This window comes from Faecalibacterium sp. 9, assembly GCF_048320955.1.
Taxonomy (GTDB): domain Bacteria; phylum Bacillota; class Clostridia; order Oscillospirales; family Ruminococcaceae; genus Faecalibacterium; species Faecalibacterium wellingii.
In genome coordinates, this window is record NZ_JBLWGB010000003.1 from 340,637 (window position 1) to 392,605 (window position 51,969).

Genomic DNA, 51,969 nt, shown 5'->3' on the forward strand with positions numbered 1-51,969 from the left:
GCACCGGGACTATTACACACCGCAGGAGATTGCAAAAATCTGCGATTCCTACGGCTATGGGTTCGCCAGAGGTGTATACGAGGCGTTCACAAGACAGAATGAGGAAAATCAAGAATACGGCCTTGTGCTGAAAGTCCCGGAGGAGGTCAAAGACGAGCTCGAAAAGATTGGACCGCCGAAAGAGTTCAAAAAGACGCCCCAGCCAAAGACGGTTGGAGAGCTCGACGCAGCATGGCGCGGCGTCGAGGACGGCAGGAAATTCGACCCGTCAAACAAGCTGGAAGAAAAGAAACAGGAGGCATAACCGACATGGCAAGTACGAAGTTTGAAGTCTCGATGGAAATTTTCAAGTTTCAGGGAGAACCGGATGTGAGCGTCACGCTGACCGGCAAGAGCCCCGCAGAGCTCGACACCGCGCTCAAAACACTCGAGACCATCGCCAAGACCACGACGCTGTACAACGGCGACAGCGCGCCGGAGGCGGAAAAGAGCGTCACCAGCGAGCCGAAGCAGGCCGCCTCGGTAGTTTCCACGGCGGACAAGAAAGCCCCCCCCCAGAAGCCGGTAAGCTGGCTTACGCCCGTCGGCGCAAAGGGGCTCATGCTCCTGCGCTGCCCGAAATGCAAGAGCGAGTTTGTACAGTTCTTGCGCGAACCGCAAACGACCAACGAGTGCCGGAAGTGCGGCGCGAAAATCCCGCTGGACGCGCTGGCACGGTTCGAGTTCACCTGCCCGGTCTGCAAGAAGGAGAGCTACGGTCGGACGAACGTCGAGGACGCCGAAATCGTAAACGAGAAGTTCTCCTGCGTTTGCGGCCGGAGCATCCCGAAGCTCACGTGGAACCCGGCCAAGCGTTGCTATACGACGTAAGGAGGGCTGGATGATGAAAGCACTGACCCACAACATCCAGCAGGAGCGCGAGGACCAGCGCGACCGCTCCGCGCAGCTCTTTATGTGGTGCATCGTCGTTTCTATGCACCAAGACGACGGCATTGGCGCGTCCCGCCTCCTGCGGGCGTGTAACGAGATGGACGCTTTTGAGAAAAAATACCAGACGGCTATCCTATACGGCAGCAGCAAGAACGCAACGGACGCCATGAGGGAGAACCTCAAAGGCATCTGTGATTTTGAGGTCCGGCTGCCGGTTGACCGAGCTCCGAGAGGACGCCGGGAGGAGCAGCTCCGCATGGCAAGCAATCAGGGCGCAGAAATCGCGTGGCTTGTTATGGCGGCCACCTGTCACGAGACGTTCGGCTACGGGAGAGACCGGCTGGCGCGCCTCAAGCAGAACTCCATGAACAACTACAAGCAGTACCTCGAGTGGGAAAAAGAGGATAAGGACCTCGCCCTCGACCGTCTGCGCAGATGCGTACAGGACGCCCTCAAAGAGGACCTCCGCGTCACTGACACCGACGACCGCAAGGGGATGCTTTCGACCCCGGGCAGAGGCCCCAGCGTATACGAGACGGCCGCTGTCTACTCGGAGATATTCAGGAGGGCCAGAGCAGCCCGGGCAGTGGCTCCGCTCGCGGTATACAGCGCAGCGAAGTACGACGAAACCATGACGGCCGCCCGGAAACGGGCCAGCGTTATGCTCGGCTTATGACTATCTGCCCGAAAGAGTGCCCGGACAGACACCCGGGATGCCACGACCATTGCGAACGGTATGCGGAGAACAAGGCGGCATACCAGAAGATGAAGCAGGAGTACGACGGGAGCGTCCGAAACCCCTACTGCCGTAGGTGGACGCACCGAGCCATCGTGCGCAGTTTCAAGAAGAAATTCAGGTAAAGGAGTGGTGACTATGTACGAGGTTCTTTTAGAGCTTGACGACCTGCTGGAAACCTTAACTTACTGGCTTTCCTTTGCGGCCGTCGCCTTGTCAGTAATAGTTGTTGTGGCCTATGTATGGTGCAAGGCCGCCGAGCAGAAAGCAACCCGGGCGGAGCCCCGGAAAAGAAAGGATGGGATGACATGAAACAGAGCGAAAAGCTCACGCAGCTCCTTGAGCTCATGCAGGCAAACCCGGAGCTCCCGGTCATTCCCTGTGTAGATGGGGATGTTGTCAGCGGCGACGAGTATTACTGCTGGCTTGGCTCATGGGGAGAGAGCGCGGTTCAGGAGTTCGTCATCGGCAGAGAGAGAACCTACTACCGGGAGGACGATATTTCAGAGATGAACGACGTCCTCTGTGAACACTATGACCCGGAGCTCGTGGACAACATGACGGAGGAGGAGACGCGGGCGGCGTACAACGCGCTCCCGTGGAAGAAAGCCATCTTCGTCGATGTTCACCAATACGAGGAGGAACCGGATGCCGAGGTATGATGTGTTCCTTGAGGGCAGGGCAGAGAGCTCCACCTGCTACTTCGGCGTCGCAGTCATGGCAGACGACCAAAAAGAGGCGGAGTACCTCGGACACGAAGCAGGGCGGAAGAAACACCGCGAGTGTGACGAAATCGAGGTCGTCGGCGTTATGCCGGTGATTTCAGCCCGGAACGCCGGAAAAGGGAGGCTCTGCCAGCGCATTCCGCTCAAAGAACGCGCTTTGAAGTTTGTAAAGGAGGCTATCAAAAATGGAAGAAGTAAGATTGATTGACGCGAACGCTTTGCACAAGCGCATCGAAATGAATCTCCATGCCAGTAACCCGTTCACTATTGAAGAATGCTGCTATAAGGACGCCCTGAACAGCGTGGATGAGGCTCCCACCATCGACCCAGAGAGCCTGCGCGGTCATGCCAAGTGGGTGAAGGACAAGGAATTGAAGTTTATCATCGTCGATGATGAAAACAACAGTCACGAGGAACCGGCAATTCGCTGCACCCATTGCAATGCCAAAATTTCGCAAAGCGATTTCGACAGCTGGGTCTGGAACTTCTGCCCGGTCTGCGGGTTCAAGATGGAGGATGAAACGGAGGAGCAACATGAAACCGATTAACGCAGAGGAAATCGTCCGTGTATTCAACGGCTGGCTCGAGGAGGCGGACAGCCTCGCAGAGCGGGAGGCCATCGAGTGCTGCATTGACCACATTCGGGACGCCCCAGCAGTCAGTCAGCAGGAGCTCCGCAGCTATATGCTGCCGTGGTTCAGCCCATTCGCGGCTCCGTGGTGCGGGAAGATTCAGCGCGCTTTCCCGAAAGCCTACGTCACCATGAACTTCGAGCTGATTCTCGTCCCGAGGACGAACACATACATCAACCTCAACCACTGCAGCACCCCGGACGAGTTCAAGGCGGAGGTCATCGAGGGTGTATCGCGGTTTGCGTTCAAGGCGTTCACAAAGCCGCTGCGCAAGGAGCATCTCGACGGCATCAACAAGCTGCTCGACACCAAATTCACGCCGGAGGACATGGAGTACATCTACACCAACCTCGGCAACGGCATCAACCACGAGCTGTGCATGAAGTTTGTCAAGAGCGGGTATGACCTCAAAGTAATCGAGGAAAGCGTATGAACTGCCAATTTTGCGAAGATTACGAGTGGAGCAAGAAGCACAGGCCAAAGACCGGCAGAGAGTTATACACAAAGTATTACGTCTGCCTTTATGAGAGAACCCTCAGAAAGGGCTGCGGGCTTGCCTCAACCTACACTCACAAAAGACGGCCGCTGAACTTCTGCCCGGAGTGCGGCCGCCAGTTGAAGAAAACAAAAAAGGAGGATGAAACGTGAACGGAGTCATTCGGGGCCGATGCCCGAGGTGTGGCGGGAAAATTATTTATTCGGAATTTTACCAGAACGCACGGGACTACACAATCCGAAAAGACGGAAAAGTTCCGAAACGCTATGTATCCAGAAGCGGAGAACTAAGCGAGAGCGTAGCGGCCTGTGAAAACGGTTGCGGCGCATACTGGGAAGATGAAGATTTTTCCATCGGGCAAGACGGGATGTTCTACGACAATAAATACACGGAGGATGGGCAGGAATGAAAGAAAGACAAGTAGAGATCCTGCCCTGCCCGTTTTGCGGAGCGAATCCGTGCCGCATTGCAGAAAAAAGGGAGGTCGTCAATACCGAAACCGGTGAAGCGATAAGTAGTAATATCGGCATTACGTATTGGAAGCATCCCGAAACGCCTGATTGCGTTTTGGGATTCGGGATGTTTTTTCTCGACACGCCAGACGACATCCAAAGGTGGAACAGCAGAACCGATAAAGCAAAATCTAACCCCGAAACTTGAAAATGATTCAAGCGCATTTCAATCTTTAACCATCAAATTTGAAAATTGGAGGATAAAATTTATGTTTCCGCAGAGAAGAATGACGACCGACACCCCGGATGGGAATTATGAGCAGGCTCTCAACCTGTTCGTGCGCGGCGAGGACGGCTGGGTGCAGATGCCCAGCCGGAGCATCAGCCTCAACGACTACATGAAGCAGCTTATCAAGGCGCACAACGCAGATATTGACACCGAGGGAACTCCGGAGGAGTTCGACATGACCCTGTGCGAGCATCTGTTCGACGGCCCGGAGACCATCGAGGGCCTGCTTGCAGAGCACTACACCCTCTCGTGGGCTCTCGCCTCGTTGCGCGACAAGCTCAAGCACTACGAGGACGCGCTCATTCCGGAGATTATGCCGGAGGGCTTGCAGACCATCGACCGCGCCATCGGCACTTACGGCAAAGACGCCCAGCTCACCAAGGCTGTGGAGGAAATGTCGGAGCTCACCAAAGCCCTCTGCAAACTCAAAGAGTGCAAGCGCAAGTATGATACCCCGTTTAACAGGGAGACGCAGGAAGTACACTCGAACATCGAGGAGGAAATTGCTGATGTTTTCATCATGCTGGTGCAGCTCTTTGCAATTTTTAACCCTCACGAGCTGGTAAACATCACGAAAGTCGTATGGGACAAGCTCGACCGGCTCAAGGACAATCTGGACAAAGAGGCAGCAAAGCAGGAGGCCAGCGATGCCGGAAAAAAGTGAGTTCGACAAGGCACTCGGCGAGCTGCACGACCTGACCGAGTGGGAGGACGCGGAGGCAGCCATCCGGGAGCTCCACGCGCGGGGGCCGGAAATTGAGCGGCTCTATCTCGACAGCAAGATTCTCCCCGGAGAGCTGCGAGCCCTCGTTATGGTGAGTAACTGCCTCGAGCGTGAGTTCATCCATCGGCAGCTTGCCACCGGGCAGCCGCTTCACATGAATGTTTTATAGGAGACAGCACAATGAGCGATGATGGTATGTTTTGCCCGTACAAGAAAAGCACGAAACGGGAAGTGAGCTACTCGTGGATTAGCCGGACCGAGATTACAACGGAGCGTTTCGGCTGGTGCTCGGAAAAGAAGTGCATGGCCTATGAGAATGGCCGCTGCAAGCGGCTGGAAAGAGAGGGAACCCAGTGAAGAAAAGAAACTGCCGGATGACCGGCGAGGAGAAGAATGTGCATGAGCGCGCCGTGAAGCTGCGCAAGATGACCGACGACAAGCTCGTGGAGCACATCGACCACATCCGGGAAGAGGCTTACAACACCGGCTACTCCGAAGCCGAGGCCCAGCGCGCATCGACCCCGGCCCCGGGCAAGACCCTGCCGCAGCTCCTCGAGCAGCTCAACGCCGGAGAGTGCAAGGGCATCAAGAGCGCGACCGCCTACAAAATCGAAGAGTTCGCCCGCCAGCAGGGCTACCTCGAATGAGCGGCGCGGTAAAGGACCCGCTCCGGGCATTGCAGGGAGCCCGGAGCCGCGCGCAGGGCGGGCAGCTCGAGGAGAGAATCGAGGCATCCTGCACCCGGCTGGCGGAGGCAGGCCGCGCGGACATCAGCAAGACACCGGAGCCCATGCGGCCGGTAAGCCAGCCGAACAAAACGGGCCAGTTCCGCGCAGTCTACACCAAAAAGGCGGAACCAGACTTCAAGGGCGTCATGCTCGGCGGCCGCGCGGTGATGTTCGAGGCAAAGAGCACCGGGACCGGCAGGCTGAACAAAGACCGCGTTCTCCCGGAGCAGGCCAAAAAGCTCGATTCCTACGAAGCCCTCGGCGCGCACTGCTTCATCGTCGCCACATTCGACGGGCTACGGATGTACAGAATCCCGTGGACAGTCTGGCGCAGCATGAAGCAGCGGTACGGCCGGAGCTATGTCACGGAGCCGGACCTCAAGGAATACGCGGTACGGTTTGGCCCGGGCTTTACCCCGGACCTGCTGCGGGACATCCCCACGATGGACGACATCGACCAGCTCTCGTGCGCGAGCGACGTGCTCACGGCGTTCTGCGGGATGTCCTACGGGACGAAGCCAGAGACGGACGAGTGGCGCGCGGCCGTGTGCAGGTTGAGCCGCCTGATGAACTGGACGACGCCGGAACGCTTTATGCTGGTGAACGAAATACGGAGGGAGCAGCCGAACATGGAAAAACCGATATTCTCATTTATGGGTGTCCCCATCACGGAGGACAGCGCGGGCAAGCTCGCAGAGGCCATGAAGAAAAGCGGGGTCTCCGCACTCGAAGTGGTGACTGCCTGTGAGACACTCAAGAAAATTTCCAAAGCCTTGCTCGACGAGCTGCCGGGTGTTACCGAGGAGGAACATAATGACTGAAAAAGAAATTGTGGTAATGGCCGCAGAGGTGGCGGCAAAGGCGGCTGTTGCTGCCGTTCGAGCCATCTTGGGGAAAGAGATACAGGAGAGCGTAGAAGCCGCTGTGACGGACGCTGCCCGCCTCGGAGCGGAGGCCAGCATCAAGGCCGTGGAGCAGGAGCGCAAGAAGTTCCGGGACAGCCGTAGCGACCGGAGATTCCGTAACACAAAGCTCCTGCTGCGTAACTATACCACGCTTAATGCCAACTGTGCCAATGCAGTATACGACGCGGCCAGCGCAGCGACCGGCGAGGAGAGCGTTGAAGAAATTGTGGAGGCACTGGACGAGCTGCTTGAGGACGACCTCAAGGTAGAAAGCATCATGAAGTCCGCAGCCCGGACGCAGATTATCATGCGCCATGTGAACCGGATGCTCGACATCTACAAGGCGGTATGCGGGAACAGTTTGGACGAGGCCGAACAGAGGCACTACCGCGTTATCGAGGCCCTGTATCTGCGGGACCGGCCCCTCTCTCCGGCCGCCGTAGCAGAGATGGAAAGCATCGACAAGAGAACCGTCTACAAGGATGTGGACGTAGCCTGTGCCACACTGTCGGCCTTGATTTTCGGCATCGACGGCATCAAGAAGGCTTAACTATGTAACGAAACGACCCGTTCTGGGGCATAAACGCGGCATTGACAGGGCGCAAGGTCTGAGATACAATGTAGGCGGTAAAACCGCGCACAGAGACAATTTCTTGGCATCATAATAAATTCCCCTTCTTGACAAAGGACCGCCCGACTCCGGGCGGTCCTTATTTTTTTATGTGTTATAGACCCGAAAAGGGTCGTGGAGGAACGGCAGATGAAAATTATCACCCTGCCGGTGAGCGACCTCCATCCGGCGGACTACAACCCGAGGAAAGACCTCGCACCGGGCGACAAGCAGTACGACAAGTTGGCCCGGAGCATCGAGACTTTCGGCTATGTTGAGCCCATCGTATGGAACCGGACCACCGGCAACATCGTAGGCGGCCATCAGCGGCTCAAGGTGCTGGTGGAGCAGGGCTACAAGACGGTCGAAGTCGTCGAGGTCGAGCTCAACGAACAGGAGGAGCGCATCCTTAACGTCTCGCTCAACAAAATCTCCGGCCGGTGGGACAACGAAAAGCTCACCGCGATTCTGGACGAGCTGAAAGAGCAGGACGAAATGGCCCTCACTGGTTTCGAGGACTGGGAACTCGACGCCCTCAAGGTGACATACGACCATATCGAGGACCTGCTGAACGAGGACTTTTCCGACACCGGCAAGAGCGAGCCGACAAGCTACACCATGACGTTCACCCTGCCCGAGGAGGTGCATGAGGCAATGGATAAGTACATTGACGAGAACCCCGCAGGCAAGGTCGAACTGGCGCAGTTGCTCGTGAACAAGGCGAAGGGGCTTATCTGATGGAAATTATCAAAAAAAGAATCACCGACATGGAGCGCGCGGAGTACAACCCTCGCGTGGAGCTGATGCCCGGTGATGACGAGTACGAGAAGCTCAAGCGGAACATTGAGCGGTTCGGCATGGTCGTCCCTGTCATTTGGAACAGGCGCACCAACCGCGTCGTGTCCGGCCACCAGAGGCTCACCGTCCTTATGAACGAGGGCGTAACCGAGGTGGACGTGTCCGTGGTGGACCTCGACGAGACCGCAGAAAAGCAGCTCAACATCGCTATGAACAAAGTGACCGGCGAATGGGACGAGGTAAAGCTCAAGGAGCTGCTGGACGGCCTTGGAGACGCAGCCCCGGAGACGGGATTCGACCTGTACGAAATCGAGGCCCTTGAGAACAACGTGGACGCCCTCGTGGACGGCGACTTCCTCGACAGCGAGCTCAAGAGCATCGAGGAGACGTTCAACATCTCGCTCAAGTTTAGCGCGGAGGACCGCGACGTCCTGAAAGAGTACATAAAGGACAACGGCAAAGAGGACCTTGTTGCCGTCATCGTCCAGAAGATTAGAGGTGAGATTTAATGGGCTGCAAATGCGGGAGCCAGATTATTCTCTGTAACCTTCCTGTGCGTTTCGACACCTATCGCGGCTGCTCACACGGCTGCCGGTACTGCTTCGCACAGAAGAAGAACGACATTAGCCACATCGAGCGCGACGAAAGCGTAGACGGCCTGCGCTCCTTTATCGAGGGCAAGCGCGGCAACGAAACGGAGTGGTGCGACTGGAACATCCCTATCCACTGGGGAGGCATGAGTGACCCGTTCCAGCCGGTCGAAAAGCAGATTCGCGCCAGCTACGAATGCCTCAAGCTGCTGGCGGAGACGAAATATCCGTTTGTGGTGAGCACAAAGGGCCGCCTCATTGCGGACCCGGAGTACCTCGACCTGCTGGCACAGTGCAACTGTGTGCTGCAAATCAGCATGGTGTGCAGCAAGTACGACCGCCTCGAACGCGGGACGCCCAGCTACGAGGAGCGGCTCGCCATCCTCAAGACGGTATCGGCCAGAGTGCAGCGCACCATCGTCCGCATCCAGCCGTATATGCCCGAGGTGTTCCATGACGTTATGAAGAACATCCCTCGCATCGCGGAGGCAGGAGCCTACGGCGTCATCGTGGAGGGCATGAAGTTCTTTAAGGCCAAACCCGGCATGACGAAAATCGGCGGCGACTTCTGCTATCCGCTGCCCCGCCTCCGGCACGATTTTGAAGCCATCAAGGCGGAGTGCCATCGGTACGGCCTGAAATTCTACAGCGGCGAGAACCGGCTCCGCGCGATGGGCGACAGCATGACTTGCTGCGGCATCGACGGCCTGCCCGGATTCCGGCCGAACGAGTATAACCTCTGTATGCTGATGAACGGCAAGAACCCGGAGCCGACGGAAAAGATGAAAGAAGTCGGAACAGGCGGACCGTTCAAGACGCTGAACCAGAGCGCGGGCAGCGGGCGCAAAATTGCAAAGCAGAGCTTTTACGGCCTGATGCAGGAGGAGCTTGCCAAAAAGACCGACTACCACAGAAAGGTGTTTGGACTGGATGAATGAGTACAGCCTGACGCCGGTTCAGGAGGTAGACGGGCTGCGCATCAAGCGGGACGACCTTTATGCCCCGTTTGGCCCCGGAGAGGTGAACGGAGGAAAGCTCCGGCAATGCGTGATGCTGGTGAACAGCGTCAAGAAGGACTACAAGAGCCTGCTGACGTATTGCAGCATCCACTCCCCGCAAGTACCCATCACCGCAGCAGTGGCCCGGGCGAACGGGATGTCGTGCAGAATCGTGTACGGCGGAACCACCCGGGAGAGCGTTGCGGCTCTGCCTATGCCCCGGCTGGCGATGAAATATGGGGCGTCCATAGTGCTCGCAGCACGTTCCGGCCGCCACAGCATTTTACACGCCCGCGCAAAAGAGCTGGCGGCGCAGGAAAACAGCTTTATTGTCCAGTACGGCATCAATATCATCGGGTACGGCGACACGCTGCTAACCGCAGTTGCGGCGCAGACAGAGAACCTCCCGGACGATATAGAAAACCTCGTGATGACCTGCGGCAGCGGCATCACCGCCACAGGCGTGATGATAGGACTGCACAGGTACGGGAAACGGGTCAAGAGGATGCACCTCGTAGCCACGGCCCCGGACCGGCGCGGATTCATCCATGAGACCCTCAAAAAGTACGGCGCAGACCGAGAGTTTGAGTACCACGACCTTTTCCACAGCCCCGGATTCGTTTATGAGAAGCCCGCAGCGGCTACATGGGGGGGCATTCGCCTGCATCCTCATTACGAGGCAAAGACGATGCAGTGGTTTAGAAGCTCCGGCATCGCACCGGAAAGCACCCTATTCTGGATTACGGGCGCGGAGCCTCGCAGCCCGGGACAGAGCTGAAAGTGAGGAGAGGAGGACAATGCCGAATAGGACCAAAGACGACCTTTGGGAGCGTCAACCGGGCGAAAGCGCGCAGGCCTACGAGGCATTTGCCATCTACCGAGACATGGGCTCAAACAGGAGCCTACGGGTCGTTGCCGAACAGTTATCCAAGAGTGACACGCTTATCAAGCGTTGGAGCCGCGAGAAAAAGTGGGGAGAACGCTGCCGAGCGTATGACAACCATTTGGATGACGTAGCCCGACAAGAGGCACTCCGAAAGTACAAAAAAATGAGGACCCGCCACATCGGCATCGCCTTGCAGCTCCAAGAGAAAGCCCTCGCGGAGCTCAAGAATCTGCCGGACGGGTCGATGACGCCAAAGGACATTATCCAGTTCCTCGACAAGGCCACAGAGCTTGAGCGGGATAACCGGATGGAGGAGGCAGGCGTCACGGCCGGAGGCAAGACGGCGGAGGAGCAGGAGGAAACCACGCTTTCCCTCGCCGATGAAATCGCGGCCGCATACGAGAACCGGAAACGAGGAGAACAGACATGATGACCCAAGAGGCTATCCTGTACTACGCAGACCACCCGGCTGATTTTGTCGAGGACCTGCTCCACGTTACGCCGGACAAGAACCAGCGCGCCATATTGGATTCTGTGGCAAAGAACCAGATGACGAGCGTCCGCAGCGGCCACGGCATCGGCAAGAGCGCGGTCGAGGCGTGGACCGTTATTTGGTTTATGTCAACCCGGCCATTCCCCAAAATCCCTTGCACAGCCCCGACGCAGCATCAGCTATTCGATATTCTGTGGGCGGAAATAAGCAAGTGGCTGCGCAACAATAAAGCCCTCGAGCGGGAGCTGATGTGGACAAAGGAAAAGGTCTACATGAAGCAGTACCCCGAGGAGTGGTTCGCTGTGGCCCGAACGGCCAGCAAGCCGGACGCCCTGCAGGGATTCCACGCTGACGACATCCTCTACATCATCGACGAGGCCAGCGGCGTGGACGACAAGGTGTTCGAGCCGGTGCTGGGCGCACTTTCGACGCCCGGAGCGCGGCTGCTCATGTGCGGAAACCCGACACAGTTGTCGGGCTTTTTTTATGACAGCCACCATAAGAACAGAGGCAGCTACACCACATTCCATGTTGACGGCCGGAACAGCAGCCGCGTCTCGGACGACTTCGTCAAAACCATCATCCAGATGTACGGCGAGGATTCGGACGTTTTCCGTGTTCGTGTCGCCGGAGAGTTCCCCCGGCAGGAGAACGATGTTTTCATCCCTCTGCCGCTCGTCGAAAAATCCATTATGACCGAATGGACGGAACCGACAAAGCCCGCCCACATCGACATCGGCTGCGACGTTGCCCGCTACGGCGACGACCGCACCGTCATCGGTTACAAGGTGGACGAAAAGGCCATGTTCTACAAGCGAAAGAGTGGGCAGGACCTTATGCAGACGGCCGACGACATCATGGAGCTCGGCCTAAAGCTCATGGAAAAGTACCGGTTCGACAAGGCTATCCCCATCAAGATAGACGACAGCGGCCTCGGCGGCGGCGTCACGGACCGTCTGCGGCGCGTAAAGCGCGAGCAGCCGGAGCGGTTCTGGTGGATGGATATTATCCCCGTTTACTTCGGCCAGCGCATACACCATGACTTTTACTACGATAGCACCACCTACATGATGAGCGTCGTAAAGAATCTACTTGCACCGCAGACGCCGGAGGGCGCACAGAAGCCCGTCCAGCTCATTCTCCCGAACGATAACGACCTCGTCGGCCAGCTTTCCACACGAAAGTATTCCATGACCGACGACGCCAAAATCCGCGTGGAGAGCAAGGACGCCATGAAAAAGCGCGGGATGCACTCGCCCGACGAGGCCGACTGCATCCTCCTGTTGTGCCTGCCGGTCAAACCCAAGAGGAGAGGAGACGTTAAGAAGTGAGCGACAAGAAGCAGCCCGCCCAGCAGCGGGTAAACGTCCGCATCGTTAAAGCGGACGACCCGGAGCAGCGCGGCGGGATGAAGCCCATCGCCAAAGCAGACGGCTCCCTGCAAATCTCGCCGGAGGAGGCGTGCACGGCAGGTATTTGGACAAAGCCGCCGTTCGACCTCCGAGGGCTTTCCAAGATGGTGGACGAAAGCACCATACTCCCGCAGTGCATCCGGGCCTACAAGTCAAACATCGCCGGATTTGGCATCGACATCCGGTACAAAGACGACTTTGCGGACGCGGACGAAACCCCGGAGATGAAAGCGGAATGGGACCGGGCGGCGGAGGTCGTCGAGATGCTCAACATGGAGCAGGAGAGCAATGAGCTCTTTGAGGACATCGTGGAGGCCCGGGAAACCTACGGCTGCGCATACGCAGAGGTCATCCGGGATATGGACGGGAACGTCATACAGCTCGAGTTCATCGAGGACACCCCCAGCGTGGAAAAGAGCCGGAGGCTGGACCCGCGCGTCGAGGTGACGTATTTCCACCGGGACCACACCGAGAACCGCATGAGGAAGTTCCGCAAGTATAAGCAGACCGTCAACGGCAAGACGGTCTACTACAAGGAGTTCGGAGACCCGCGAATCATGGACCCGACGAGCGGAGAGTACGTCACCGAGCTCGAGTTCAAGAGCCGCGCCAACGAAATAATCGAGTTCGCCATCGGTACCGCAACATACGGCAAGGTCCGGTGGGTTGGTTCCATCCTTACCGTAGATGGGGCCCGGAGAGCGGAGAGCCTCAACAATAACTATTTCCTGAACGGCCGACACACCCCGTTGCTGATTATGGTGAAAGGCGGCAGCCTGACGGACGATAGTTTCGCCAAGCTCAAGGAGTACATGAACGGAATCCGAGGCGAGGCGGGCCAGCACAGTTTTATGGTTCTGGAAACGGAGGCGGCAGACAACCGCACCGGATTCAACGCCGAGAACCGGCCGGAGGTCGAGGTCAAGGACCTTGCAGCTATCCTGCAAAAGGACGAGCTTTTCCAAGACTACCTCGAAAACAACCGGCGGAAGGTGCAGAGCGCGTTCCAGCTCCCGGACCTGTACACCGGATACACGACGGACTTCAACCGCGCCACCGCGCAGACCGCCATGGAAGTGACCGAGAAACAGGTATTCCAGCCGGAGCGGCGGCGTCTGGCGTGGGCCATCAACAACAGGCTGCTCAACTGCTATCAGTTCAAGTACGTCGAGGTGTTCTTCCGCGCGCCGGACGTTTCCAACCCGGACGACCTGTACAAGCTGCTGACCGTCTGCAACAACGCTGGCGGCCTCACCCCGAACAAGGCAAAGAGCGTCCTGTACAAGGCCCTCGGCGAGACCTCGGAGGACTTCCCCGAGGAGTGGGGCGACATTCCGCTGGCGTTTACCAACGCACAGCAGCGGGCCGCAGCCATCACCGTGGCTGGAAACGGCCCCAGCGTGGCGCAGAATGGCGGTTCTGACGCTGGCAAGAAAAACACACAACCGGAGACAAAGCCCGCACAGAACGCCAAGCAGGGCGGGCCTAGCGTAGAGGAACAGCTCGACGGCCAGATTCAGAAAGCGGCAGCCGCTAATGAGACGGAGCTCGTCGCCGTGATGAAAGAGGTCCGCCGCCTGCTGGCTGACATGAAACAGGAGGAGGGCGACGCGGAGTGAAGTGCTTACGCTGCGGACCCCTAATCAAGGCCATCGACGCATACCTCGCCAAAGCAGAAAACGACCTGTACGAGCAGCTCACGATGGAGGGATACCTCAAGGCAAAAGAGAGCCTGAACACCGTGGACGAAATCGAGGAGGTCGTGACGAAGCTTCTCGAGGACAACGCCGACGACCTGCTCAAGGAGCTGGCGGACGCCATCGACCTTGAAACTTTCTTCAAGGACAACTGGCCGAAGTTCAAGAACAAGAGCAAGCTGGCGCAGGACCTTTTCGACGTTTTCCATACTCAGTTTTCCACCATCATGCCGACGTATGTTGAGGCTTACGTCCAGAAAACGGATGCAGAACTCACCGTTACGAAGCTCACCAAACGGACAACCGATTGGATAAGCTCGTGGAGCAGCGACCTCGCCGACATTATGAAGCTGGACACCGAGACCGAAATCGAGGCAGTCCTGAAAAAGGGCCTGAACGACGGCAAGGGTATCAACGACGTCGCAAACCTCATTGCAGACAGCGGCATCCGCTCCCCGGGCTACCGCGCGCGGCGCGTGGCCCTGACGGAGGTACTCCGGGCGCACGGCTATGCGCAGCTCGAAAGCTACATCCAGAGCCCGGCCGTCGAGGAGAAGATGTGGAAACACACCGGAGCATACCGGAACGACCCGAGACAGAACCATGTGGATATGGACGGCGTCCGCGTCCCGAAAGGGCAGCCGTTCACCCTGATTGGAGCTGACGGAAATACCTACTACCCCATGACCCCACGAGACGTCTGCTTGCCGCCGAGAGAGAGCGTCAACTGCCATTGCCTTTTGCAGCCGGTAGTTAGTGAGGAGGTGCTCGGCCTCTCCCTTGAGGAGCGGCAGGCCCTCCAAGCGCAGGCCATCGCGGAGGACGACGGCGAGTGGGAGAAAGAGCTCGACGCGCAGAACAAGGCGCGCGCAGGCATCAACGAGGAGGACTACACATGAAAGTTACCATCGACGAAGCCCGAGTTGGAAAGCAGCCTATTCTCAAAATCGACGGCATCGAGCTGGCGAACATCGTAAACGGGTACACCCTGCACCATGACGCAGGACAGCCCGCAACGCTTGAATTACGGATTGCATTCGGAGCCGATTTATCCGAGATTGAGGCTCTGATTGAGAACCCCAACGTCAAAATCATTATGCCGGAGGAGGAGCCCCATGTGGAAAGCACTTGACCGCATCGTTTCGGCGATTATTCGCCGCCTTTTTAAGCCTAAGTACCATGTGGAGCGGGTCGAGAGATACCAGCTCCCCGGGAGGCTGCGCATCGTCAAGTGGTGCGCAGCACCGGCAGACGCACCGGAGGACGAGCTCCGGCGCATCTTCTCCATCGTAGACGAGCCCCAGTGCGATGATATGGTCGTTTGGTTCTATTCATCGCTTGAGGATATAGGCCGCAAGCCCTTTGACGTTGCGCTCCTTGAGCGCAGTGGCAAGGACGCATGGCCGACCATTAGACGCCCTACCTAGGGGCGTAGAGAGGAGGTGAGAAAACCATGAGCAAAATCGAGAAAGCATACGCCATCACAGATGCAAAGATTTCTTTTGTCAGCCTTGTAGACAAGGCGGCCAACAAGAAACAGTTCCTTATCACCAAGGCGGAGCACGGCTCCGCCTCTTTTGCTTCTTACGGCCGAATCGTCAACGCGGATGCTGATAGCCACTACATCACCGGCATTGTCTATGAGCCCCTCACAGAGGACGCCCACGGCAATTACATGACGGAGCAGGAAATCACCAAGGCCGCGTACTGGTTCGCCAAGAACGGCAATCAGGTGGATGTGCAGCACTCGTTCGAGCCGCTCGAAAAGGCGGCCGTCGTCGAGAGCTATGTCGCACCTTGCGATATGAGCGTCGGAGAGCAGGCCATCAAGAAAGGCACATGGATGATGACCGTCGAGGTGGACGACCCGGATATTTTCGAGAAAGTCCAGAAAGGCGAAATCACCGGCTTTTCCATGGGCGGCGTCGGCAAGTACAGCGACGAGGACGACCCGCTGCCCGATGACGGAGTGGCAAAGGCGGAGGAGCAGCCCGAAAAGGGTATGCGCGGCATCTTCAAGAAGATGGCCGCTGCCCTCGGCTTTGATGTTGTCGAGAAAGGCGAAGTTGCCGACAACTACACCAAGCGCATCCAGAGCGACAACTTCTGGACCGCGTTCTACGCACTCAACGACGTTCTGTACCGGTACAACTGGGTGAATGACCGTTGGGAGTTCGCGTCGGACGAGGAGACCATCCGCAACGCCCTGAACGACTTCAACAACATCGTCACCGAGCTGCTCACCAAAGGACAGCCCGTTGCGAAATCGCTCGAAAGCTGCGCCGTCATCAAGGCTGGCAAGGCCATGAGCAAAGCCAACCGCAGCACGTTGCAGTCCATCTACACAAACCTCGGGGAGTTCCTCGATAAATTCCCCGAAGAAGAACAGGAGGAAACCGAAGTGACCAAGAAAGAAATCGAAGATACCGTGGCGGCAGCCGTCGCCAAGGCACTGGAAACCCAGCAGAAGCCCGCGACTGACCCCGTCCAGAAAGCCGCAGAACCGGCAGCAGAGCCCGCAGGCCTGACCGTCGAGGCCGTCGGCAAGATGGTCGAGGAAGCCGTCGCAAAGGCTCTCGGCCAGCAGGAGGAGCCCGAAAAGACCCCGGAGCTGCTGACCGCCGAGAATGTTGCGGACGTCGTCGCAAAGGCCGTCGCAAAGGCTGTCGCACCCGTCCGCAAGGCCGCAGGCCTGCCGACCAACCTGAACGACGATGGCGACCCGGAGGACCCTGTCGAGAAGTCCGAGCCGCACTATCTCGCCGGTATCCTGTAAGGAGGAACAAGCACTATGACCATGAGAAGCAATAAGGCAATCGTGAACGCAGCAGGCCAGACCATCACCACCGCCGGTCTGGCCGCTGGCGGCGCACTGAACCCGGAGCAGGCGAAGAAGTTCATTCAGCAGACCTTTGAGGCCACTCCGCTGAGCGGCCTCGTCCGTCACGAGCTGCGCTCCGCAAAGACCGGCGAAATCGACAAGATTGGCGTCGGCCGCCGTCTGCTGCGCAAAAAGACCGAGAACACCGACGACGGCTACCGCTCCGGCGTGAAGCATGGCAAGCTGGAATACGCTTGCACCCCTGTCCGTCTGCCGTGGGAAATCACTGAGGAGACCCTGCGCGAAAACATCGAGGGCTCCAACTACGAGACCATCGTCACCAACCTGATGACCCGTCAGATTGGCTGCGACCGCGAGGACCTGTGCCTGAACGGCGACGAACGGTATGCCAAGGTCAAGGAGTTCAGCTCCTCTGAGACCTACGCTATTGGCGACCTCGTCGCATACAACAAGAAGGTCTACCAGTACACCGCGGCCCACACCGCAGGCGCATTCGACGCAGGCGAGGCCACCGAGCTGGGTACTGTCGATGACGCCGACTTCCTCAAGGTGAACGACGGCTGGGTCAAGCAGTTCAAGGAGGGCGGCCACGTTGTCGATGTGTCCGGCATCAACTCCGGTGCAATGGTTCTGGATGTGTTCTACAAGGGCCTGCGCGCAGTTCCCGACAAGTTCAACAACGGCTCTCTCCGCTGGCTGATGTCCCCCCACCGCCGTCAGGAGTGGGAGCGTTACATCCTGAATCAGGCGGTCACCGCAGGCGGCATCATCACCGACAAGCGCGTCGAGAATCCCGCCAGCGTTCCCGTCATCGAGGTCCCGGCCCTGCCCGACGACGTTATTATGCTGACCGACCCGAAGAATCTGGTCGTCGTCAACTCCTACGGCGTTGTCATCCGCAAGACCACCGAGGGCCCGGAGGCCATCTATCAGGACAAGCGTTTCTATGTCGTGCATTTCGACTTCGATACGCTGGTTGAGGAGCTGGACGCAACGGCCATTGTGACCGGTCTGGCATCTATCTAACAGGAGGCAGGACGCTATGCACCTCAGACTGATTAAAGGTCTGTCCTATGATGGCGTTGTGCGCGCCTCTGCGGCGCATCCTGACGTCTTTGTGGACGACCCCGAGAAATATACCGCGCTGCTGGAAAGCGGCTATTTCGAGGCTCTCCCTGACGCTTACACCGTCACCGGCCATCTGGACACCGGCTTTCTCGGCGAGATGGACGAGGAGCAGCTCGACAAGCTGGCTGACGATATGGGCGTCGATACCACCGGCAAGGACAAGGCGGAGGTCGTCGCGGCCGTCGCCGAGGAGCCCGTGGAAGTCCCTGACATTTCCAAGATGAAGCTCGACGAGCTCAAGGAATTTGCCGAGGACAACGGCATCGACCTGACCGGCTGCACCACTAAGGCCAGCATTTTGCAGAAGATTCGTGAGTATGAGGCGGATGCAGCCGCAGCGGCCGCCATCATCGCCCCGGAGGGCTGATGGCCGAACGGCCGTGGGTCACGCCGGAGGAACTCAAAGAGTACACAGAATTTGAGGAAGTAAAGAACCGCGCCGACAGCAAGCTCAAAATTGACATCTCCCGGGCGGAGAGCTGGGTCATCGACTACTGCAACAACAGATTCGACGACCCGGAGAAATACCCCGATATCCCGGAGAACGTCAAGACGGCGGTCCTCCTTATCGCGGAGGCATACGCCCACAATGCCGTTGAGCAGACCAAAGTCCGCCTCAAAAGCGAGACCTTTGACGACTACTCCTACACGGCAGAGAGCAGCATCATAGACGTCGGAAAACTGGGCGTGGAGAGCCTGCTGGACGATTACGTCGTCGTGCAGCCGCTCAACGGCGTCACGATGCGGTTAAGGAGCCTCTGAGCCAATGGCTATTGAGGACTTCTTTGACCATCGTTGCAGTATCTACCACACCCAGCAGGAGAGCACGAGCCCCGGCTACGGGCTCCCCGGCTCCCCCAAGTTCAAGTACCCCAAACAGCCGGACCTCGAGGAAGTCCCGTGCCATTTCGGAGTGCGTAGCGCGTCCATCCAAATCGCTCAGCAGCAACCGCAGAACGATATGGACAGCGACATAAAGCTCACGCTCCCGGCAGGAACGGACATCAGGCTCAACGACAAAATCGTCAGCAGCGAAACAGGGCTCGAATACACCGCAGGTCAACCGCGAAACATCCGAGGGCATCACATGACGGTAAAGATATACCGCACAGCCCAACAGAGGCCATTGTAATGGCGCAGGTGACATTCGACACAGTAGAGCTCGAAAACTTCGTGAAGCGGCTCGGAACGGCCGCGCAGGGCGATTTTAAGCGGGCACTGAACAAGTTTCTTGAAGGGCTCGGCATTGAGTTCCTACGCATTCTGCAAGATGAAATCGTTCGCCGGAACGTGCTGGACTATCGGCTGCTGCTCCACAGTTTCCAAAAAGGCGACGGGGAGAACGTCTGGACACTCGACGAGAACGGCCTGACCCTTGAGGTCGGCACGAACGTCGAGTACGCCAAGTTCGTAAATGACGGCCACTGGACCAACCCGAAAGGGATAGAGAGGCGATTCGTTCCCGGACACTGGGAAAAGGCGAACGGAAAGGACCACTTCATCTACACCCCGGGAGAAAAGACCGGGATGGTCCTAAAAATGAAATGGGTGGAGGGCTCCCACTACTGGGAAAGCTCCATCAGAATCCTAGAAAAGCTCTACCCGGAGCTGCTCGAAAAGAAGCTGCAGAGCTGGCTGGACGAGTATTTCAAGGATTTTTTGTGAGGTGAAACCTATGGCTGCCCTAGAGCAGGAAATCGCAAGCGTTATCCGCTTTATCCTCGATTCCTTACCCGGGATTACGCCCTATTACTGGGACATCCCGGAGGGATTCGTCGTACCCTCTGTTTTCTTTCCGCAGCCGGAGCTCACACCTCTCGGCGACACGTTCGCGTCCTATGCGGTGGAATATGACTGGTACATCAAGTTTTTCGCCAGCACGGACGAGGACGCCTACGCAAGCGCGGCAGCGGCCTTGAACGCCATTTGCGCAGCCCGCCTGCTTGTCCCGCTCATTGACGAGGCGGGAGCAGCGGTAGGAGGCGGAGTACGGCTCAAAGACCCCGGAGGCGTGAAACGGCTGGACACAGGCACAGCCCAGCTCACACTCCACTGGGACAGCCGCCGTCCGTACAACAGGGTGGATTGCCAGAAGGTGATGCACTACAACCTCGACCTCAAAGCGGCCGAGGAAAAAACTGAATAGGAGGTATCTGCATGGCAGAGAAGAACGCGAGCGCGGCACAGACCGCGCAGAAGTTCCCTATTGAGCGTCTGGCAAAGGCTTGCCGGACGCTTTTTCATGTTTCGGCCAGCACGTTCGCCGGTGCCACGGCGGGCATGACTGGTGAATACACCGTCGAGGAGATGCGGAAGCACATCGACGAGTGGCTCGGAAAGGAGGCCGTTGTTTAATGGCAGGCGGTAAATACGATAAGCTGGCGGGAAAGACCCGCCCGGGCACTTACATCAACTTCGAGAGCGACCGCAACGACACCGTCGGCAACTCTGAGCGCGGCATCGTGCTGCTGCCCCTGATTGGCTACGACTTTGGCCCCGCCAAGACGCCCATCACCCTGACGGCAGCGGCCCCGGATGCTTACAGTGTGGAGCTCGGCCGCAGCGTCTACGACGCGACCAACGATAAGATGCGCCTGATTCGTGAGGCATTCAAAAAGGCTTCCAAGGTCATCGTCTACATCACGGAGAGCGGCACAGCCGCAACCGGAACCGCTGCTCCGCTGACCGTAACGGCCAAGTACGGCGGCACTCGCGGCAACGATATTCACGTCTCTGTCGTCACAAACCCCGTCGGCGGCTTTGACGTCACCGTGTATTTGGATGCTGACGCCACCGCTGTGTACGAGGGCGTCAAGACCGTCGAGGAGCTTATTGCAGCCGCAGCAGACGACAAGCTGGTGAAGTTCACCGGTACGGGCGACCTGAAAGCGGCATCCGGCGTGAAGCTGGCAGGCGGCACGAACGTCACCAGCGCAAACGGTGACGTCACCGCGTTTGTGGACAAGATGGAGGGCATCAAGTTCAATACTCTGTGCTTCCCCGTTACCGATGCTACGTTGCAGACCGCAGCCATCACCAAAATCAAGTATATGCGCGAGAGCATGGGCAAGGGCATGAATGTGGTTCTGCCGGACGCAAAGAGCCCCGACCACGAGGGCGTCATCAATGTCACAAACTCTGTTGTTGTTGACGGCGTTGAGCTGACCCACGCGGAGGCCTGCGCATTCGTTGCGGGCATCACCGCATCCGCAAGCTGCATCAAGTCTAACACCTACGAGGTCTACAACGGCGCGACCGGCATCGTGGACCCCAAGGACAACGAAGCAGCCATTGCGGCCATCAAGAACGGCGAGATGTTCTTCTCCTACTCCGAGGCGGGCAACGTCATCATCGAGTACGACATCAATTCTCTGGTCTCTTTCAAGAAGCCCAAGGACAAGACGTACAGCAAGAACCGCGTTATCCGCACTCTGGACGCTATTCAGGAGGCCATCCAGAATAACTTCCCGCCCAACAAGTACGACAACAGCCCGACCGGCTACGCCGCTATGAAGGGCATCGGCCAGTCCATCCTCAAGCAGTACGAGGATATGGGGGCCATCAAGAACGTGGACTATGACGCGGACTTCAAAATCGACGAATCTTTGAGCAGCGGCGACGAGGTTTATTTCATCGTCGCAATCCAGCCTGTGGATTCTGCCGAGAAGCTGTTCTTCACCGTCAAGACCCGCTAAAGCAGCAGGAGGTAAGTTATGCAGTACAACAAAAACCCTATTAGCCTCCGCGAGGGCCATGCGCTTATCGACGGCGTCGAGGTCATGGACGGCGTGAAGATGACTATCAACTTCACCCCGGAGACGTGGACCGGCCGCCAGTTGAACGAAACCACTCCGTCTACCCGCTGGGTTGGCGCGACCATCACCGGCAGCATGACCCGTCGCCGGACCAACAACTGGCTCAAGACCAAAATCAAGGAGTATCAGGCAACCAAGGCGACGCCCGAGTTCGTGATTCAGGGCATCATGGACGACGCTAATTCTGACTACTATGCAGCCCACGGCTCCGATGTCGTGACCTGCGTCGGTTGCGTCCTGACTGGTGACCTTCCCCTGACCGCACTGGATGCAGAGAGCGGCAGCGTGGTCGATGACGTCATCAACTTCAACATCAAGAACATCATCTAACCTCCCGACATTTTGGTCGGGAGCATACAGGCGAAGCCTCTCCTAGGTGGAGGGGCTCCGATTTTTATTTTGGAGGAGACAGCTATGAGCAAGAACCTGAAATATTTTATGCGCGAGGCAGCAGAGGTGGAGAAGGTCGTCACCGTACCGGCCCCGGAGAGCTTTAAGGACGAGAACGGCAAGGTCATCCAGCTCGAGGTCAAGGTGCTTTCCTCTGAGCGTATCCGCGCCATCAATGAGGGGTACCACACCCACACTGTCGCGCTGGACAAGAAGGGCAATCCCTACATCAACGGCGGCAACGTGGTTTTCCGCGATGAGCGCGACAATGCAAAGGCCACCCGTCACATCCTCGTTGAGGCCCTGCAGTACCCCAAGCTGGACGACCCGGAGCTGATGAAGTACTACAACTGCGTGGACATCACCCAGATGCCGGAAAAGGTTTTCTCCCGCGCCGACGAGTTTGCTCATGTCACCCGCGTCGTCATGGCTCTGCTTGGCATCGGCGGTCAGCTCTCCGAGGAGGAGCAGAAGCAGGCCGATGAAAAGGAAATCGACGACGCAAAAAACTGATTCGCAGCGCGGGCAGCGAGACGTACTGGGCCCATGTACTTTGGCAGCGGCACGGTCTCCGACCGGAGGAGTTCGACCGAATGAGCCGGAGACAGAAGCTCTTTTACATCGCCTCCGAGGAGGAGGAAAGCGCGCGCCCGTGCAGAAGGGATACCATGAAGCTCTTCCCTATAAGGCGATAGGAGGACCGACATGTCAACACTGAAAGTCGTATTCAAGGCCATCGACGAAATCTCCTCCAAGTTCAACGAGATGACGCAGAGCGGCGAACGGGCTCTTGAGGCGTTCGAGAACACCGGCACGGCGGCAGACGGAGCATTGAGCAAGGTCTCCCGCACGGCCGCGCAGACCGCAAAGAGTACCGACGCTGCTGCTGATTCCGTCGATGACCTGTCCTCGGCCATCGGGGACTACGAAAAAGCCACCGGGCAGGCGGCAAATTCTACCGGCGTCCTGTCCGAGAAAACGACCGAGACCGAGAAGAACCTCGACGAGGCAGCGGAGGCAGCCCGTAAAGCCTCGGATGAGGTCGAGAAGTTCGGCGATAAGTCTGAGGAAACTGGCAAGCAGAGCGAGGAATCGAGCAAAAAGAGCCGCGACGGCATCAAGGAGCTGCAGGGCGTCCTTGCGTCGGCCGGAATAGCCGCCACTCTGAACGAGATTAAGAACGGCTTTTTTGACTGCTCCGAAGCGGCCGCACAGTTCGAGACCTCCACTGCAATGGTTGCTACCATCGCGGATACGAGCCAGAAATCCTTGAGCAGCATCTCGAAAGAGGTTCGCAGTTACTCCAACGAGACCGGCGAGGCGGCCAGCGACATGGCGGAGGCGACCTATCAGGCCATTTCAGCCAGCATCAACACGGCGGACGCTGCGGCCTTTGCGGGAACCGCGACCAAGCTGGCCGTCGGCGGCTTTACGTCGGCGACCACGGCTGTTGACGTTCTGACAACGGCCATCAATGCCTACGGCCTCGCGGCGTCGGATGCAACGCAGCTTTCCGACTACCTTATCACCACCCAGAACCTCGGCAAAACGAGCGTGGACCAACTGGCGCAGAGCGTCGGCAAGGTTATTCCTCTGGCGTCTGCGTACAACGTCCAGATGGACAATCTTAGCTCGGCTTACGCTGTCCTAACCGCCAACGGTATCGCTACCGCAGAATCCGGCACCTATCTCAAGTCGATGCTGAATGAGCTCGGCGACACCGGCAGCGGCGTTTCTGAGGTCCTGCTGAACTCCACCGGCAAGACCTTTGCGCAGCTCATGGAGCAGGGCTACTCGCTCGGCGATGTTATGGCTATGCTGGGTAACGCGGTAGATGGAGACAGCACAGCGTTCAACGCCCTGTGGAACTCCACGGAGGCCGGTATCGGCGCACTGTCCCTGTTCAACGCAGGAGCAGACAAGTACAACAGTGTGCTCGAATCCATGCGTACCAGCGCAGGAGCAACCGAAAAGGCATACTCCACGATGGCGGACACGACCGACAAGAGCAAGCAGCGGATGGAGAATGCGTTCAACAACCTGAAAATCTCTGTCGGCGATGTGCTCAACCCCGCGCTCACGCAGGTATACGAAGGATTCACCAACGTATTTGCGGGCATGAGTGATTTTGTGGACGAGCACCCGGCCGTCGTGGCGGCCATTTCTGCCATTGCGGTCGGTGTGGGCGGATTCACGGGCGCGCTGGCCGCCTACAACCTCGCAACCACGGCTGCGAAGTTCGTGACGGAGGCATTCACCGCGACGCTGGCGGCTAACCCTTACGTCCTCGCAGCAGCAGGCATCGTTGCTGTTACAGCAGCGGCCGTTACCCTGACCGGAGTGCTGATTACGCAGAGCGACGAGTACGAGGGCATGACGGCCACCTGCCGTGACCAGTACGACGAGCTGCAGAGGCTGAACGACCAGTACAATGCAGCCTGTGAGCAGTACGGCGAGAACTCCGACGCGGCCAACAGCCTGCGTTACCAGCTCGACCAGCTCAACGACGAGTTTGAAGCCAACCGGCAGACCGTCAAGGAGTTTGTGGCGGAGTGCGACGGCCTCGTCGAGAGCCACAACAAGGTCATGGACGCCTACAACAGCTCCACCTCGAGCATCAAGGACCAAGAGCTCGGCACACTGGCTCTGACCCAGCGGCTCGGGGAGCTGGCCTCGCAGAACACGCAGACCACCGCGAGCTACACGGAGATGAAAGCCATCATCGACCAGCTCAACGCCGATGTCCCGGGTCTCGGCCTGACCTACGACGGCGTGACCGAGAGTGTGGACGCGACGGTCGAGGCTATCAAGAAAGCCGCAAAGGCGCAGGCTGATTCGGAGTATAAGGCCGAGCAGCAGCAGACCTATGTTGACCTGCTGAAAGAGCAGAGCAGCCTCGAACAGCAAATCGCGGAGGCGGAGGCCAACCTCGACGCGGAGCGTCAGCGGCGCGGCATGAGGCAGGACGACGTCACCGGCGACTGGGTCAGCGGCAGCGGCTTTTGGATGGAGGACAGTCCGTGGGTGGCGTGGACTTCTGACATCGACGATTACAAGAAATCCCTCGAGGAGCTGCAAGCTGCCTACGACGAGAACCAGCAGACCCTCTCCGACATTGAGGGCGAGTGGCGCGGCGTCGCGCAGGCAGTCGAGGATTCGCAGAACCAGACCGTCAGCTATGAGGAGGCCGTCAGCGCGGCCGTCAGCACGGCACAGACAGAGCTCGATAACCTCACGGCGGCCTATGACAAGGCGTATGAATCGGCCCGGACGAGCATCGAAGGGCAAATCGGTCTGTTTGACACGATGAAAACCTCGTCTGAGCTGTCCATCAGCGACATGGAAAAGGCCATGCAGAGCCAGACAGACTATCTCAACCTCTACTCTGAAAACCTCAAAAAGGCCGCAGAATACGGCCTCGATGACGGCCTGATTAAGTCGTTGAGCGACGGCAGCGAGGAAAGCGCGGGCTACATCAACGCCATTATCCAGAACATCGAGAAACTGGGAGGCAGCACCGAGGGTATGCCCGCAGCAGCCTCCAAGTTCGTCACCGAGTTTAACTCCAAGTTTGAGGAGACCGAAAAGGCAAAGGACACCTTCGCGGACAACGTCGCCAAGATGGAAACCGACTTCGACGAGAAGATGGGCGAAATCGAGACCCGGATGTCCAAGACGGTTCAAAACATGGAGATGACCGACGAGGCCCGGAAAGCAGCACAGGATACCATCAAGGCCTACTGTGATGCAATCCGCTCCATGACTGGCGAGGCCGGGAGCGCAGCGGAGGCCGTTGCGAACGCAGCCGCCTCCCACCTGAAAACTGCGCCGACAACGACGCCGACCACCACGACAGTTACCGGTCACGCGAACGGCACTCTGTCCGCACAGGAGGACGTCTACATCGCCGGTGAGAAAGGCCCCGAGCTTATCATCGGCGCGCGCGGGTCCGAGGTGTTCCCCACGCAGGAGACCGAAAGAATCCTCGCAGCCGTGAACAGCGCGGAAAACGCCACGAACGCCCCGGAGCCCACGGCAAGCCCGCTCCCGGAGAATGACCTACCGGAGGGTATGGAGGCCGTCAAGGAGTATTCCTATCTCACGGCTGACGGGCAGGGCTCTGATGCACAGCCCACCGGTATTGAGTACGTCGAACCGGAGGTGCAGGCGCAGACTACGGAGGAGGCTGCACCCGCAGAGGAGGCCCCGGTCAACACGACTGCCCCGGCCGCCAGCGACGCGCAGCAGGAGGCCCCGGCCTCCTCCTCGGACGCGCCCAGCATTGGCGAGACCGTCAAACGCATTATCCTCGAAATCAACGGCAGCGGCTCCATCGACGTCGGCGGCATGAATGAGGAATCCGTCCTCGACATTCTGACGCGCCATGCAAAGCCAGTCCTTATGAGCATCATCAAGGGTGAAATCTTCGAGGAAGGAGACCTTGCCTATGATTTTTGAGAGCAGTATGCAGCTCTGGATTACGCACAACGGAGAGCGCGAGAAACTGCGCTTTCCTGTTCTGCCGACGAAGTTCGACGTCACTCACGGGACGAAGAACACGAGCGTCACCATCAGTGGCCTCGGCGAAATCCTCGTTTTGCAGGACCGGGCGGCCGTGGAGGTATCGTGGGACAGCTTTTTTCCAGCCGCGTATTTTCCGGGCATCCAGACGCCATTTATGCTGTCGTCACCGGATGCGATGATGCAGCGGCTTTTCGAGTGGAAAATCAGCGCGAAGCCGGTGCACCTCATCCTGACCGGAACGCGCGTAAACTTCTACGCGGCTATCCAGAGCTTGCAGCCTTACAGAAAAGGCGGCGACCCCGGGAGCATCTACTACAAAATCAAGCTCAAGGAGTACAGAGAGGTCAGAATCCGGCAGGTCAAAGTCAGCTCGACCGGAACTGCGACCGTCTCCGGCGGCTCCACCCGGACAGACAACCGAGTGCAGGCGAAAACCTACACGGTCAAGCCCGGAGACTGCCTCTACAACATCTCGAAATCGACCCTCGGCGACGGAGGCCGGTACAAAGAAATCTATTCCCTGAACAAGGATAAGCTCAAAAACCCGAATTTGATTTATCCCGGACAGGTGTTGCAGCTCCCGTGAGGTGAGGCAATGAGCAAGATTACATTCCTCGTCACAAAAGGCGAGACCACCTACGACATGAGCGAGCTGGTGGAGAGCGCGACATGGAGCGGCCGAAAGGGCTCCCCGGCGCGCACTCTTTCCGTATCGCTTATCGACGATGACGGCTGGAAACACGCCCGTTCCGGCATTGATGTCACCAAGGGAAACCACTGTGTTTTTTATTGGGAGGGCGCAGAGCTGTTTCGCGGCATCATCATGCAGCAGAGGCAGAGCACGAAAAAGACCATGACCATCAAGGCCTACGACGTGGGTATCTACCTGTCGAACAACAAAGACAGCTTTTGCTACAAGCGGAAAAAGGCGTCCGAAATCTTCAAGGACTGCTGCGACCGATTCCAGATTCCGTACAAGGACGTGGCCGACACTGGCTACGTCATCTCGGAGCTGCCAAAGGCCAAAACGACAGCCTGCGATGTTATTCTGGACGCCTTGAGCCTCACGTTTAAGGCCACCGGCATCAGGCATTATGTGACGTCAGCCGACGGGAAACTGAGCTTGATAAAGCGGAAAGACAGCATCCTGCAATGGGTGGTGGAAACCGGCCGGAACCTTATAAGCTACGACTACACTTGCAGCATCGAGAAGGTGAAAACCCGCATAAAGCTGCTGTCTAAGGAGGACAAAGTGCTTGCCGAAAAGGCGGACACGGAGCTCGAAAAGACCATCGGCATCATGCAGGACATTTCCACGCCCGACAGCAACACCGAGGAGGCGAACCTCACGGACATGGCTGAATCCATGCTCGCAGAGCAGAAGCTCCCCAGCAAAACGCTGACAATCGAGGGCCTCGGGCAGGCAAACGTCATTTCTGGCGTCGGCCTGTGCATCATCATCAGGCCGCTCGGCATCTCGAACAGCTACTATGTAGACGAGGATACCCACACATTCAAGGGCAACTACCATGCAATGCGCCTTACATTGAACATGGCAACAGACACCGAGCGGAGCGCAAAGGCGAGCGATGAAAAGAGCTCGACCTCGCACTCCGTCGGCGATAAGGTCCAATTTTCGGGTGGTCCCCAGTACGTTGCGTCCACCGCGACGTCTCCGACCAACAGCCCGAAAGCGGGACCGGCGAAAATCACCGCCATCGCCAAGAGCAAGAACGCAAAACACCCGTACCACATCATCCACACGGACAAGCAGAGCACCGTCTATGGATGGGTGGACGCCAGTCAAATCGGATAGGAGGAGCTGCACATGAACCCGGATGAAGCGACGAGCCTAAAGCAGCTCTTTCTCTCCATGCTGCCGAAAGACGGCGGCATCGTTGTCGGCACGGTCACGAAAGAGAGCCCGCTCACCATCCAGATAGAGAACGACGAAAAGCTCGAAATCTCTGGCAGCGCGCTCCTCGTCCCCCGGAACCTGACCGACTATCAAGTGAAAGTAGACATCGCCCTCGCGGACGGCAAAATCGACAGCAACACCCATGTGGGAGGCGCGCACGGCCACAAGTTCCAGTTGTTCGATTCCAGAGGCGGAGGGGTGACCGGCCTCGTCGGCTGCCCGCTTGAGGGCGATAAGGACAAGCCCGTGGGAGACTATCACAAGGTCGAGAGCAGCAAGGAGAGTGCGCACATCCACTCGCTGAAAACCTTTTCCATCGAGAGCGGTCTGCTGACCGTTTACAATGCGCTCAAGACGGGCGAATCTGTCTACCTTCTCCGCTTCAACGACGGTAAGAGCTACTACGCTCTTGAGAGGGCTATCGTATGAGCAGAGTATTTGTTCCCATTCCTATTTCCGGCATCGAGGAGGAGAAAGAGCAGCCGTCGCTCACCTACAAGCTCGACCTCGATACCGGGCGCATCGTCGGAAAGATTGACGGCCTCGAAGCCGTCAACCAGTTTATTTTGAAAGCACTCCTCACTCCGCGTTTCCACTGCCTCGTCTACGACAACCAGTACGGCAGCGAAATCAAGGACACTGTCACGGACGAGAACGCGACAGAGGAGCTCATCAGGGCGGAAATCCCGAGACTTGTGGAGGATGCACTCCTCTGCGACGGCCGGATTCTTAAAGTCTATGACTTTGAGTTTGAGTTCAACGAGGATTCCTGCAACGTCCACTTCACGGCGGACACTATTTACGGGACCACAGAGGTCGAGGAGGTGATATAGAGTGTTTGAAGCCCAGACCTACGACAAGGTTTTGGAGGAGATTTTGAGCCGCGCGCCGGACGGAATCGACCTCCGGCAGGGCAGCATTTTCTACGATGCTGTCGCAGGCATCGCTTTCAAAATCGCCAAATACTATGCAGACCTCGAACAGGTGTTCGAGATGGTGTTTCTGGTGACGGCGACCGGCGATTACCTGACGCTCAAGGCGGAGGAATACGCCGTTTACCGGCAGGCAGCCGCGACGGCAAAGTACCGCATCAAGTACGACGGGGAACTCCCGGAGCTCGGGACGCGCTTCTTCTGCAGCGGCCAGTATTTTGTGCTGGCGCAGGATGACGCCCTCGGCATCTACATCGAGGCGGAGAAAGCCGGAACGGAGGCGAACGACATTCCGGCCGGAACCTCTGTTGTGCCGACCGACACGCAGCGGAGCCTCACGGCCTGCTCCATCGTCGAGGAGCTCGAACCGGGCGCAGACGACGAGGACGACGAGAGCCTCCGAAAGCGTGTACAGGAGAAAATCGCTGGACCGGCAGAAAATGGAAACCAGCAGCATTACAAAACGTGGTGCGAGAGCATCTCCGGCGTCGGCCGTGCGCGCATAGTTCCCCTTTGGGCGGGAGAGAACACGGTCAAAGGCATTCTCATTGACACGGAGGGCGGCCCGGCGTCTGAGGCTGTTGTGCAGCGCGTACAGGAGTACATCGACCCGGGCGGGACCGGCCTTGGTGAGGGACAGGCCAACATCGGCGCGCACTTCACCGCGACATCCGCCACGGCGAAAAGGGTCAACATCTCTTTCTCCGTGACACTTGCAAAGGGAGGAGACCTCGCCAGCGTCAGGAGCGCAGCGCAGACGGCCCTCAAAGCTCAAATCAAGAGCATCAACCTCACCACGGACGACAGCGAAACGCCCACCCTGCGCATCAGCACGGTCGGCAACACGATTTACAGCCTCTTGGGAGTGCTGGACTACGCAAACCTCCGTTTCAACGGCCAGACGGCAAACGTCGAGGCCGGAAAAGAGGAGGTATTTGTTTTGGGGGAGGTGACAGTAAGTGAAACCAACCCTGTATCCTAACGGATTCCCCAGCGCATACGAGGAGCTGAAAACATTCTACCCGGTGTTCTACCGGGATGTTTTCGAAATGGACGCTATCTGGCGCGCAGCCGGAGGCGGGCTGGACGAAATCGAGGACGGCGTGGACGCTGTTGTCAACAACAACTTCGTATCCCTGATGGACACGGATACGCTGGCGCAGATGGAAACCTTCCTCGGTATCCCTCTGAACCAGAAGCGCACCCTCGAGGCGCGGCGCAAGCTCGTCGCCTTGTACTTCATCGGCGGCAACCACATCGGCTCTCAGGAGATAAAAGATATTGTTTTTGGATATACCGGAGCCTCGTCCTCTGTTGAATTCAAAAATAGCAGAATTTATGTGAAGCTCTTCCCAAATGATAACTCCACATTCTTATCGAGCGACGTCATGGAATGCTTGAAGCGCAAGATTCCGGCTCATCTTTCGCTTTCGCTTGTTCTTGCATATATTCCGGATTTACAGCCAGCCTACGTCGCCGCCGCACCCTGCGGAATGGCTGCCTTTTGCACCGTTCGGCTGCCCGGAAGCATCAAACCCCGCGCCGTCACGGCTCGTGGCTATGTTGCCGGTGCTATGAGCGCAGCGCGGATGCAGACGACCGTTGAACTGCCCGGAGCCATCCACCCGAAAAACATCACCGCGCAGGCATACGCCACCGGCAGGCTTGCGCACACGCACGAAACCGTAACCATCAAGATTGGAGGACAGACAACATGAGCTGGGAAAAATCCAGTTATACAACTGCCGGTGCCGCGCTCCTGTCGGAATCCCTCTCCGGCGGCGCGCTCACCATCACCCGCGCCGTGAGCGGCACCGGCATCGTTGAAACCGACTTGTCGGCAGAAACGACCGTCAGCGGCGAAACGCACGAACTGACCATCCTTGCGATTGACACCGTAAAGGACGGAGAGGAAACGGCCCGGAAAGTCAGCATCCAGATTACCGGAGCAGAAAGCACCTACATCATGCACCAGATCGGCGTATATGGCCGCCTGAATGACGATGCCGAAGTGCTGCTGTTCATCATGCAGGATGAACGTGGAATCGAAGTCCCTGCATCCAGCGTGAACGCTGACTTTGAAATTGAGATTGCTGCCCTTATTGCAATCTCGAACAAAGCAAAAATCGAAATTGCCCTCAGCCCGCAGATGCAGGCTTTGATGAAGCTGGTCAAGGCCGAAATTGAGAAGCACAACGCCGCCGCTGATGCCCATGCAGCGACCATCACGGCAGCGGTCAGCGCTGCCGTGAAGAACCTGTCTGAATCCGGGGAAATCCTGAACGAAGAACAGGTCAAGGCCCTTATCAAGGAGCAGGTGGACGGCGGTACGGGCGGCGGCTACTATGGCTCCTACGAACTCACTCTTGCAGCGGACGGGTGGAAGCCCGCCCGCAGCGAGGATGATTACGAAAATGCCGGTGGTATGGATTACTACCAGTGTATCTATGATGCAGAACTGTCGGACAGCACCAGTGAGCTTGTACCCGTTGGCGTTGTATCTCCCGGCAGTTTCTATACTACGACCAAAGCGGGTGTCCTGAACGGGTGCGAAACGCATGATGGTTTCATCAGATTCTTTTCTCAGCGCATCCCGAAAGCAGACATTCAGGCGACCGTAACCCTGTTCGGGAAAGGAGGTGGTTCGGGTGAAACCGGTAGTGTAAGCATCGGTCAGGGCTTGAAGCGTGACGCGAGCGGCGCTATTGCCGTCCGCATTGGCGAAGGCCTTGACTTTGACAGCGCAAACGCGCTGACTGTCCGCAAAGAAACCGTTATGACGAGCGAAGACCTGCTGAACGAGGAAGAAACGCAGCAGGAAATCGTTGATATGCTGAAATAATTTTAGGAGGACACTACTATGTCTAAGCAGATTTCTACCAAGACCACCATCCGCAACCTGACCGCCGAGATCAAGAAGACCTTCGTCAAGAAGGATGCCTTTACTCCGGTTCAGGCCGCCGCCAACGCCGCCATCAAGTCTTTGACTGTGGACGGCAACACTGTGAACTTCTACACCAGCACTGACAAGACCGGCTCCGCTGCATTCTCCGTTGACTTCCCCTCTGAGCTGTTCCTCGACCAGACCAAGACCACCTTTGTGGCAAAGTTCAAGTTCGACGCCGCCACCTATCCCGGCGCTACCGACCCCAAGCTGGAAGGCAAGCCGGTCATGGTGCTGGCCGTCAAGGGCGAGAACCCGGACTCCTGTACCTACTCCTTCTTGAGCATGGCCGCTCTGGTCGATACCTATAAGGCCAAGGCCACTGGCAAGGACGCATCCACCACCGTTACCATCGCTGGTTATGAGGTGGATGTCAAGGTCAATGTTTCCGCTGCTGTCGGCAACGCCCTGGTTCTGAAGGACGATGGTCTGTATGTTCCCACCCCTGAGAAAGTGGACATCTCCGGCAAGGCCGATAAGGTCACCGGTGCCACCACCGGCAACTTTGCTGCGCTGGATGGCGAGGGCAATCTGACCGACAGCGGCAAGAAGCCTGCGGACTTCGTGGGCGCCGAGGCTGGCAAGCGCCTGATGAGCGATGCCGAGGGCGAAAAGCTGGCCGGTGTCTCTGAGGGCGCAACCAAGACTGCCGCCAGCTCCACCAACGGCAATGTGAACATCGACGGCAAGGAAGTCGTCGTGTACACCGAGCCGGAGAATGTTCTGCACGACGAGGACGTGGAGGACTTCTCCGCAGAGGAGATCGCCGCTCTGCTGGCTGACGCTGACTAAGACATGAGGAGGTAAGCTCTATGGCAAAAGCGAAGGTCAAAACGCTTTTGGGCACAGGGCTTGCCGCGCTTTGCAGCCACATCAAGCAGTGCAACACCGCACTCGGAGACCTTTCCGAAGCAACGGCAAACGGATTCGAGGAAACCGATGACATCCTGCACGAAAAGCAGGATGTCACGGCTGCGGTGTCTTTTACGATTCCGGTCGATGGCTGGGGCGAGGATGATTCCTCCCCCGGCTATTTTTATTGTGACATCCCCATTGCGGGCCTGTTGGCTACCGACATTGTGGATGTTACGGTACTGCCGGAATTTTACGATGTGGCGGGTGCGGTGGGCTTTATTGCGACCGAAAGCCTCGAAGGAAAGCTGCGGCTGAGGGCCGCCAAAGCTCCGACCGAGAAAATTTCTGCACAGTATCACATTACAAGCACCGTGAAATACACGGCTGCACAGGAAGGGGGAACCTAAATGGCATACGGTTCTTTTAACGCAGGCCCCGGCAAGGCGCCGGATGAAGATGTTGTCCGCACTAACCAGATCGGCGTACCGGGCGGCGTGGCAACGCTGGATGCGGATGGTAAGCTGTCTGAATCGCAGCGTCCGGCGGTGGACGCATACACCAAGGCTGAGACCGACCAGCGCATCAGCGCAGCCGTGGACGCTCACAACGGCGCGGAGAATGCCCACAGCGACATCCGTGCCAGTGTGGCAGCTATGAACGCCAGCATCAAGGCCATTGAGCTGAAGTTCGGCACGAACGTCACGAAAAACCCGTTTTCTGCCACGTTCGGCAGCCTTGACGGTCTGGCCGTCGCCGGCGTGTGGAACGCAGAACAGGCGAGGGTGGAGTTCTGATGGCTGAAACATTCAAGGTCGGCGCGAATGCGCGGGAGCTGTTGCGCTACACTCAGAGGGCAACCCGCATCGTCACCGATGACATCAGCCGGAGCGATGCCCGGAAGATCATCCAGAAAGTCGCGGCGCTCGAAGATGTGCGCGACATCCAGAAGGTGTGCGGCACTGTCGTCCATGCACTCGACACACGGGACAGGGAGGGCTTTTCCAAAAGCACTTTCCGTCTGTACGGTGATGGCATCCGGCTGACTGCCCGGCAAATCCTGCTGGATGCACACGCGGCGAACAACGTCAATTTCCAGACCGACTACGACAAGCGCGTTGAGAAGATCGGCGCAGTTGTGGACGGCTGCTCTCTGCTGCTGGAATACCTGACCATCTGCACGGAGGAAGGTATCATCAGTGCGAAGAAAGCCGGTATCTGGACAAAGAAGGTCACGGACGTAAAATACCCGGCGATGAAGTGGCTCACGTCGGAACGCGGACGTGCCGAAAAACTCCGGGCAGAAGCGGAACGGAAACGGCTGACCGAACAGGCTGCCGCCCTGAAAGCCGTCCTTTACCCGGAACCGTAAACGCACAGCGGGCAACCGCTTTGCATAAAGGGTGCGGTTTGTTTGTCTGACGCTGCCATTTGGTGGCTGCGCTCTCCGAACACCAACAATAACAACAACGTCTGGTACGTCAACACCGATGGCTCCAACAGCTACGGCTGGTACGACAACTCCTGTGGTGTTCGCCCCGCTTTCATTCTTCCCTCTACACTCGTGGTCTCTGACGATGGCACGGTCAGTGTCAACACTGCGCCTACCGTCACCACGGACGGCGCAGCTCTGGGGCAGAAGAACGCGGCCTTTGCGTGGAAGTACACCGTCAGGGATGCCGACGGCGACACCTTGACCGTCACCGAAAAGCTGGACGGCAAGACCACCAAGACCCGCACCGGCGTTGCCAGCGGCACGGCCCTGACCTTTGAGCAGACGGCCAGCGCTGCCGGATTCCAGAAAATCCTGAACGGCAACCACACCATCACCGTTGAGGTGAGCGACGGCAAGGAAACCGTCAGCACGTCCGCGACCTTTACCAAGGCCGTCCACGCCGCAAGCGTGACACTGGCCGAACCGCTGGCCGTGGACGGCGACATTACCGTTGCTGTGCTTCAGGTGACCGGCTCCATCCCCGATGATGCGAAGTTCAAAGCCGAAGTGACCAACAACGCACTCGACAGCTCCCCGGTCTGGCAGGATGCCACGACCGAGGTAAAAAAAGGCGTGAACATCGTCTTTGAGAATAAGACCGCCACCAACGGCGCGGCGTTTAACTTCCGCGTCAGCGTGGAGCGCGGCGAATCCGGCGAGGGCGGCTACATCGAAGCCGTCTCCGGCGCATTCCAGTAAGGAGGACAGTATGGCTATCGAATGGAAGAAAAATGACCTTCCCGCTCTGGCGCAGAAGGTGGCGGACGACGCCTCCGAAACCTGCCAGAACTTTATTTATGCTGGCATCGACGTGGAGCTGTCCGGCGGCACGCAGCACTTTTCGCTGATGCCAAACGACCAGACGAACATCGACTCGATGTTTGCGGCCATTACGTTGGGCGCGTCAGAATACCCTTACCACCCGGATGGCGGCAAGTGCGTTATGTACAGCGCGGCAGACATTATTACCCTGTACAGCGAATACAAGAGCTTCGTCACCAAACAGACGACCTACTGCAATGCGCTGCGCCAGTGGGCGAAGCGCGAGACTGACCCGAATGTTATCGGCTCCATCTATTACGGATGCACCCTTCCCGAGGACCTCGAAAAGGAAGTCGAGGGCATCCTCAGCGCAGCGCAGGCGCAGATTGTGGCCATCATCAACAAGCTCTCCGCCTAAGGAGGACCGAAATGGCAAGGAACTCTGTATGTAAAACTGCCATCCTCTTTGTGCTCGGAGGACTTGCATACTTCGGACTCGAGGTGCTTTTCAGAGGACATAGCCATTGGACGATGTTCGCCCTCGGCGGATTCCTTTTTCTGATTCTCGGTGAGCTGAACGAGGGTCTACTTGAGTGGGACACCCCGCTCATTTTGCAGGGCATCATCGGTTCAGCCATCGTGACAGGAGCGGAGCTCGCAACCGGGATGATTCTCAACGTCTGGCTCGGCCTCGGCGTTTGGGATTACTCCGGGATGCCGCTCAACTACAAAGGGCAGATTTGCCTCCCGTTTAGCATCCTGTGGATTTTCGTGTCCATCGCGGCCGTTGTCCTCGATGACTGGCTGCGATACTGGCTGTTTGGGGAGGAGCGTCCGCACTACACACTGTTCCGGCGCGGCGAGAGCCGCTGAAAGGAGCCGCCAATGAACCGCGAGGAGAGGCTCGAACAGCTTTTGACGGCCACCGTTAAGCTGCTCGACCGGTGGGAGGAATACTCCCTCGAAACGAACTGCGGGGAGCCGGAGGGCTACGGAGCAGCCCGCGCGGTGGTACACGCAGAATTTTCCGTACTCAAACAGACCAACAAAGGAGACGGCGAGAATGAGCGTAATTACCTTTAAGCCGAATGACCACACGAAAATCACCACAGACTTCGAGCGGCACGAGTTCGCCTGTCCGTGCGGATGCACGGCGCAGATGATTGACCCGGAGCTCGTCCAGAAGATGCAGACCATCCGCACCAAGCTCGGCAAGGCCATCAAGGTTACGTCAGGCTACCGGTGCGTGAAGCACAACGCAGACCCGAAAGTCGGCGGCAGCCGGACGAGCCGCCACCTCTACGGCATTGCGGCCGACTGGCGCACGAAGGACCGGAGCGTCAACCCCGTCGCCCTCGGCATCATCGCGGCCGCGCAGGGCTTTGGCGCGGTCGGCATCTACTGGCACGACAAGGCCGCCATTGTCCACACCGACACGCGCGGAGGCAAGGCTACATGGCTTTGCGTCCAGCCCGGCGTGTATCCCAGCACCACCTACAACAAGTTTGTCCTGCCGACCATCGAGCAGGGTTGCGAGGGAGCCGCTAACCGCGCAGCTACGGTTATGCTGCAGCGGCTCCTCGGCATCCCGCACGACGGCAGTTTTGGCCCGGCTACCACAAAGGCACTGATGACGGCCCAGCGTAAGCACGGCCTCGTCCCTGATGGCATTTGCGGCCCCAAGAGCTGGACTGCCCTGTCAGGCGCAGACAAATATCTGTGAGGGAGGAGGTGATACCAGTGGAAACATGGCAAATTCTCGTCACCGTTGGAGTGCCGTCTGGAATCTTTGGATTTGCTGTCTGGCTGATTGAGCGCAAAATCGAGCAGCACGAGAGAAAGCGGACCGAAGAAGCCAAGAAGCGCGAGAACATTGAAGCCCAGCGCGAAAAGAGCAGAGAGGAGCTGCAAATCTGCATCTATGAAACTTCTCTCGCCGCCATCGCCCTCGGCGAGGCCACCGCAAAGGCAGTTCAGCGCATCCCTGACGCGCACTGCAATGGTGATATGCACGCAGCCTTGGACTACGCCTCTAAGGTCAAACACGCACAGCGGGAAGTCGTTTCCCGCTGCGGAATCAAATCCATTGTCGAATGAGAGGAGAACGCTATTATGAAGTACAATAACAAAGTTTCCGCCGCCACCATCGCCCGTACCGCTGCTCTGCTGCTGGCTCTGGCAAACCAGATTTTGAGCGCGTTCGGCAAGTCTCCGCTGCCCATCGAGAGCAGCACGGTGGAACAGCTCGTCACCACGGGCATCACCACCGTTACGGCCCTGATTAACTGGTGGTACAACAACTCCTTCACGCAGGCCGCTATCGAGGGCGATAAGACCTACGAGAACGTCAAGAACCAGATTCACTAAGGACGCCCCAGCAGCTACCACATAACAGCACGAGCCTCCCGGTATTCCTCGCACAAGAGGGCCGGGAGGCTCTTTTTTTATTGCTGTTTTTTGCAATATCTTCCCCGGAAACGCACTTAAAACAGCATTTCCGGCGCGGTTATTCTCGTAAAAAGACATTTTCGGGACAGAAATGCACTTTTTGATACATTTTCTATCATTTCCGTGGATAACCGCAGAAAAACGGCGCGGAAATACCAGAACGACCCGAAAAGTGGAAAACTGGGTGGAAAAAGTTGATAAAAGGGTCATGCGAGACAACACACGCAGTTGTCCCAAAATACCACGAAAAACAATATAACCGGAGCGGAAATACCGTTTTGAACGCATATCCGCGCGGATATGCACTGAAAGCAGCATTTCCGGGTATTTCCGGCGAAACAATCGACAAAGTAGAGTAGAGTAAAGTAAAGAAGAGTAGAGAATATATTATACTCAGCGATTTTGCAATCGCTGGCGCGAAAGCCGTTGCCATTGTCCCTGTTAGGTGCTATCATAAAAGCACGACCACCAACACAGGACAGGAGGACAACAGTTATGGGTAACACAACTGCGTCCCTCACCCACGAACAACTGTTCGGGGGGGGCAACAATCGAGAAAACCGGCCTCGGCATCAAACTGGCCGCGCTCTCTATCGCAATTTGCATGACGCTCACCGGATGCGGCCAAACGACAGCGGGCAGCAGCTCGACGGGCGGGACAACCTCTAACGAGAAAAGCTACTCTGCAAGGCAGGAGGACACGCAGGTCCTAGAGGATGCAGCGAAAGCAGCACTCGATGAAAAGACCGCGATGGAGGTGTCAAGCATTGAAGCCTTCGAGAACAAGGGCGAGTATTCGATGACTATTCGAGTAGTAGCAGCCGGAGGCTACTATATGCCAGACGTAGCGGAACAAACGGCGCAGGCGTTCTTTGACAAGGCGCAGGAGCTTGGCCTAAACGCAACGCAGTACGTTGTCACAGAATATAGCGAGAGCAGCACCGGAGCCAAAGAAAATATGCTGGCGTGGAGCAGTGATGACGGAGTGACCGGTATATACTCTGACGACAGCGGAGCGGAGCCCGTTGTAAAAATTGGCGTCAGCCTAAATGCTCTACGAGAGCTTGTTGGCAACATAAAAGAGCCAGAGAACAGCGAGGAAATAATTGCACTGTCGGCTGACTATCAAGGCGAGTGGGAAAGAGTAGGCCACGAAAAGTACGAGCGGCTTGTGGTGAACGAGAACACGGTGAATACCGTGCTTTTCGAGACCTCAAAAGATTGGAGAAAGGAAAAGACCGTTACACACATTTTTACGCTCTACTTCGGATTAGACGAGGAAAAAGGTCTGGTGGTAACGAACCAATACAAGCAGGTGATTCAGACCGTGTCAATGAACGAGCAGGGAGAAATCGAGCTATACGATAAGAGCCGGGATGAAACTGAAACGTATCGGAAAGTGAGCGACAGTACTGCTGTTCCGACGGTGGGACAGGTGTTGGCAGACTGAAATGACCCGGCAAGTGACGAAAACCTCCTGCGGAGACCCACAAAGCGTCGCAATGGTCGGACGGCAAACTTTACGGCTAGACCACAAAAGTCCGAAATCGAGGCCCCGGAGCCGCGCTCGTGGCGTTCTACGGCTCAACGCAGGAGAAAGCACTCCGAAAAGCTACCGGCAAACTGCCAGCAAGTTGAAATCAGCCTGCGGGAGACGGCCCACAGGGAGGTGATGGAGAGGGCTGCACGGGGACCACGAACAGCCCTCCCGTCACAATGGCTGCTCCGAAACACCCGCAGCGGGAAGAACGGCGCGCGCAAATCCTGTATGCGCGGCAGCGGCTCGACCACTGGCGGGCATAGGAGGCAAGCATGGAACAGTCTATTTATGAGCTCTACATGGAGCAGGTCAACCCGCAGGACACCCGCGAAATCATGCAGGCAGAGGACACGCTCACCGCGCTGCTCAAGCTGGTGGAAAACCGCGAATTGCGCGACGCCATCGACCGCGCAGCAGGCCGCGTTGCCTACCTCCGAGAAGTAGCGGCATTTGAGGCCGGTTACGGCTTTATGCCAGAATAACAAAAAGGGAGGCCCGGCATACCGCCGGACCTCCTAATTCTTTATAGCCCGAGATAATCCTCAATGCTCATGCCGAGCGCAGCAGCGACGGCGTGAATCTGGTAAACATCGCGCGGGACCCGGCGACCGGCCTCCCATTCCTCGAGCGTCCGCAGCGGAACGCCAGAGAGCCGCGACAGCTGGGTGCGGGTCAACCCGCGAGCCTCGCGCAGCCCGGTGATACGGGCGGCAACAGGCGTTAAAGCTGACATCTTGAAATCCCCCTTGAATCTGCTATAATAGAAATGCCGGAGAAGTGAGGCATCTGCAAGCTGTTTCTCACTCCCCCGGCGTTTCAGAACTCTGGCCGCCGTCATCGGCCTTTGTTCTTCATCGGAGAGCCCTGCTTACTTGTTGAGCAGGGCTTTTACTTTTTCCACGGCCTCCTCGAGCGTTTTGCTGTTACGCATAAGCTCAAGAATTTCACGGGTCCGGTTCTCCTTTGCCTCGTCTCGAAGCACCTCGGCGGTATTCATTTCGTCGTCCATGTCGTTTCCTTTCTGGCCTTGCCACCTTACTCATTGAGGAGCGGCCCCCTCAACTGACTATATTATACCACACAAGCGCGTGGAAAGCAAGAGCGAAATGGCAATTTCTTGAAATATTTTTGCGTACCTGTGAAAGATTTACTGCTCGATGTACCGAAAGAGAAAACCGCCCGCATGGGGTAACTTTCCCTTGCATACCTTTCCGATTGCGCTGTCATCCAGACCGGTAGCACGGGAGGCAGCAGCGATACTCGGATACTCATGTATGACCTGATTTGTCTTGCGGTCAATCTGGCAGACCGGAGCAAGCGTTGAGCCGTGATAGGCCCGGACACTCCGGCCGTATCCGTCGCCCGGTTCGGGAGCCGTCTTTCCGTTCCACTTTGCGCCGGATGCAAGACCACCGAAAAGAAAACCCTGCATCTCGTAGGCGCGGGACAGACGCCCAAGCAGCGTGTCGAGCTGGTCGCGCTGGTTGCGTTCGAGAGACTTGAGGAACGTGTCAATCTCCTTTTCGGCCTCGACAACCTCCTGAATCCCGACGTGTAAAACGTCGTTCTGCTCATATTTTTCGTACAACGTCCGATAGACAGCAGACATTGTGTTCCGCCTCCTAGTTGATAATCTTGTAGTCGAACGCATCGGACATCGGCAGGTCCGGCTCACCGTCCCGGCCATTACTGGATGCAGTATAGAGTTTGTCGTGACGCTCCCTCGGCATTGGACCGGGCTCTGTGTACTTCCAGATTGTGCCCAGCTCATCGACGAACACCTCGCGGCCGAAGTCGTCCGTGCCAATGAAGCTCAGGACGGCGACAGCGCGCCGGAGGCTCATTTTCTTTCTTCCCATTCTGCGGACACCTCCCCGTCTTTGTAAAAGAGATTTGCACGACGCAGGCGGAACGCCTCAAGAATGAGCGTGAAAGCAGTGTCGCAGGTGGCGTAGACCATCTCGAAACCGGGCATCTCCCATAGACCGGCATTATAGAAATTGGCAGCCAGCTCGACGACGATGCGCTCATTCTGGCTTAAATTGAACGCCTCTTCTGCAGCCGTAAACATCATGTAGTCCTCACCAATGACGGCAATGCGGAGCTCCGGCCAGCGCGTGAGCGCGGAGAGCAGATACAGGGACGCGCCCCAATACGGATTGATGCGCCCGGATTCGGGATTTACGATGTGAGGAATCCGCTGAAGCTCAGACAGGAACGCGGCCTCGTGCTCCGGGCTTTTGTATGTGATATTTATTTCCATGCGAACCTCCTTACATATCGACCGAAACAAAATGATAGGCGTACCAGCAACCGCGACGGCGAAAGAGCCTGACGCGGGTGGTAAAGAACTGACCGGAGCACCCCATGCCGTCATAACGGTCGTCGCGGTAGGCCCGGTGCATATAGAACCATTCGAGAACGCTCTCTTTTGAGAGGGGAGAGAGCTTCTCTGGCAGCTTAACGAGCTCAACGAAAGAATCGAACTCGTCGCGGATGATGTGGCAATCGGAAACCCGATTGACATATTCTCGGATGTCGCGCTTGAGCTGAGTGACGAACTCCTCGACGCGCTCACTACGCACCGGACCGGGAAACCGCTCGAACATGAGCAGGATATCGTATGCCTCCTTGAGGCTGTCATAATCGTGGATATCGCGGACCATTAGGCTCCCTCCCTTTCTTCCTTTGCCTTGCGGAGCTCCTCGAGAAACTCAGGGAGCGGCAGCCGCTCGAGCTGATACTCCCGGCGCGCGGCCGGAGACAGGCCGTTGAGCCATGTCTCGTACTTTGCCCGCTCCTGCTCCGCGCAGGCCCGGATGCTTGCGAGAGCATCCGCAGGCGGGTAATCCTCGCCGACGTACCAAGTGATTTTTCCCTCGTTGGAGATGTGAGCGACCATCTTAAAATCGCCGTCCTCCATCACGGCGGAGTTGCAGACTGTTACGCCGTTTCCGAGACAGCCAAGGAACAACTTGAAATTCTGGGCAGCCATCAGTAAATCTCCTCCTCGAGCATCTTTTTGCTGAACCGCTCAATCTCCTCGAGAGAGGTCCACTCCGGCTTCTCGTCGTCGGAAAAGCTGTCCCACAGGATGCGCATGGCCTGAATATGATTCTCAACGCAGCAGCCCCAGAGGTACTTGCTGAAACGCGAGCCGCAGCCGAGGAAATACTTGCAGTCCTGAATACAGCGGCTCAAGAGCCTGTATCGGAACTCGGCATCGGAGCCGACAAGGTCGGTGGCGACGTTGCCGAAATAATGAAATTCTGCGTCGCCAGCGAAGTAGAGCGTGACGCTGGCCTCAAGGCTACGCGGCCAGCCGTCCGGATACGGACGGGTCGAGCCGTCGGAAAAGTGGGTCATCGCGGTTGCAGTCACCCCGATGGCGGCCTCGTTTTCGCGAGGGCGGCAGAAGAACGTGCGAATCTGGATGCGCTCACACTCCATGGAACCGGCATTCCCGATACTGTCAGGGAACAGGGACACGGCCGGGTCATACCCGGCAGCTTTCAAACGCTCAAGAACGGTCATCAGAAGAACCTCCTATTCAAACGTATACACATAGCCGTTGTACGGAAAGGCAGCGGCAGCGGCGGCCGCCCGGGTGACCTCCTCGGCGAACTTCTTCGCCTCCTCCGGCGGAACCGTCCCAATGGAGGGCCAGCTCACGCCAAGATGAACAGCACCGTCAGGAGACGGCCGGAGCTCAAAGACCTCCACATTCCCGTGGATGCGGTTCTCGTCCTGCACCTTGCGGAGAGCGGCGAGAAAATCCTCAAAGAACACGGCAGGGAAATTACTTTCGTTTGTCATAAAATACTCCTTTCAGACCTTGCTGTGGCCATCACAAGATGGGCTTCGTCCAGCCGGTCCACCAGCAGTCGAAATCTTTCAGAATCTTCTCTCGGTTCTCCGGGGTGTCAGGCAGTTCATGGCTAATTAAAGGGAACAAAAAGAAAGGAAAAGCCAATCCAGACGGTATCAGCGGCAGGCTACAAGAATAAATTGTGATTTCACAAGATTGGTGCTATAATAAGAGAAAAGTGCCTGCCGGGGCAGCCGCTCCGGTGGTATGGATAGAAAGGCAGGAAAACAATATGCACATCAGCTATAAACCACTCTGGCACACACTGTTAGAGCGTGATATGAGAAAAGAGGATTTAAGGCTTGCTGCTGGTATGACAACAAATATGATTGCCAACATGAGCAAAGAGGGAAAGCACATCAGCATGGATACATTAGCCCGTATCTGCGAAACGCTGAATTGTGAGATTACCGATGTGATTGAGTTAGTACCAGACGAGCCTGCTTCCACAGGAGGTAAGGAACATGAGCGAATTGAAACCAAGAATAAAAGAAAACGGAATTGATTATATCCTTGTTGGAGATTACTACATCCCGGACTTGAAGTTGCCGGAGGAACACCGCCCCATCGGAAAGTACGGACGGATGCACCGGGAATATTTAAGAGAAGTCTGCCCAGCCAGATTACACACATTGACCCTGACCGGGGAATTGTGGACATATCTTGCAGACCTGAACGAACAGGCACAGAAACGGTTAGACACCATCATGGAGCAGATGAAAGCTGCCGAGGGCGTGACCGAGGAATTGAAGCGTACCCGTCAAATGGAATGGGTGCAGCGTTGCAATAACATTCACAACCGGGCAGAAGAAATTGTTTTACATGAGATGATTTATTCATAACGGTATGGTAGAATGATTATTACAAATTAGAAGTTGTAAAGGAGACTTTGTATGGGTAGAAAAGAAATAACAACAAAAGAAGATTTAATGAAAGTAATAGAATTATTCGAAAATACTGGAATTACATACTGGTTGGATGGCGGATGGGGTGTAGATATTTTAGCTGGTAAACAAACAAGAATTCATAGAGATATAGATATAAATTTTGATGCTCAACATACGGAAAAATTGTTAAATGTGCTTTTGAATCTGGGCTATAAAATTGATACAGACTGGAAACCGGTTAGAATAGAGTTATATAGTGATGAACTTGGTTACTTAGACATTCACCCGTTCGTTTTAAATGAGGACGGAACTTCAAAACAAGCTGATTTAGAGGGTGGCTGGTATGAGTTTGAAAAAGATTACTTTGGTAGTGCTTTTTTTGAAGGAAAAACAATTCCTTGTATATCCTTAAAAGGCCAAAGAGTTTTCCACTCAGGTTATGAATTAAGAGATAAAGATAAGCATGATATTTCAATTCTTGAAAGTTTATCAAAATAACATTGCTGTAATTTCTAAGATAAATTCCACTTTATCGCTTTGAAATTTTAACTGAATAAGTATAGCACCAACCGCTGCTACATGGAAGCAAACACAACCATGCAACAGCGGTTTTTCTTTACCGTTTTTTCCTTTGACTGATAGGAGTTCCTGTTTTCTTTGATTTTTGTAGAATCCGAATGAGCCAGCGAAATTCTTCGTCTGACAGATTTTTATAGTTGATGCCGAGCTGCTTGCAGTAAAGGACAACCAGCTTTTCATCCCGACTGCCCTTGAAATTTTCAACCGCTTCCAAATTTTCTTTCAATTCATCGGCAACGGTGGTCTGGGGCGCACTCTCGCTGTCCTTTTTGTGGGCTTCCCGAATATCCCGGATAATGAGATTGAGGTCATCAAGAACCATGTGGCTGAAATATTCATCATCGCTGATATGGGCGGCTTGCAGCACTTTCAAATGCGGGTCGTCTTCGCCGGGGCGATACCGTTCAATGATTTCATGCCGGACAGTATCGACAAGGGCGTTGAGGTTTTGAATCTGCATGGTGGCAATCCCATCTACATAAATCTCAATGTCCGCAAGAAACTTGATAAAGTCCTTATGAGTGGCAAGCTCACAGAGCAGACGGTTGTTAATCCGACCGCCTTTCAGAAGTGCCACCATCTCATCATTCAAATGCAGCTCTGTTAGTGGCGTGTTGATCTGCTCCCGGTTCTCTGTCCGGCACAGCAGATAATCAACGGAAACCCCATAGAAGTCTGCCAGCGTGATAAGGTTGCCATGATTGATTTCCTTATAATCCTCTTTTTCATAACTGCCAAGAGCTGATTTGGAAATGCCCGTCAGCTCTGATAATTCTTCCAGATTTAAGCCTTTGTCCTTGCGGAGTTCCCAAAGGCGTTCCTGTATGCTTGTCGCTCCTTTCATGGGCGCACGCTCCTTTCCGGCGGTTTCATTACTGCCGCTTAACTGGATTATATCATACTTTCCGCAATCGTGGAAATTTCTGATTTTTACCCTTAATTCCTACTTTGTGGACATACGGCACAGGGCACAAAAATGTTCTATGATACAGGTAGTTCATCGATGGATTATTCCAATCGAATGACCAGCCTGTGTGGGATATGCTTCCCCGGCGATGTAGCGCCATGACTTTTGGCAGGGATATGGAGGAACCCTGACCGAAACGAGCGTACCAAAGGGAGCGATACGCCGCTGTGAGATTCAGGGGAGGAACGACACCGGGGAGAACTGGCGAACTGATACCGAAATGATACCGAAACACGACAATCTGATAGGGGGATAGTCTACCCTATCGCTGATACTTCGGGAGATTTTAGGCGGCTCTATGGCTGTAATTTTGCCGAAAATCGCCCCGAAACCATACACTAAAACGGGAGGAAGTGCAATATGCCGAGAATGAGCAAAAAGAGGAAGCATGAGCTTTCCTTTTACCTTAATGACCGGGGGCGTGTCACTTACAACGAATTATGCCGGAAATGCCAGCATGGGTGCAAGCAGAGCTTCCGGGCGGTTGTGGTTGACTGCCCCCGTTATTTATCCAAACGAGCAAAGAAAAAGGAGGAACACACCGAATGAATTTTGAATTTATGACGATAGACACACCATTGCCGCCCTGTATGCCCTTTCCCAGAGCGTTGACAGGATTTCCAGTCAGCAGCACCGCAAAGGTCATGTACTGCCGGATGCTGGACGCTATACTATCCAAAGGGCAGGAGGACGAGAACGGAATCCTGTTTGTCTGCTTCCCTGTCACAGCCATTGCCGCAGTCCTGTCCCGCAGTCCCATGACGGTCAAGCGTTCTCTGAATGAACTGGAAACCGCCGGACTTATCATGCGGGTGCGTCAGGGCGTGGGAGAACCGAATAGAATTTATGTGCTGATACCGGGAAAGGAGGACGCTGCCCTTGCCTGATACCTCAAAGCTGGAAAAACTCAACCGGGAACTGGAGAAAAGCGAAAAGAAACTGCGGAAAGCCATCAATGATGAAAAGGCATTGCAGCACCAGTTGAAGCAGCTTACCCGAAAGGAACGGACGCACCGGCTCTGCACTCGTGGCGGTATGCTGGAAAGTTTTCTGCAAGAGCCGGAACTCCTGACAGATGATGATGTCATGCTGTTGTTGAAACTCATTTTTCACAGGCAGGACACGCAGGAACTATTGAAAAAGCTGCTGGAACGGGAGAAGCCGGAAACCCCTTAGTTTACTAAGGGCGCAATTATACACCACCCAGAGGTTGGTGCATTGCGTTCTCCGAAGGCTCCTCGCCGGAGGGCTGTGATTTTCCGCAGTCATGGTCTGCTCCAAATCATACAGGGGACGCTACGCTTCCCCTGCGCTGGCTACCACCAGCTACCCTTTTGTGGACTTGCCATCTGGGGACACCTTGCGTTGCAAGCTGTTCCCAGCCGACAAGTTTGAAGTTATAAGTGGATTTTTGCGAAGCTGTATGATACTATTATTTTATAACGCTTTGAAAATTCGTGGATTACTTAACAAATTAGAAGGAGGTATTTTATATGTTTAAAAAAGCTTTTTGGGTTCCTTATGAGGATAGTGCCAATTACCCAACTCTTGCAAAAACTATGGAAGCAATTTCAAAGTATTGTGAAGAAAATGGTAAGTCTTATACATTTATTAACGATGACGAAGTGGAGATAAATGGAAAAAGATATGAAATATATAGGGGCTACGAAAATGGTAGTAGGGGAAATTACGGCATAAAATGTAAAGAAAAATAAATCCAGTTTGTTATTCTACACACATCGGGTCAACTTGTCCCGAACTTTCACAACTAAATACCCGCCGTTTACACAGCGGCACACCGAGCAGGAAATCTGAAAAAGGTCTCCTGCTTTTTTTCTGCCCAAAATGAGGTGGTAAAATGCCCACCCATCCACCAATTACCGAAAGGAGGGACACGAAATGCCCTGTCCGCACAACGAAATCACGATTGTTCAGCGCAGCCAACAGCAGTCTGCGGTTGCCGCCGCTGCTTACCAGAGCGGCGAAAAGCTGTTCTGTGAATACGACCAGCAAGTGAAGCACTACCCGGAAAAGCGTGGTATCGTCCACAATGAAATCCTGCTCCCGGCAAATGCCCCACAGAAATATGCAGACCGCAATACCCTATGGAACGCCGCCGAAGCGGTGGAGAAACAATGGAACTCCCAGCTTGCAAGGCGGTGGGTGCTTACCATCCCCAGAGAGATACCGCCTGACCAGTACGCTGTCCTTGTACGGGAGTTTTGTGAGCAGCAGTTTGTTTCCAAAGGCATGATTGCTGATTTTGCCATCCATGACCCCCATCCGCCGGGACACAATCCCCACGCCCATGTCCTGCTCACTATGCGGGCAATGGACGAACATGGGAAATGGCTTCCCAAGAGCCGCAAGGTTTATGACCTTGACGAGAATGGGGAACGGATCAAACTTCCGTCCGGCAGATGGAAAAGCCACAAGGAGGATACGGTTGACTGGAACGACCAGAAGTATTGTGAAATCTGGCGGCATGAATGGGAGGTCATCCAGAACCGCTATCTGGAAGCCAATGACCGCCCGGAGCGTGTGGACTTGCGTTCCTATGCCAGACAGGGGCTTGATATAGTCCCTACTGTCCATGAGGGAGCTGCTGTCCGGCAGATGGAAAAGCGGGGTATCCAGACGAATATCGGAAACCTGAACCGGGAAATCAGAGCTGCCAACAATCTGATGAAGTCCATCCGGCAGCTTATCCAAAACCTCAAAGGCTGGATTACCGAGCTGGGCGAAAAACGGAAAGAGCTGCTTGCACAAAAGGCGGCGGAGGAAGCAACACTTCTTCCCAATCTGCTGATGAAGTATATGGCGATACGAAAGGAAGAACGGAAGGACTGGACGAGGGCTGGACAGAACCGGGGGACTTCACAGGACTTAAAGGCAGTCAGCGAAGCCCTGTCCTATCTCCGGCAAAAGGGGCTTTCTACTGTGGAGGATTTAGAAGCATTTCTGGAAGCGTCCGGGAAATCAGCCGCCGATTACCGCAGTCAGATGAAGCCAAAGGAAGCCCGCAGTAAAGTGATTGACAGGCTTCTTGCCAGCCGGACAGACTGCAAGGAATGTAAGCCCGTCTATGAAAAGTACCAGAAGATATTTTTCAAGAAAACAAAGGAAGCGTTCAAACAGGAACACCCGGAGGTTGCCCGGTATGAGAAAGCCGCCGCCTACCTTGCCAAGCACCCGGACGATAAGGACAGCACCCAAAAGGAGCTACAAGAGGAGCAAGAAACGCTTCTTAGCGAAATCGCAGAGCTGAAAGTACCGCTGACCGAGGTACAGGAGGATTTGAAGAAGCTGCGGGACATCCGCTACTGGGTACGGAAAGCCACACCCGGCACAGAGGAAAGCAAAGAGCCGCCCAAGAAGCAGCCTATCAAGGAAGTCTTGCAGGATAAGGCAGACGAGAAAAAAGCACAAAGAACCGCCCCGGCACAGGCGAAACACCGACAACAGGATATGGAACTTTAATAGGCACTTGCCATTTTCAATCAGAGAATGTCAGGTGCTTTTCTTTTTTTCAAGGAGGGATAGATTTGAATGTATTTGAAGCTGTGAAACAGTCCGTCACAACAAGACAGGCTGCGGAGCATTATGGAATCCATGTAGGTCGGAACGGGATGGCTTGCTGCCCGTTCCATCACGATAAAACCCCAAGCATGAAGCTGGATCGGCGTTACCACTGCTTCGGCTGCGGTGCGGATGGGGATGTGATTGATTTTGCCGCCGCCCTGTATGGGCTGGGAAAGAAAGAAGCCGCCGTACAACTGGTAAATGACTTTGGGCTTTCCTATGAGGACTGGAAACCGCCGGGAAAGGCAAAAAAGCCCAAGCCCCGGCAGAAATCCCCGGAGGAACAGTTTCAGGAAGTAAAGAACCGCTGCTTCCGTATTCTTGCCGATTATCTCCATCTGCTTCGGGCATGGAGAAAGGATTATGTCCCGCACTCCCCGGAGGAAGCCTTTCATCCCCGGTTTGTGGAAGCCTTACAGAAGCAAGCCCAAGTGGAATATCTGCTGGATGTGCTTCTGTTCGGGGAAACAGAGGAAAAAGCGGCTTTGATTACGGACTACGGAAAGGATGTGATACAGCTTGAACAGCGAATGGCAGAGCTTGCAGCCGCAGACGCAGCAAGAACTAAAAAACACCATGAACGCCATGCAGCCGCCACAGAGCGTTGAGGAAATCAAGGCGGGACTGGAAACTACCGAGAAAGGCGGTGTCCGTCAGAGCATACGGAACTGCCTGACCGTATTCCAGCGTGACCCGCTGCTTTCCGGGGCTATCGCATACAACATCCTGACCGACCGCAAGGACATCATAAAGCCCATCGGTTTTCAAAGAGAAAGCACCGCCCTGAACGATACGGATATGAAGTATCTGCTTCTTTATCTGGAAGAAACCTATGGGCTTACCAATGAGAAAAAGATTGATAACGCCATCGGGATTGTGGCGAATGAAAACAAGTACCATCCCATCCGGGACTATCTCAATACCCTTGTGTGGGACGGGACAGAGCGAATCCGTTTCTGCCTGCGGCACTTTCTGGGGGCTGACGCAGACGATTACACCTATGAAGCATTGAAGCTGTTCCTGCTGGGTGCAATCTCACGAGCCTTTCAGCCGGGGTGCAAGTTTGAAATCATGCTCTGCCTGGTAGGCGGTCAGGGGGCTGGCAAGTCCACCTTCTTCCGTCTGCTGGCAGTCCGGGACGAGTGGTTCTCCGATGATTTGCGGAAGCTGGACGATGACAATGTGTACCGTAAGCTGCAAGGTCACTGGATTATCGAAATGTCGGAAATGATGGCAACCGCCAACGCCAAGAGCATTGAGGAAATCAAGTCGTTTTTAAGCCGGCAGAAAGAGGTTTACAAGATACCCTATGAAACCCACCCGGCAGACCGCCCCCGTCAGTGCGTGTTTGGCGGCACTTCCAATGCCCTTGACTTCCTGCCCCTTGACCGTTCAGGCAACCGCCGTTTTATCCCGGTCATGGTGTACCCGGAGCAGGCGGAGGTTCACATTTTGGAGGACGAAGCCGCTTCCAGAGCCTATATCGAGCAGATGTGGGCAGAAGCTATGGAGATTTACCGAAGCGGCAGGTTCAAGCTGGCTTTCAGCCCCACCATGCAGCGGTATCTCAAAGAACACCAGCGGGATTTTATGCCGGAGGACACCAAAGCCGGAATGATACAGGCGTATCTTGATAAGTACACCGGGAGCATGGTCTGTTCCAAGCAGCTTTACAAGGAAGCCTTGAACCACACCTTTGACGAGCCGAAGCAATGGGAAATCCGGGAAATCAACGAGATTATGAACCAGTGCATTACCGGCTGGCGGTACTTCCCGAACCCAAGAATGTTTTCCGAATATGGCAGACAAAAGGGCTGGGAGCGTGAAAACCCGGCAACGGACTCCGGCAACCCGTCTGAAAAAACGATGGATGGTTTTGTGGAGGTCACAGAACAGATGGAGCTTCCATTCTGAAAATGACCGCCCGTTGCACCCCCTGTTGCTATCCCGTTGCCGAGCCGGTTGCCGGGGAAAACCCCTTATTTCCGGGCTTTTCTCCCTTATAACAACCAAAACAACAGAAAAATAAAAGAAAAGTATAAATAGTAACCATCGCCAGATTGAGATTGTTTGCAAGGTCTTTTGAAGCCCGTTGCCGGACTTCGTTGCCGACACCCTCTGTCTGGCTATTTTCATGTATGGAGGATAACTGCCTATGGCAAAAAACAAAACAGAGATTCATGTGACCACTGTATTTGACGGGGAACTGGACGCAACCGATGTGTTCGTCAGCCTGATTTCCCAGAAATACGGTAAAATAAATACAAAAGAATATCTTGCTAAAAAGAAAGATATAGGCTATAATGAAGATGAGGTTCAAAAGAGCCAGATACCGTCTGGATTGTGTGGGTAAATGGCTATGATGAACGAAATGGAATACAGAACAATCGGTTCG

Annotated in this window: 82 protein-coding genes (2 of these 82 only partly in view); 71 read left to right on the plus strand and 11 right to left on the minus strand. The window is 56.0% G+C overall.

Translation table 11 applies throughout. From position 1 onward, the window contains the following. The 59 genes from ACKXF9_RS13895 to ACKXF9_RS14185 all read left to right on the plus strand — a co-directional run. Positions 1-304, plus strand: the end of a protein-coding gene (locus tag ACKXF9_RS13895) for a DUF2786 domain-containing protein (protein ID WP_129872748.1). 386 nt of this gene lie to the left of the window's left edge; 304 of the gene's 690 nt are visible here — the last part of the coding sequence; its start codon lies beyond the left edge, outside the window; the stop codon is at positions 302-304. A gap of 5 nt (positions 305-309) precedes the next feature. Beyond that, on the plus strand, positions 310-870 hold the full coding sequence (locus tag ACKXF9_RS13900; protein WP_418266557.1) for a hypothetical protein: 561 nt from the start codon (positions 310-312) through the stop codon (positions 868-870). Positions 871-880: 10 nt separating this feature from the next. Then, positions 881-1,606, plus strand: coding sequence for a hypothetical protein (locus ACKXF9_RS13905; protein ID WP_129872750.1), 726 nt, complete (start codon positions 881-883; stop codon positions 1,604-1,606). After that, a complete protein-coding gene (locus ACKXF9_RS13910) occupies positions 1,603-1,791 on the plus strand; it encodes a hypothetical protein (protein WP_172694979.1) in 189 nt (62 codons plus the stop codon). Before ACKXF9_RS13905 ends, ACKXF9_RS13910 begins: the two co-directional genes overlap by 4 nt. Positions 1,792-1,804: 13 nt before the next feature. Then, complete coding sequence (locus ACKXF9_RS13915) at positions 1,805-1,978, plus strand: hypothetical protein (protein ID WP_154251255.1); 174 nt, start codon at positions 1,805-1,807, stop codon at positions 1,976-1,978. After that, positions 1,975-2,328, plus strand: a complete 354-nt coding sequence (locus ACKXF9_RS13920; protein ID WP_129872751.1) for a hypothetical protein — start codon at positions 1,975-1,977, stop codon at positions 2,326-2,328. Before ACKXF9_RS13915 ends, ACKXF9_RS13920 begins: the two co-directional genes overlap by 4 nt. Further along, entirely contained in the window at positions 2,315-2,599 is a 285-nt protein-coding gene (locus tag ACKXF9_RS13925; protein WP_238077799.1) for a hypothetical protein, read from the plus strand. Before ACKXF9_RS13920 ends, ACKXF9_RS13925 begins: the two co-directional genes overlap by 14 nt. Next, entirely contained in the window at positions 2,577-2,939 is a 363-nt protein-coding gene (locus ACKXF9_RS13930) for a hypothetical protein (protein ID WP_238077798.1), read from the plus strand. Before ACKXF9_RS13925 ends, ACKXF9_RS13930 begins: the two co-directional genes overlap by 23 nt. Continuing rightward, positions 2,926-3,456: a hypothetical protein gene (locus tag ACKXF9_RS13935; RefSeq protein ID WP_238077797.1), complete on the plus strand. Its 531-nt coding sequence runs from the start codon at positions 2,926-2,928 to the stop codon at positions 3,454-3,456. The genes ACKXF9_RS13930 and ACKXF9_RS13935 overlap by 14 nt, the downstream gene beginning before the upstream one ends. 211 nt (positions 3,457-3,667) lie before the next feature. Beyond that, entirely contained in the window at positions 3,668-3,928 is a 261-nt protein-coding gene (locus ACKXF9_RS13940) for a hypothetical protein (protein WP_238077796.1), read from the plus strand. After that, entirely contained in the window at positions 3,925-4,179 is a 255-nt protein-coding gene (locus ACKXF9_RS13945) for a hypothetical protein (RefSeq protein WP_249235653.1), read from the plus strand. Before ACKXF9_RS13940 ends, ACKXF9_RS13945 begins: the two co-directional genes overlap by 4 nt. A 79-nt stretch (positions 4,180-4,258) precedes the next feature. After that, complete coding sequence (locus tag ACKXF9_RS13950; RefSeq protein WP_418266558.1) at positions 4,259-4,924, plus strand: hypothetical protein; 666 nt, start codon at positions 4,259-4,261, stop codon at positions 4,922-4,924. Continuing rightward, on the plus strand, positions 4,908-5,153 hold the full coding sequence (locus ACKXF9_RS13955; protein WP_129872757.1) for a hypothetical protein: 246 nt from the start codon (positions 4,908-4,910) through the stop codon (positions 5,151-5,153). The genes ACKXF9_RS13950 and ACKXF9_RS13955 overlap by 17 nt, the downstream gene beginning before the upstream one ends. 11 nt (positions 5,154-5,164) lie before the next feature. Further along, positions 5,165-5,341 (plus strand): 50S ribosomal protein L36, encoded by a 177-nt coding sequence (locus tag ACKXF9_RS13960; protein WP_129872758.1) that lies wholly within the window; start codon positions 5,165-5,167, stop codon positions 5,339-5,341. Then, positions 5,338-5,631, plus strand: a complete 294-nt coding sequence (locus ACKXF9_RS13965) for a hypothetical protein (RefSeq protein ID WP_238077791.1) — start codon at positions 5,338-5,340, stop codon at positions 5,629-5,631. The genes ACKXF9_RS13960 and ACKXF9_RS13965 overlap by 4 nt, the downstream gene beginning before the upstream one ends. After that, positions 5,628-6,533 (plus strand): Holliday junction resolvase RecU, encoded by a 906-nt coding sequence (locus tag ACKXF9_RS13970; RefSeq protein ID WP_249258113.1) that lies wholly within the window; start codon positions 5,628-5,630, stop codon positions 6,531-6,533. Before ACKXF9_RS13965 ends, ACKXF9_RS13970 begins: the two co-directional genes overlap by 4 nt. Then, positions 6,526-7,167: a hypothetical protein gene (locus ACKXF9_RS13975; protein WP_418266559.1), complete on the plus strand. Its 642-nt coding sequence runs from the start codon at positions 6,526-6,528 to the stop codon at positions 7,165-7,167. Before ACKXF9_RS13970 ends, ACKXF9_RS13975 begins: the two co-directional genes overlap by 8 nt. A gap of 210 nt (positions 7,168-7,377) precedes the next feature. Further along, positions 7,378-7,965, plus strand: coding sequence for a ParB N-terminal domain-containing protein (locus ACKXF9_RS13980; RefSeq protein ID WP_238077788.1), 588 nt, complete (start codon positions 7,378-7,380; stop codon positions 7,963-7,965). Then, complete coding sequence (locus ACKXF9_RS13985; protein ID WP_249258114.1) at positions 7,965-8,534, plus strand: ParB N-terminal domain-containing protein; 570 nt, start codon at positions 7,965-7,967, stop codon at positions 8,532-8,534. The genes ACKXF9_RS13980 and ACKXF9_RS13985 overlap by 1 nt, the downstream gene beginning before the upstream one ends. Positions 8,535-8,578: 44 nt before the next feature. After that, positions 8,579-9,553, plus strand: a complete 975-nt coding sequence (locus ACKXF9_RS13990; protein WP_249258115.1) for a radical SAM protein — start codon at positions 8,579-8,581, stop codon at positions 9,551-9,553. Then, a complete protein-coding gene (locus tag ACKXF9_RS13995) occupies positions 9,546-10,391 on the plus strand; it encodes a pyridoxal-phosphate dependent enzyme (protein ID WP_418266691.1) in 846 nt (281 codons plus the stop codon). The genes ACKXF9_RS13990 and ACKXF9_RS13995 overlap by 8 nt, the downstream gene beginning before the upstream one ends. A gap of 19 nt (positions 10,392-10,410) precedes the next feature. Continuing rightward, positions 10,411-10,929 carry a hypothetical protein gene (locus tag ACKXF9_RS14000; RefSeq protein ID WP_117505024.1) on the plus strand — a complete coding sequence of 173 codons (519 nt, stop codon included), beginning with the start codon at positions 10,411-10,413 and terminating at the stop codon, positions 10,927-10,929. After that, complete coding sequence (locus ACKXF9_RS14005; RefSeq protein ID WP_238077784.1) at positions 10,926-12,323, plus strand: terminase B; 1,398 nt, start codon at positions 10,926-10,928, stop codon at positions 12,321-12,323. The genes ACKXF9_RS14000 and ACKXF9_RS14005 overlap by 4 nt, the downstream gene beginning before the upstream one ends. Then, positions 12,320-14,023 carry a phage portal protein gene (locus ACKXF9_RS14010; protein ID WP_243114924.1) on the plus strand — a complete coding sequence of 568 codons (1,704 nt, stop codon included), beginning with the start codon at positions 12,320-12,322 and terminating at the stop codon, positions 14,021-14,023. The genes ACKXF9_RS14005 and ACKXF9_RS14010 overlap by 4 nt, the downstream gene beginning before the upstream one ends. Beyond that, complete coding sequence (locus tag ACKXF9_RS14015) at positions 14,020-15,000, plus strand: phage minor head protein (RefSeq protein ID WP_129872767.1); 981 nt, start codon at positions 14,020-14,022, stop codon at positions 14,998-15,000. The genes ACKXF9_RS14010 and ACKXF9_RS14015 overlap by 4 nt, the downstream gene beginning before the upstream one ends. Further along, positions 14,997-15,233, plus strand: coding sequence for a hypothetical protein (locus ACKXF9_RS14020; RefSeq protein ID WP_129872768.1), 237 nt, complete (start codon positions 14,997-14,999; stop codon positions 15,231-15,233). The genes ACKXF9_RS14015 and ACKXF9_RS14020 overlap by 4 nt, the downstream gene beginning before the upstream one ends. Beyond that, positions 15,217-15,528 (plus strand): hypothetical protein, encoded by a 312-nt coding sequence (locus ACKXF9_RS14025; protein WP_129872769.1) that lies wholly within the window; start codon positions 15,217-15,219, stop codon positions 15,526-15,528. Before ACKXF9_RS14020 ends, ACKXF9_RS14025 begins: the two co-directional genes overlap by 17 nt. 26 nt (positions 15,529-15,554) lie before the next feature. Beyond that, on the plus strand, positions 15,555-16,877 hold the full coding sequence (locus ACKXF9_RS14030; protein ID WP_249235659.1) for an XkdF-like putative serine protease domain-containing protein: 1,323 nt from the start codon (positions 15,555-15,557) through the stop codon (positions 16,875-16,877). Between the two features lie 15 nt (positions 16,878-16,892). Further along, entirely contained in the window at positions 16,893-17,969 is a 1,077-nt protein-coding gene (locus ACKXF9_RS14035; RefSeq protein ID WP_117535131.1) for a hypothetical protein, read from the plus strand. Positions 17,970-17,985: 16 nt separating this feature from the next. Further along, positions 17,986-18,438, plus strand: a complete 453-nt coding sequence (locus tag ACKXF9_RS14040; protein ID WP_238077777.1) for an SAP domain-containing protein — start codon at positions 17,986-17,988, stop codon at positions 18,436-18,438. Next, complete coding sequence (locus ACKXF9_RS14045; RefSeq protein ID WP_156070595.1) at positions 18,438-18,833, plus strand: head-tail connector protein; 396 nt, start codon at positions 18,438-18,440, stop codon at positions 18,831-18,833. The genes ACKXF9_RS14040 and ACKXF9_RS14045 overlap by 1 nt, the downstream gene beginning before the upstream one ends. A gap of 4 nt (positions 18,834-18,837) precedes the next feature. Next, on the plus strand, positions 18,838-19,203 hold the full coding sequence (locus tag ACKXF9_RS14050; protein WP_129872772.1) for a DUF3599 family protein: 366 nt from the start codon (positions 18,838-18,840) through the stop codon (positions 19,201-19,203). Next, positions 19,203-19,736 carry an HK97 gp10 family phage protein gene (locus ACKXF9_RS14055; RefSeq protein ID WP_129872773.1) on the plus strand — a complete coding sequence of 178 codons (534 nt, stop codon included), beginning with the start codon at positions 19,203-19,205 and terminating at the stop codon, positions 19,734-19,736. Before ACKXF9_RS14050 ends, ACKXF9_RS14055 begins: the two co-directional genes overlap by 1 nt. Before the next feature lie 10 nt (positions 19,737-19,746). Beyond that, positions 19,747-20,217 carry a hypothetical protein gene (locus tag ACKXF9_RS14060; RefSeq protein WP_129872774.1) on the plus strand — a complete coding sequence of 157 codons (471 nt, stop codon included), beginning with the start codon at positions 19,747-19,749 and terminating at the stop codon, positions 20,215-20,217. Positions 20,218-20,228: 11 nt separating this feature from the next. After that, positions 20,229-20,426: a hypothetical protein gene (locus ACKXF9_RS14065; RefSeq protein ID WP_129872775.1), complete on the plus strand. Its 198-nt coding sequence runs from the start codon at positions 20,229-20,231 to the stop codon at positions 20,424-20,426. Next, positions 20,426-21,766: a phage tail sheath family protein gene (locus ACKXF9_RS14070; RefSeq protein WP_418266560.1), complete on the plus strand. Its 1,341-nt coding sequence runs from the start codon at positions 20,426-20,428 to the stop codon at positions 21,764-21,766. Before ACKXF9_RS14065 ends, ACKXF9_RS14070 begins: the two co-directional genes overlap by 1 nt. Positions 21,767-21,784: 18 nt before the next feature. Beyond that, complete coding sequence (locus ACKXF9_RS14075) at positions 21,785-22,216, plus strand: phage tail tube protein (RefSeq protein ID WP_129872777.1); 432 nt, start codon at positions 21,785-21,787, stop codon at positions 22,214-22,216. 84 nt (positions 22,217-22,300) lie between these two features. Beyond that, complete coding sequence (locus tag ACKXF9_RS14080) at positions 22,301-22,789, plus strand: phage tail assembly chaperone (protein WP_129872778.1); 489 nt, start codon at positions 22,301-22,303, stop codon at positions 22,787-22,789. Positions 22,790-22,981: 192 nt separating this feature from the next. Next, positions 22,982-26,734 (plus strand): phage tail tape measure protein, encoded by a 3,753-nt coding sequence (locus tag ACKXF9_RS14085; RefSeq protein ID WP_418266561.1) that lies wholly within the window; start codon positions 22,982-22,984, stop codon positions 26,732-26,734. Next, positions 26,724-27,386, plus strand: a complete 663-nt coding sequence (locus ACKXF9_RS14090; RefSeq protein WP_156070581.1) for a LysM peptidoglycan-binding domain-containing protein — start codon at positions 26,724-26,726, stop codon at positions 27,384-27,386. The genes ACKXF9_RS14085 and ACKXF9_RS14090 overlap by 11 nt, the downstream gene beginning before the upstream one ends. Before the next feature lie 9 nt (positions 27,387-27,395). Continuing rightward, on the plus strand, positions 27,396-28,616 hold the full coding sequence (locus tag ACKXF9_RS14095; protein ID WP_238077771.1) for an XkdQ/YqbQ family protein: 1,221 nt from the start codon (positions 27,396-27,398) through the stop codon (positions 28,614-28,616). A gap of 12 nt (positions 28,617-28,628) precedes the next feature. Then, on the plus strand, positions 28,629-29,147 hold the full coding sequence (locus ACKXF9_RS14100) for a DUF2577 family protein (RefSeq protein ID WP_129872782.1): 519 nt from the start codon (positions 28,629-28,631) through the stop codon (positions 29,145-29,147). Beyond that, positions 29,144-29,551 (plus strand): DUF2634 domain-containing protein, encoded by a 408-nt coding sequence (locus tag ACKXF9_RS14105; RefSeq protein WP_418266562.1) that lies wholly within the window; start codon positions 29,144-29,146, stop codon positions 29,549-29,551. Before ACKXF9_RS14100 ends, ACKXF9_RS14105 begins: the two co-directional genes overlap by 4 nt. Before the next feature lies 1 nt (position 29,552). Beyond that, positions 29,553-30,632, plus strand: a complete 1,080-nt coding sequence (locus ACKXF9_RS14110; protein WP_129872784.1) for a baseplate J/gp47 family protein — start codon at positions 29,553-29,555, stop codon at positions 30,630-30,632. After that, positions 30,610-31,368: a hypothetical protein gene (locus ACKXF9_RS14115; protein ID WP_418266563.1), complete on the plus strand. Its 759-nt coding sequence runs from the start codon at positions 30,610-30,612 to the stop codon at positions 31,366-31,368. Before ACKXF9_RS14110 ends, ACKXF9_RS14115 begins: the two co-directional genes overlap by 23 nt. Further along, on the plus strand, positions 31,365-32,492 hold the full coding sequence (locus ACKXF9_RS14120) for a hypothetical protein (protein ID WP_418266564.1): 1,128 nt from the start codon (positions 31,365-31,367) through the stop codon (positions 32,490-32,492). Before ACKXF9_RS14115 ends, ACKXF9_RS14120 begins: the two co-directional genes overlap by 4 nt. Positions 32,493-32,510: 18 nt before the next feature. After that, complete coding sequence (locus ACKXF9_RS14125; RefSeq protein WP_418266565.1) at positions 32,511-33,386, plus strand: hypothetical protein; 876 nt, start codon at positions 32,511-32,513, stop codon at positions 33,384-33,386. Between the two features lie 20 nt (positions 33,387-33,406). Beyond that, a complete protein-coding gene (locus ACKXF9_RS14130) occupies positions 33,407-33,856 on the plus strand; it encodes a hypothetical protein (protein ID WP_249235899.1) in 450 nt (149 codons plus the stop codon). Next, on the plus strand, positions 33,857-34,243 hold the full coding sequence (locus ACKXF9_RS14135; protein ID WP_418266566.1) for a hypothetical protein: 387 nt from the start codon (positions 33,857-33,859) through the stop codon (positions 34,241-34,243). It begins immediately after the preceding gene. Further along, the gene (locus ACKXF9_RS14140) at positions 34,243-34,818 is read left to right on the plus strand and encodes a hypothetical protein (protein ID WP_418266567.1); all 576 of its coding nucleotides are present in this window, start codon (positions 34,243-34,245) and stop codon (positions 34,816-34,818) included. Before ACKXF9_RS14135 ends, ACKXF9_RS14140 begins: the two co-directional genes overlap by 1 nt. Positions 34,819-34,860: 42 nt before the next feature. Further along, on the plus strand, positions 34,861-35,640 hold the full coding sequence (locus ACKXF9_RS14145; RefSeq protein ID WP_418266568.1) for a DUF6273 domain-containing protein: 780 nt from the start codon (positions 34,861-34,863) through the stop codon (positions 35,638-35,640). Positions 35,641-35,650: 10 nt separating this feature from the next. Continuing rightward, positions 35,651-36,121, plus strand: a complete 471-nt coding sequence (locus ACKXF9_RS14150; RefSeq protein WP_418266569.1) for a hypothetical protein — start codon at positions 35,651-35,653, stop codon at positions 36,119-36,121. 11 nt (positions 36,122-36,132) lie between these two features. Continuing rightward, positions 36,133-36,576, plus strand: a complete 444-nt coding sequence (locus ACKXF9_RS14155; RefSeq protein WP_418266570.1) for a putative ABC transporter permease — start codon at positions 36,133-36,135, stop codon at positions 36,574-36,576. Between the two features lie 12 nt (positions 36,577-36,588). Beyond that, positions 36,589-36,786, plus strand: a complete 198-nt coding sequence (locus ACKXF9_RS14160; protein ID WP_418266571.1) for a hypothetical protein — start codon at positions 36,589-36,591, stop codon at positions 36,784-36,786. Continuing rightward, on the plus strand, positions 36,767-37,426 hold the full coding sequence (locus ACKXF9_RS14165; RefSeq protein ID WP_270478456.1) for a D-Ala-D-Ala carboxypeptidase family metallohydrolase: 660 nt from the start codon (positions 36,767-36,769) through the stop codon (positions 37,424-37,426). The genes ACKXF9_RS14160 and ACKXF9_RS14165 overlap by 20 nt, the downstream gene beginning before the upstream one ends. A gap of 17 nt (positions 37,427-37,443) precedes the next feature. Continuing rightward, positions 37,444-37,800, plus strand: a complete 357-nt coding sequence (locus ACKXF9_RS14170; protein ID WP_243114925.1) for a serine/threonine protein kinase — start codon at positions 37,444-37,446, stop codon at positions 37,798-37,800. Positions 37,801-37,815: 15 nt separating this feature from the next. After that, positions 37,816-38,070: a phage holin gene (locus ACKXF9_RS14175; protein WP_117504969.1), complete on the plus strand. Its 255-nt coding sequence runs from the start codon at positions 37,816-37,818 to the stop codon at positions 38,068-38,070. A gap of 685 nt (positions 38,071-38,755) precedes the next feature. Next, entirely contained in the window at positions 38,756-39,601 is an 846-nt protein-coding gene (locus ACKXF9_RS14180) for a hypothetical protein (protein ID WP_238077758.1), read from the plus strand. Between the two features lie 362 nt (positions 39,602-39,963). Then, complete coding sequence (locus ACKXF9_RS14185; RefSeq protein ID WP_156070560.1) at positions 39,964-40,173, plus strand: hypothetical protein; 210 nt, start codon at positions 39,964-39,966, stop codon at positions 40,171-40,173. Between the two features lie 41 nt (positions 40,174-40,214). Here the strand turns inward: ACKXF9_RS14185 and ACKXF9_RS14190 are convergent, their stop codons facing one another. The 9 genes from ACKXF9_RS14190 to ACKXF9_RS14230 form a co-directional block, all read right to left on the minus strand. Beyond that, positions 40,215-40,424: a helix-turn-helix transcriptional regulator gene (locus tag ACKXF9_RS14190; RefSeq protein WP_249258130.1), complete on the minus strand. Its 210-nt coding sequence runs from the start codon at positions 40,422-40,424 to the stop codon at positions 40,215-40,217. Positions 40,425-40,559: 135 nt separating this feature from the next. Further along, entirely contained in the window at positions 40,560-40,700 is a 141-nt protein-coding gene (locus ACKXF9_RS14195) for a protein phosphatase (protein WP_129872799.1), read from the minus strand. A 138-nt stretch (positions 40,701-40,838) separates the two neighbouring features. Continuing rightward, the gene (locus ACKXF9_RS14200) at positions 40,839-41,300 is read right to left on the minus strand and encodes a hypothetical protein (protein WP_249258131.1); all 462 of its coding nucleotides are present in this window, start codon (positions 41,298-41,300) and stop codon (positions 40,839-40,841) included. A gap of 13 nt (positions 41,301-41,313) precedes the next feature. Next, the gene (locus ACKXF9_RS14205) at positions 41,314-41,550 is read right to left on the minus strand and encodes a hypothetical protein (protein WP_249258132.1); all 237 of its coding nucleotides are present in this window, start codon (positions 41,548-41,550) and stop codon (positions 41,314-41,316) included. Next, the gene (locus ACKXF9_RS14210) at positions 41,532-41,954 is read right to left on the minus strand and encodes a hypothetical protein (protein WP_249235677.1); all 423 of its coding nucleotides are present in this window, start codon (positions 41,952-41,954) and stop codon (positions 41,532-41,534) included. Before ACKXF9_RS14210 ends, ACKXF9_RS14205 begins: the two co-directional genes overlap by 19 nt. 10 nt (positions 41,955-41,964) lie before the next feature. Continuing rightward, positions 41,965-42,357 (minus strand): hypothetical protein, encoded by a 393-nt coding sequence (locus ACKXF9_RS14215; RefSeq protein WP_249258133.1) that lies wholly within the window; start codon positions 42,355-42,357, stop codon positions 41,965-41,967. Continuing rightward, positions 42,357-42,686 carry a hypothetical protein gene (locus ACKXF9_RS14220; RefSeq protein ID WP_249258134.1) on the minus strand — a complete coding sequence of 110 codons (330 nt, stop codon included), beginning with the start codon at positions 42,684-42,686 and terminating at the stop codon, positions 42,357-42,359. The genes ACKXF9_RS14215 and ACKXF9_RS14220 overlap by 1 nt, the downstream gene beginning before the upstream one ends. Further along, positions 42,686-43,225 (minus strand): LPD11 domain-containing protein, encoded by a 540-nt coding sequence (locus ACKXF9_RS14225; protein ID WP_249258135.1) that lies wholly within the window; start codon positions 43,223-43,225, stop codon positions 42,686-42,688. The genes ACKXF9_RS14220 and ACKXF9_RS14225 overlap by 1 nt, the downstream gene beginning before the upstream one ends. Positions 43,226-43,237: 12 nt before the next feature. Then, entirely contained in the window at positions 43,238-43,507 is a 270-nt protein-coding gene (locus ACKXF9_RS14230) for a hypothetical protein (protein WP_249258136.1), read from the minus strand. A 194-nt stretch (positions 43,508-43,701) separates the two neighbouring features. Here ACKXF9_RS14230 and ACKXF9_RS14235 point away from each other — a divergent pair, with 194 nt between their 5' ends. From ACKXF9_RS14235 to ACKXF9_RS14245, 3 genes are read left to right on the plus strand one after another with little or no spacing between them, the layout of a single operon-like run. Then, entirely contained in the window at positions 43,702-44,064 is a 363-nt protein-coding gene (locus ACKXF9_RS14235; RefSeq protein WP_007887891.1) for a helix-turn-helix domain-containing protein, read from the plus strand. Continuing rightward, the gene (locus ACKXF9_RS14240; RefSeq protein WP_002584333.1) at positions 44,024-44,401 is read left to right on the plus strand and encodes a TnpV protein; all 378 of its coding nucleotides are present in this window, start codon (positions 44,024-44,026) and stop codon (positions 44,399-44,401) included. Before ACKXF9_RS14235 ends, ACKXF9_RS14240 begins: the two co-directional genes overlap by 41 nt. 51 nt (positions 44,402-44,452) lie before the next feature. Beyond that, positions 44,453-44,944: a nucleotidyltransferase domain-containing protein gene (locus tag ACKXF9_RS14245; RefSeq protein WP_009266803.1), complete on the plus strand. Its 492-nt coding sequence runs from the start codon at positions 44,453-44,455 to the stop codon at positions 44,942-44,944. A 118-nt stretch (positions 44,945-45,062) separates the two neighbouring features. On the opposite strand, the gene ACKXF9_RS14250 is transcribed toward ACKXF9_RS14245, so the two are convergent. Next, complete coding sequence (locus ACKXF9_RS14250; protein WP_002584331.1) at positions 45,063-45,869, minus strand: helix-turn-helix domain-containing protein; 807 nt, start codon at positions 45,867-45,869, stop codon at positions 45,063-45,065. Positions 45,870-46,352: 483 nt separating this feature from the next. On the opposite strand from ACKXF9_RS14250, the gene ACKXF9_RS14255 reads away from it, so the two are divergent. The 7 genes from ACKXF9_RS14255 (at position 46,353) to ACKXF9_RS14285 (ending at position 51,488) form a co-directional block, all read left to right on the plus strand. Next, on the plus strand, positions 46,353-46,541 hold the full coding sequence (locus ACKXF9_RS14255; RefSeq protein WP_025544156.1) for a hypothetical protein: 189 nt from the start codon (positions 46,353-46,355) through the stop codon (positions 46,539-46,541). Continuing rightward, complete coding sequence (locus tag ACKXF9_RS14260; RefSeq protein ID WP_055149730.1) at positions 46,538-46,879, plus strand: DeoR family transcriptional regulator; 342 nt, start codon at positions 46,538-46,540, stop codon at positions 46,877-46,879. The genes ACKXF9_RS14255 and ACKXF9_RS14260 overlap by 4 nt, the downstream gene beginning before the upstream one ends. Further along, on the plus strand, positions 46,872-47,168 hold the full coding sequence (locus ACKXF9_RS14265) for a DUF3847 domain-containing protein (RefSeq protein ID WP_055149727.1): 297 nt from the start codon (positions 46,872-46,874) through the stop codon (positions 47,166-47,168). The genes ACKXF9_RS14260 and ACKXF9_RS14265 overlap by 8 nt, the downstream gene beginning before the upstream one ends. Before the next feature lie 317 nt (positions 47,169-47,485). Further along, positions 47,486-47,707: a DUF4318 domain-containing protein gene (locus ACKXF9_RS14270; protein WP_002596507.1), complete on the plus strand. Its 222-nt coding sequence runs from the start codon at positions 47,486-47,488 to the stop codon at positions 47,705-47,707. A gap of 184 nt (positions 47,708-47,891) precedes the next feature. After that, positions 47,892-49,472, plus strand: coding sequence for a MobQ family relaxase (gene mobQ, locus ACKXF9_RS14275; protein WP_418266572.1), 1,581 nt, complete (start codon positions 47,892-47,894; stop codon positions 49,470-49,472). Between the two features lie 65 nt (positions 49,473-49,537). After that, positions 49,538-50,182 carry a CHC2 zinc finger domain-containing protein gene (locus tag ACKXF9_RS14280; protein WP_418266573.1) on the plus strand — a complete coding sequence of 215 codons (645 nt, stop codon included), beginning with the start codon at positions 49,538-49,540 and terminating at the stop codon, positions 50,180-50,182. Then, positions 50,151-51,488: a VapE domain-containing protein gene (locus ACKXF9_RS14285; RefSeq protein ID WP_418266574.1), complete on the plus strand. Its 1,338-nt coding sequence runs from the start codon at positions 50,151-50,153 to the stop codon at positions 51,486-51,488. The genes ACKXF9_RS14280 and ACKXF9_RS14285 overlap by 32 nt, the downstream gene beginning before the upstream one ends. 28 nt (positions 51,489-51,516) lie before the next feature. Here the strand turns inward: ACKXF9_RS14285 and ACKXF9_RS14290 are convergent, their stop codons facing one another. After that, positions 51,517-51,756, minus strand: coding sequence for a hypothetical protein (locus ACKXF9_RS14290; RefSeq protein WP_021682886.1), 240 nt, complete (start codon positions 51,754-51,756; stop codon positions 51,517-51,519). Between ACKXF9_RS14290 and ACKXF9_RS14295 the strand changes: the two genes are divergently transcribed. Together ACKXF9_RS14295 and ACKXF9_RS14300 are read left to right on the plus strand one after the other, a co-directional pair. Continuing rightward, entirely contained in the window at positions 51,730-51,927 is a 198-nt protein-coding gene (locus ACKXF9_RS14295; protein WP_003533377.1) for a hypothetical protein, read from the plus strand. The genes ACKXF9_RS14290 and ACKXF9_RS14295 overlap by 27 nt on opposite strands. Further along, positions 51,928-51,969: the beginning of a recombinase family protein gene (locus ACKXF9_RS14300; protein ID WP_055262334.1), read on the plus strand. Its footprint extends 1,629 nt past the window's final position; only the first 42 of its 1,671 coding nucleotides appear in the window; the start codon lies at positions 51,928-51,930; its stop codon lies beyond the right edge, outside the window. It begins immediately after the preceding gene.

Coding starts and splice junctions, on each gene's coding strand:
- ACKXF9_RS13900 (WP_418266557.1), top strand. CDS start 310: ATGGCAAGTACGAAGTTTGAAGTCTCGATGGAAATTTTCAAGTTTCAG.
- ACKXF9_RS13905 (WP_129872750.1), top strand. CDS start 881: ATGATGAAAGCACTGACCCACAACATCCAGCAGGAGCGCGAGGACCAG.
- ACKXF9_RS13910 (WP_172694979.1), top strand. CDS start 1,603: ATGACTATCTGCCCGAAAGAGTGCCCGGACAGACACCCGGGATGCCAC.
- ACKXF9_RS13915 (WP_154251255.1), top strand. CDS start 1,805: ATGTACGAGGTTCTTTTAGAGCTTGACGACCTGCTGGAAACCTTAACT.
- ACKXF9_RS13920 (WP_129872751.1), top strand. CDS start 1,975: ATGAAACAGAGCGAAAAGCTCACGCAGCTCCTTGAGCTCATGCAGGCA.
- ACKXF9_RS13925 (WP_238077799.1), top strand. CDS start 2,315: ATGCCGAGGTATGATGTGTTCCTTGAGGGCAGGGCAGAGAGCTCCACC.
- ACKXF9_RS13930 (WP_238077798.1), top strand. CDS start 2,577: ATGGAAGAAGTAAGATTGATTGACGCGAACGCTTTGCACAAGCGCATC.
- ACKXF9_RS13935 (WP_238077797.1), top strand. CDS start 2,926: ATGAAACCGATTAACGCAGAGGAAATCGTCCGTGTATTCAACGGCTGG.
- ACKXF9_RS13945 (WP_249235653.1), top strand. CDS start 3,925: ATGAAAGAAAGACAAGTAGAGATCCTGCCCTGCCCGTTTTGCGGAGCG.
- ACKXF9_RS13950 (WP_418266558.1), top strand. CDS start 4,259: ATGACGACCGACACCCCGGATGGGAATTATGAGCAGGCTCTCAACCTG.
- ACKXF9_RS13955 (WP_129872757.1), top strand. CDS start 4,908: ATGCCGGAAAAAAGTGAGTTCGACAAGGCACTCGGCGAGCTGCACGAC.
- ACKXF9_RS13960 (WP_129872758.1), top strand. CDS start 5,165: ATGAGCGATGATGGTATGTTTTGCCCGTACAAGAAAAGCACGAAACGG.
- ACKXF9_RS13970 (WP_249258113.1), top strand. CDS start 5,628: ATGAGCGGCGCGGTAAAGGACCCGCTCCGGGCATTGCAGGGAGCCCGG.
- ACKXF9_RS13975 (WP_418266559.1), top strand. CDS start 6,526: ATGACTGAAAAAGAAATTGTGGTAATGGCCGCAGAGGTGGCGGCAAAG.
- ACKXF9_RS13980 (WP_238077788.1), top strand. CDS start 7,378: ATGAAAATTATCACCCTGCCGGTGAGCGACCTCCATCCGGCGGACTAC.
- ACKXF9_RS13985 (WP_249258114.1), top strand. CDS start 7,965: ATGGAAATTATCAAAAAAAGAATCACCGACATGGAGCGCGCGGAGTAC.
- ACKXF9_RS13995 (WP_418266691.1), top strand. CDS start 9,546: ATGAATGAGTACAGCCTGACGCCGGTTCAGGAGGTAGACGGGCTGCGC.
- ACKXF9_RS14000 (WP_117505024.1), top strand. CDS start 10,411: ATGCCGAATAGGACCAAAGACGACCTTTGGGAGCGTCAACCGGGCGAA.
- ACKXF9_RS14005 (WP_238077784.1), top strand. CDS start 10,926: ATGATGACCCAAGAGGCTATCCTGTACTACGCAGACCACCCGGCTGAT.
- ACKXF9_RS14020 (WP_129872768.1), top strand. CDS start 14,997: ATGAAAGTTACCATCGACGAAGCCCGAGTTGGAAAGCAGCCTATTCTC.
- ACKXF9_RS14025 (WP_129872769.1), top strand. CDS start 15,217: ATGTGGAAAGCACTTGACCGCATCGTTTCGGCGATTATTCGCCGCCTT.
- ACKXF9_RS14030 (WP_249235659.1), top strand. CDS start 15,555: ATGAGCAAAATCGAGAAAGCATACGCCATCACAGATGCAAAGATTTCT.
- ACKXF9_RS14035 (WP_117535131.1), top strand. CDS start 16,893: ATGACCATGAGAAGCAATAAGGCAATCGTGAACGCAGCAGGCCAGACC.
- ACKXF9_RS14040 (WP_238077777.1), top strand. CDS start 17,986: ATGCACCTCAGACTGATTAAAGGTCTGTCCTATGATGGCGTTGTGCGC.
- ACKXF9_RS14045 (WP_156070595.1), top strand. CDS start 18,438: ATGGCCGAACGGCCGTGGGTCACGCCGGAGGAACTCAAAGAGTACACA.
- ACKXF9_RS14050 (WP_129872772.1), top strand. CDS start 18,838: ATGGCTATTGAGGACTTCTTTGACCATCGTTGCAGTATCTACCACACC.
- ACKXF9_RS14055 (WP_129872773.1), top strand. CDS start 19,203: ATGGCGCAGGTGACATTCGACACAGTAGAGCTCGAAAACTTCGTGAAG.
- ACKXF9_RS14060 (WP_129872774.1), top strand. CDS start 19,747: ATGGCTGCCCTAGAGCAGGAAATCGCAAGCGTTATCCGCTTTATCCTC.
- ACKXF9_RS14065 (WP_129872775.1), top strand. CDS start 20,229: ATGGCAGAGAAGAACGCGAGCGCGGCACAGACCGCGCAGAAGTTCCCT.
- ACKXF9_RS14070 (WP_418266560.1), top strand. CDS start 20,426: ATGGCAGGCGGTAAATACGATAAGCTGGCGGGAAAGACCCGCCCGGGC.
- ACKXF9_RS14075 (WP_129872777.1), top strand. CDS start 21,785: ATGCAGTACAACAAAAACCCTATTAGCCTCCGCGAGGGCCATGCGCTT.
- ACKXF9_RS14080 (WP_129872778.1), top strand. CDS start 22,301: ATGAGCAAGAACCTGAAATATTTTATGCGCGAGGCAGCAGAGGTGGAG.
- ACKXF9_RS14085 (WP_418266561.1), top strand. CDS start 22,982: ATGTCAACACTGAAAGTCGTATTCAAGGCCATCGACGAAATCTCCTCC.
- ACKXF9_RS14090 (WP_156070581.1), top strand. CDS start 26,724: ATGATTTTTGAGAGCAGTATGCAGCTCTGGATTACGCACAACGGAGAG.
- ACKXF9_RS14095 (WP_238077771.1), top strand. CDS start 27,396: ATGAGCAAGATTACATTCCTCGTCACAAAAGGCGAGACCACCTACGAC.
- ACKXF9_RS14100 (WP_129872782.1), top strand. CDS start 28,629: ATGAACCCGGATGAAGCGACGAGCCTAAAGCAGCTCTTTCTCTCCATG.
- ACKXF9_RS14105 (WP_418266562.1), top strand. CDS start 29,144: ATGAGCAGAGTATTTGTTCCCATTCCTATTTCCGGCATCGAGGAGGAG.
- ACKXF9_RS14120 (WP_418266564.1), top strand. CDS start 31,365: ATGAGCTGGGAAAAATCCAGTTATACAACTGCCGGTGCCGCGCTCCTG.
- ACKXF9_RS14125 (WP_418266565.1), top strand. CDS start 32,511: ATGTCTAAGCAGATTTCTACCAAGACCACCATCCGCAACCTGACCGCC.
- ACKXF9_RS14130 (WP_249235899.1), top strand. CDS start 33,407: ATGGCAAAAGCGAAGGTCAAAACGCTTTTGGGCACAGGGCTTGCCGCG.
- ACKXF9_RS14135 (WP_418266566.1), top strand. CDS start 33,857: ATGGCATACGGTTCTTTTAACGCAGGCCCCGGCAAGGCGCCGGATGAA.
- ACKXF9_RS14140 (WP_418266567.1), top strand. CDS start 34,243: ATGGCTGAAACATTCAAGGTCGGCGCGAATGCGCGGGAGCTGTTGCGC.
- ACKXF9_RS14150 (WP_418266569.1), top strand. CDS start 35,651: ATGGCTATCGAATGGAAGAAAAATGACCTTCCCGCTCTGGCGCAGAAG.
- ACKXF9_RS14155 (WP_418266570.1), top strand. CDS start 36,133: ATGGCAAGGAACTCTGTATGTAAAACTGCCATCCTCTTTGTGCTCGGA.
- ACKXF9_RS14160 (WP_418266571.1), top strand. CDS start 36,589: ATGAACCGCGAGGAGAGGCTCGAACAGCTTTTGACGGCCACCGTTAAG.
- ACKXF9_RS14165 (WP_270478456.1), top strand. CDS start 36,767: ATGAGCGTAATTACCTTTAAGCCGAATGACCACACGAAAATCACCACA.
- ACKXF9_RS14175 (WP_117504969.1), top strand. CDS start 37,816: ATGAAGTACAATAACAAAGTTTCCGCCGCCACCATCGCCCGTACCGCT.
- ACKXF9_RS14180 (WP_238077758.1), top strand. CDS start 38,756: ATGACGCTCACCGGATGCGGCCAAACGACAGCGGGCAGCAGCTCGACG.
- ACKXF9_RS14185 (WP_156070560.1), top strand. CDS start 39,964: ATGGAACAGTCTATTTATGAGCTCTACATGGAGCAGGTCAACCCGCAG.
- ACKXF9_RS14190 (WP_249258130.1), bottom strand. CDS start 40,424: ATGTCAGCTTTAACGCCTGTTGCCGCCCGTATCACCGGGCTGCGCGAG.
- ACKXF9_RS14195 (WP_129872799.1), bottom strand. CDS start 40,700: ATGGACGACGAAATGAATACCGCCGAGGTGCTTCGAGACGAGGCAAAG.
- ACKXF9_RS14200 (WP_249258131.1), bottom strand. CDS start 41,300: ATGTCTGCTGTCTATCGGACGTTGTACGAAAAATATGAGCAGAACGAC.
- ACKXF9_RS14205 (WP_249258132.1), bottom strand. CDS start 41,550: ATGGGAAGAAAGAAAATGAGCCTCCGGCGCGCTGTCGCCGTCCTGAGC.
- ACKXF9_RS14210 (WP_249235677.1), bottom strand. CDS start 41,954: ATGGAAATAAATATCACATACAAAAGCCCGGAGCACGAGGCCGCGTTC.
- ACKXF9_RS14215 (WP_249258133.1), bottom strand. CDS start 42,357: ATGGTCCGCGATATCCACGATTATGACAGCCTCAAGGAGGCATACGAT.
- ACKXF9_RS14220 (WP_249258134.1), bottom strand. CDS start 42,686: ATGGCTGCCCAGAATTTCAAGTTGTTCCTTGGCTGTCTCGGAAACGGC.
- ACKXF9_RS14225 (WP_249258135.1), bottom strand. CDS start 43,225: ATGACCGTTCTTGAGCGTTTGAAAGCTGCCGGGTATGACCCGGCCGTG.
- ACKXF9_RS14230 (WP_249258136.1), bottom strand. CDS start 43,507: ATGACAAACGAAAGTAATTTCCCTGCCGTGTTCTTTGAGGATTTTCTC.
- ACKXF9_RS14240 (WP_002584333.1), top strand. CDS start 44,024: ATGAGCGAATTGAAACCAAGAATAAAAGAAAACGGAATTGATTATATC.
- ACKXF9_RS14245 (WP_009266803.1), top strand. CDS start 44,453: ATGGGTAGAAAAGAAATAACAACAAAAGAAGATTTAATGAAAGTAATA.
- ACKXF9_RS14250 (WP_002584331.1), bottom strand. CDS start 45,869: ATGAAAGGAGCGACAAGCATACAGGAACGCCTTTGGGAACTCCGCAAG.
- ACKXF9_RS14255 (WP_025544156.1), top strand. CDS start 46,353: ATGCCGAGAATGAGCAAAAAGAGGAAGCATGAGCTTTCCTTTTACCTT.
- ACKXF9_RS14260 (WP_055149730.1), top strand. CDS start 46,538: ATGAATTTTGAATTTATGACGATAGACACACCATTGCCGCCCTGTATG.
- ACKXF9_RS14270 (WP_002596507.1), top strand. CDS start 47,486: ATGTTTAAAAAAGCTTTTTGGGTTCCTTATGAGGATAGTGCCAATTAC.
- mobQ (WP_418266572.1), top strand. CDS start 47,892: ATGCCCTGTCCGCACAACGAAATCACGATTGTTCAGCGCAGCCAACAG.
- ACKXF9_RS14285 (WP_418266574.1), top strand. CDS start 50,151: ATGAACGCCATGCAGCCGCCACAGAGCGTTGAGGAAATCAAGGCGGGA.
- ACKXF9_RS14295 (WP_003533377.1), top strand. CDS start 51,730: ATGGCAAAAAACAAAACAGAGATTCATGTGACCACTGTATTTGACGGG.
- ACKXF9_RS14290 (WP_021682886.1), bottom strand. CDS start 51,756: ATGAATCTCTGTTTTGTTTTTTGCCATAGGCAGTTATCCTCCATACAT.